The organism is Parabacteroides goldsteinii (assembly GCF_020091425.1).
Taxonomy (GTDB): Bacteria; Bacteroidota; Bacteroidia; order Bacteroidales; family Tannerellaceae; genus Parabacteroides; species Parabacteroides goldsteinii.
The window spans coordinates 1,499,455-1,557,125 of sequence record NZ_CP081906.1 but is presented as its reverse complement, the minus strand read 5'-3'; the positions used below and the strand labels follow the sequence as shown (position 1 = coordinate 1,557,125).

The following is a 57,671-nucleotide window of genomic DNA, read 5'->3' as shown; positions in this document are numbered from 1 at the left end:
CGTTCAGCCAAACCTGTCCTTCGCTGAAATAGGCAAAAGTTTCGACACAGAGCAAAATACTAGCCAACTCACGGAGATCGCGTTCTCCCATAAAAAATGCGCGCAACACACTTCTACCCACTTTCAGGTAGCCCGACTTCCGGTAATCCGGTGTCATGTTTTCCTTACGTTTTTTCATTTTTACAACCTTTTTAGTTACTAATTCAAACGTGACAGGTAAAAGCGCGCTTTTGTGACAGATTACGAATTTTGATTATCAAACGGTAGAAGATGGTTATAAGACATTACCTTGACAACGGTTCGTACGGCCTCTTTAATATAGAATGAATATTATTATAACTAATACAAAGAAACGTGCAATCAAAAAATCATTCAGGACACTCCTGCCCGCTTACCCCATGATGTAAATATACATCCGGTATACCACTGGGCGGAGTACACCAAAAACCGGGAAAACAAGAACAAAGCAAACTCATTCCCAGCCGATTAATAATTTATTTCTTGATTTTTAGTGTGCAAAATAAATCTTTAAACGTTGTTAAAATCTCTTCATATTCAGGGGGCATCTCGTAAAACCATCTGCGGACAGTGGAAAGTTCCTGGTCAAAACAAAACATACCGCAAAGCGTTTTAACCAATTGCCCTTTTTTAGCTCTGATAATTCCCAGCTCCAATAAAACCGACATAACTGCAATAAAGAAGCGTGGGTAAACCAATACCCTGGGTGGCGCATAATACAGCTGGCTTTCATAACCGTAATACTGCATGATCGTATCGCGATATTCCGTAAAAAAACGGCGGGAAAATTTATGCCATTGTTCATTATCGATATCACCCGATTCACGTAAAAAGACAGCTATCTCCATAACCGTTCGTACCGGATCCGGTTGTTGTTGAATATTCACTTTAAAAGTCGGAAAAGATAACGGATCTCCTCCCGCAAGCCTGCATAATTTTTTTTATCCATTGTTGTATGTATTAGGCCGGGAATGGGTTGCTTATTTCCTAAAAAAAGGTCATGACCTTTGATTGTAAAAGTCCCTTATTTTGAAGTTAAAAGACTGGTCTTAACATTTCAAAACACCCTTATTTTTTCTTCAATAGTTTTTTAGTCATAGTTTTTGACAATTCAAGGAATGTCGGAGCATAATATCTCCTTCGTCTCATAATAGTAAATTTGTTACAGCCATAACGTACCCGGCGACCGGCTTTATCCAAAGGTTGCTCAAAAATATAGATGAAAAAATCCTTTATTTTTTTTATCTCATTATCTCGAAAGTCTTCAAAATCCGCCCCATAAGGCCAAAAGGGCATCATCATTTTTTCCAGATAAGCAGCATCGTCTTTATCCAGGCGGATAATCTCCTCGATAGCTTCTTCTATGGAAGAATAATTCATCAGATTAACAAACGAGTTCGGATGGTAATCCGAACTGACAGTGGGGCTGCCCCAATAAAGTGGTAACGATTGGGCCAGAAATGGCTCCAAAATTTTTTCAGTCGCATAGCCCGGTAAGCTCGAGTTCTCGATTGCCAAAGTGAATTTATAATCACGCAAGAATTGTCTCTTATCGGCTACCCTCTTACCCATATTATTCAAAAAAGCACCACCGGAATCAATCCGTTTATAACCGGATAAAGCTTTAAAGAACAACTCCCGATAAGGGACGGCACAAGTGTTGTTGGAATAAACAAAATTGCAGAATTTACGGTTAAGCAACGCTTCCTCTTTTAAAACCGGTAAAATCAAATGAGAATCCTTTCTATACAAAAACCCGCTATATTTTCGAAAAGTTCTGTCATCACATTGAAGGTTACTCAAACTCAAAGCATAATCGCATAAATTAAGATCGGGCACAACGTTTTCGTCACTCCAAAAAATCCGGATACAGTCTTCATAAAACAAATGTTCATTGCCAAAACAGGAATAGAATAAATAATCCGGATGCTCTTTATCTATCAGAAACTCATATTCATCCAATAAGAACCATAAGGTAAACCTATAATCAAAATTCGGCCAGAAATCGACAAAATTGCAGCGTATTTTCTTTTTCATATTCAAATTCATTTAGTTGATCCAAAAACTATTCATTTATCATTCTCAGGTTTTCACGGGCTACTCTCGGATTCAGGGGAAGATACTTACGAAAATAAGAGGCAGCTCCTTCTTTATCTCCTTCCATCAGCAATAAAACTCCCTGATTATTGTAAGCGCGCGGATCATCGCCTACCTGTTGAAAAAAGTGGCGGGCCGATTCTTTATCACCCAATGCCAACGAAGCGGCAGCGGCATTCAGGAGGGCGACTGCACAGGAGGGATAGGTATAGGCAGCCATCTCATATACTTCACGGTATTGTTCGGTACCCGGACGATAGAAAGAGGCCAAACGGATAAAATCAGGCAATGAGATTTTTTCCGGATGGGTATATATCGTTTCGATCAATTGGGGATCGGTCTGGGCGGATTGTTGCGCTTCTGTCTCGACAGCCAGTTCCATCCGGCGTAAACGGCTGAAAAAACTCTTTTCGATATCTTTATAAACGGCACCGTTATCTATGGCTTTTATCTGTTTACGACGGCTATCCGGATCATCAGTCAGTTGGAATATAGCCAGTACACGGCTACCGTATTTTTTATCTGACCCGGAGATTAAACGTTTCAAACCACCCCAGTCTTCTCCCACCCAATCGACGGAAACCTGGCAGGTTGCAGGCAGTTTGAATTGTTTCTGCAGATAGTTTTTAAACTGAACGGCACGGTTGCCTGCCAGACGCTCATTATCCTTCGTGTTCCCATCAGGAGAGGCGTAACCGGTAATACGGATATTTTTTACATGCTCGCCAGCAGATTGCAACAAGGTTTTCAAATGTCCTTCCAGCTTTGCCAGTTCGGCAGAATTATTTCCGTATTTAGGATTCACCTGAACACCACCGGCCGGAAAATCAATGTAAACAGCCAGTTGTTCCTTCAATAACACCGGAGCCAATTCTTCTTCCGGAACGATGTAATTAATCATCCGGTTATAAACAGACTGGGCATCGACCTGTAACTGGGGAATTACCACATTCCGGGATATTTGCCCCTGTTGCTTGTCAGTCCCCGTTTCCTGCTCCGTTCCGGTTTGTACGGTACGTGCCACAGCATACACATCTTCCGGCATTATTGCTTGTTTTTGAGTACTACAAGCCGGAAGAACAGCCAGTAAACCAATACCGGCAATCCCTTCTAAAATTCTTTTTCGCATGATTTATGTAAAATTTTAATACTAATTATCTCTTTTCGATAGACATGGAATGCGGCACGAGAATTGCCTGTTTTTTAACCATGATTTCACCGTAGCCGTACGTTTTTCAAATATCCAATAAATAAAATAGGCGACTATCATACTCAAAATCAGTTCCCCTATGTAATACCCTACAGAAAACCAATTTACACTCGTACTTTTCGGTGCCCCATAATATTCCAGTAACCGAAGAACAAGCATATGGGTTAAATAAAGAGTATATGAAAATGCAGCAAACTTCGTGCCCATGCTATTTATAAATCTAGCAAGACAATTAACCGGACAAATCAAAATAACTTGCTGCAAAAACAAACAAAAAGTAAAAGAAAACAACAACTCCAATGCATCTCTATTCGGTAAAAAAGAACTATATTCTCCCAAAGAAAGCGAACGTGATACGCGAGTAAACTGCAAAGTTCCTATCAATATAATCATAGCCAATAAAGCCACACACAATAAAAACTTATTACATATTTTAGGTTGCACCCAATAGGTAACAGCTCCCATAACCCAAATGAAGAGATAGACTGAGTTCAGTTTTGTAAAAACCAACAAACAAATTAATAATAATACAAATGGAATAGCTATTCCATTTGTATGCTTTTTTAAAAGCATTGCCAGGGAGCCTGCTAAAATATAAAACCAAACTTCATACGACAAGGACCATAAAGGATCAATCACGCTGGAACAATAAATACCTTGGAGCGACAGTAAATTTCCAAACCAAGCTATCCAGTCCGTATCAATACCTTGAATAAAGTTTGTGAGTATAAGAAATAACAATGTTGAGACCAATGGTAACAAAATACGAACCGAACGATCTATTCCATAACTCTTCAAATCAAAAACACCGTTTTTTAATCGTTCAATCACACGTCCTCCCACCAAAAAACCACTCATCACAAAAAAAATCAGAACCGCCTCATGACCTAAACGAGTCACTAAATAAAAAAAAGAAATAAAAGCATTTTGCTGTTCAGCGGGAAGTAATCCATATTCCACAAAAAAAGCTCCTCTAAAATGAGATGAAAGAACCAAAAATTCAGCCAGAAAACGAATCAGATCCAGCCAATAATAATGTACTTGATTATTTTTCATATACTAATTATTTTTCGCATGATTTATGTAAGTTTTTAATACGAATTATTTCTTTTTGATATATTACGAGCCGTTTCTTTCAATAGCAGAGCGGGAATCGGCAGATTCTTTTCATACTGTCCACAGAATAACCATATTCCTTTCTGGAAATAATTCCAATCAGCAGATACTGTGTTCCATGTTAATTTTGACGTTAGAACGATCCATTCTTTAATATTTTGATACGAATTCGTTCGCATTCCTTGTAAATGATACCAGAACCATCCTCCAAATAAAATCGGTTTATTATATCTCATAACCTCAATCGGATTTTTCCTACCTACGCTGGTTATATAAAAAGTATCTTCTGTTATACCAAAAATCAAATGGTCGACCGTTCCATTATATATTAATTTGCCCAATCTGCAAATATGCCACTCTCCTTGTTTATACCCCAAATTAATACCGGACATAGAAACGGCATACTTATTATTAATAACCTCTTTAATAATATAATTCTCATATTTCCGAAAAACAAAATCACGTATCGCAGGTATTCTTGAAAATAAATCAAAGGAGGATAAAAAAGTATATTTCACCATGATCCGTCGATATATCTTCTCATAATATTTTCCAAAATAATCCCCCAAAGAAAAGGTGACTTTATTATCTGCCCGGTAAGCATCACAATATCGTTTTAATTTATCTGTAAAATAAATCTGATCGCTATCAATTTTCATGGCATACCGGTAAGTGCTCTTCGACAAGGTATAATTGTAATAATTACAGAGTTTATGTATAGAAGAATCAGGCAAAGAAAAGGCATTTTTCTTTGCCTCTTCTGTCAACCCATGACAGAAGACCGGAGGAGCATAATAAAAAACGTTGATTTTATCCGGATACTTCCGCTGTTTTTCCCGGATAATCTCCGGTGCATTATCCGTACAATCCTGATAGCAGATAACCAATTCATCCAAAGCATCGATACATGATTCTATACAATCCGACAAGAACTCGGCATCATTTTTTACACGCAACAATCCGGATACGCCAACCGGCCGTTCTTTTTTCAGAAAAGACATATCCACATAATAGTCTTCACCCTTATATTTGCCCTCCTGACAAAGAGGACAAGTACATTCAAGCATTTCTTCCATTGATTATCAATTCTATTATTAGATTCAAAGATTACATCCAGGCACTAAAAAGCCAATGAATACCGACATAAAACAGCGGTAGCCCTTATCCAGTTTTTTAAACGATTTCATGTTGATTGTTCCGTTAATATAATCAAAGGTAAGGTTGGGTTCAAGATTTATCAGAATTGAATGTTACTTTTCTCTTGATAGAAAAGTAACCAAAAGATCAAGGCTGCATCTGGTTCGCTACTCAGTATCCTACGTTCGCTGTCGTCTGTGAACTCGCTACGCTCAAACAGCACAGCCTCCGGGCGCTCTCTACGGATACTTCGCTTTACGCTCACCAGATGAGGCCTTTCATAGAACGCTTTGCGTTCTCCTAAGATTGCCGATACTACCTGTTAAATCCGAAAGTTTTTGTTCTATAAGTACCGGTATCGGCCATCCTAAGAGGAAGCACAGCTTCCTGGGAAAGGCCTAAGCGGGTGAACGTCCGCGAAGGGGGAAGACGAAGCTGTTAAAAAAATCCGTTGTCTGAGCGAAGCGAGTTTCGGATTTTTCAGCGAAGTCTTTCACCGGAGCAGTGAAGCCGGTTGAGCCTTGATCTTTTGGCTACTTTTCCATCAAGGGAAAAGTAGGTTCAATTATTTCTAAATACGATTGTAATTTTCGGCAAAAACATCATGCATTCTAAATACGATTGTAATTCTCTGACCTTCGGACTAGAATAAAGAATGTATCAACATCACTCAAATTCCTGCATTGCCTCCGGTTGCCAGCCTCTGTAAACTGCGGCAAGGAGACGCAGACGGGTGTTACCTGTACTGCTCTTTACCTTTTCATCGGATGCATATTTATGCAATTGTGTTTCTGCTTCCTGCATCAACGATTCAACTTTAGTTGTCGTATCATCCCGTTTCAGAAACTTCAACTCTATCAGGTAAGAATATTGCATGTCCGGATAATTGGCCAGATTGGGCATCAGGTAAAGGTCTGAAAAACCACGCCCGGCTTCAAACTCGGGCCAGATGATAAAATAATCCGTTAAACCCATATAGGCTAACATAAGTGTTTTGATAGTCGATTCCTGATAGATCGCATCACGAAGGACAGCTTTCTTATCCACCTGATCAGCAAAAAAGCCCAACGCAGCTTCCCATTCTCCAAAATAAGCCATGCGGCGCATACGGTCGGACAATTCCATAAACGGGAAAACAATCGAATCGCGTTCTTTCATTGCTTCCACCAGGTAGCCGTAAATCTGTTCGCGAACCGCCAGATTCGGTACTTTCATTATCGTCTCCCCATATTCTATCCGGTCATAAGTCAACAAACCGAAATAATATAACAAGGAAACAAAATTTCCCGGATCAGCCAGATTCTCAGCAGGAAAACTCTCTTTTATCACATTTCCGTTCACTTCGCCTGTATCGATCAGGCGGGTTATAACCGAACGTCCTTCTTCCTGCATCTTATCGATACGGATAAAATGACGCAATTTGCTGTAATCGGTACGGATATTACGGTCCAACATATCGGAAGGGGCACGTTTTTTCAATAAATAATTATTCAAAAAATAAAGTACCATATCAGAGTTATACATAGTCTGCCCTATGCATTCCCAGGCAAAACAATAATTGTCATACCAAGGCTTCATCAACCTGACAAGTTCTTCTTTTGAGTTAACCAGCATTCCTTCTGATTCATAATAGGATAACATCTCTTGCAATTCAGATTCACTGAATCCGACCATTGAATTAAATTGTTCATCCGTCGTAATATTCGTCCCGATATTAAATCCACTCGTTACATCATCCAGGGTTACAGGCGACACACCGGTAATGAACATTCGTTTTACAGGAGCTTCCGGACCGGTTGTAATTGCTTTGACAATATTGAAAAATCCACGGTAAAAACCAGAGTCATGTGTCAGGGCACGATACACATTATTACCCTCACTGGATAATATCGTATTTGTAAAATTATCATATTCGTCGATCAGCAGGTAGATAGACAAGCCTAACATACCGGCACGTTTTCCTATATAATTCAATTGGCTGGCTGCCGACTTCAATTCCCGTATACCCTGTGAGAAGCCGGGTTCAAAATAAGACGCATACTGGTCGGCGAACGCTTCCATCTGTATTTTAGCATACATGTTGAAGTTTTCCTCCAACGCCTCTCCCGTTCCACGAACGGCACTGAAATTGAAATAAAGTACCAGATACTTACCTTGTTCTGAAGTTGGATGTTTGCCGATATATTGATTGCCGAATAACTCGTCAAATTTATCTGCATATCTCACATCGTAATAACAGTAAAGCATATTCAGGAACAAAGACTTTCCGAAACGACGCGGACGGATCAGAAACAGAAAAGCTGCCGTCTTTTCCAAATCCTCAATATATCGTGTCTTATCCACATAATAATAATCTTCTGTAACAATACGAAGATAATCTGTCAATCCGTAAGGTATTTTCTTTGCCATATCTTTCTTCTGTTTTAAAAATTCAGTATTATTTAAAATAAATCGACGAAGCCATATTTTACTTCTTCGTTCGGGAAAGCCAATGTATATAAAGCAAACTCTTTATCATATCCTTTGATTGTCAGATAACCGCTTTGATAGAGTAGCGGTATTGGATTATTCGCCTCCATACGATATTCCGAAAAAGCAGAAGCACGCATTTCCACACCTTCCAAAAGCAACCGCAAATCATAATCACTCTTTTTCAATAATTCAACCAGAAAAGTAGGAGTTCCTGTTTGAAACCAGTAATTATCAAAACGACGCGTATGTAAACAATTTAAGACACTGAACGGATTAAATATGCCTGGAGTTTCTTCCCGGAAATGATAACCGTCATATTTAAGCTTCATCTGATGGATAGTCTCATCCAATGCAAAATTCATTTCAAGACTAAGGACCTCTAGTTCCGGTATAAAATTCGAACGCAATTCCTCGGATGTTATTCCGCAGATAGCCGCATAATCCGAATTCATACTGATATCTACCAATTGATTCAAATCACTGAATACGCTTACATGCGCAAACTTGGTTACTCCTGTAAGAAAGACAAATTTCAGGTGGCCATCCAGACTTTTAAGAACGCCATAAAAAGCTTTCAATGTATTACGATATTCTATCGTCAAAGTCTCATTACCTAATGCTTGTAATAATGGTTTATCGTATTCATCTACCAATATGACAACCTGCATACCTGTTTTTTCTTCTGCACGGCGAATAATACCGGCAAAGCGGGTGGAAAGGGTTTGTTCATCTTTTCCTTTCCCGTATAAATCTTCCCACCGTGTAAGATGAGAACTCAGAATAGCTTCAAGAGCTTTAGGAGAATCATATTTTTCAGCATTCAGATCCAGATGCAATACCGGATATATTTTCCAGTCCTGTTCCAGTTTTTCAACCGCTAAACCTTTAAACAGATGCTTTTTACCTTGAAAATAGGCTTCTAATGTCGAAAGAAACAAACTTTTACCAAAACGCCGCGGACGGCTTAAAAAATAGGGATTACCGGACTGAACCAATCGATATAACAAATCGGTTTTGTCTACATATACAAAATCTCCTTCACGAACCTTTTCGAAGCTCTGTATCCCGACCGGAAGTTTTCTGGTTTTCGTATTCATATCGAAACTATTTCCTAATTATTACTTGTCATTATCGGCAACTATCACACAAAGATAAATAATTATACCGTACGTACTGTCTAATTTTCAATTTTCAATTCCTAATTTTCAATTCTCAAGGCTCTCCCAGAAACCTGAATATCTGTTGCGTCTGCAAAGGTGTAAACTTGCGCTGGCCTTTGCGCCAGCCGGATTGCTGCAAGGCGGTTGTCAGGTCCTTGTTGAAGGCAATCCAACGCTTGATGGCTTTCGCTGCCGAATCGGGCTGCAAGGACGGGTTATATAACAAACCCAACTCTGTTAGTCCGTAACTACGTACTTTTACATGTACTTCCGGTTGTTTCGTTTCCTTATTCATATCCTGCTGTTTCTAATTGGTTTATGCTTTAAATTTACAAAATAAATAACAGAAAAACAAGCATTTACCTCTATATATTCCAACTGAAATCATTTTATAGCCAGACATATCAGCCTTTATCCATACATAACCGTACACAACCGGAGTTAACCGGAAACGACACTCTCCCACCGTCGTACCTTTGAACTGTTATCGATAACCAACCAGTTAACCGTCAATAGCTTTCGGAGTATTTCCATTGGCATATTGGCACATTGTCAAATTAAAAAATTATTTCCCATGGCTTTAAATTATCACCTCGTAAAACGTCCCGACATGCGTAAAGACGCTGCCGCAGGTTCCGAGCTGTATTATGCACAGGTCCGGGCATTGAAGAAAGTCAGTTTCGAAAAGTTATGCAGCATGATCGCCATGCGAAGCACCGCATTTATCGGGGATGTCATGCTGGTGATCGAAGGCTTGCTTTCGGTCATGCAGGAACGCCTCGAAGAAGGCGATATCATCAGTATGGGCCGCCTCGGAAACTTCCGCATGGTTGCAGGAAGCAAAGGGGCTGCCACAAAAGATGATTTCAATACCTCTCTCTTTAACGATGCACGCATCGTATACGTATCGGGCACTATGCTTGCCGATATCAAGAAAAATGCCAAATTTGAAGAGCTGAAACCGATCATCGATCCCGATGCCAACAACAATGGCGGCAGCGGTTCCGAAGATCGTCCTGAAATCGAATAGGCATGGATAAGCAAGCATTCTTCAAACAGTTCCTTCCGGCTGCCCAAGCGGCCGGGGAACATTTCAAGCTGAATCCGGATATCATACTGGCACAAGCGGCCATCGAAAGCGGTTGGGGTGAAAGTGTTCTTTGCCGGACATACCACAACTATTTCGGACTTACCGGATACGGACAATCTACCCTCTACTGGAAAGGAGCGAAAACGCTCAGAATAGAGGACGGAGGAATCTCTCATCTGCAATTTCGTATATACGAATCGGATCAACAAAGTTTCTTTGATTTTGCCCGGTTGATCCGTACAGTCTATCCGACGGCTGCTGCCATCAGCATTTATCCCGAGGCTTATGCCAAGGAAATCGCCTACAGCCGCTACATCAGCGAACAAAACGGCGACAACTGCGAAGCCTACCGAAAACTGCTGATTACGATTTGCAACTATATGAAATAAATAACCGCTCAATTGGCACATTTGCATATTGGCATATTGACACATTAAAATTATTCCTATGAAATATCTTGAAGCTATCCTCGGTTTCCTGACTACGATCGCCCGTTTGATTTTTCGGGGCAAAGGGAAACACAAACCCGGTCAACCTGTGGTTGACGATACTGGCTATCCTGGCTGTCCGCCATCAGAATACGGAAGTGGCGCTGGCAGCGGTCGGGGCGATACTCTCAATATCAGGGAAACCTTCCCTGCACCCGAAAAAATAATGGGTACGGCACTGATTCTCTGTGCAACGGGAGGGTATTTGCTAAAATTGCTGGCATAATCCTTTTCCTTTAGCGGGAAGGTGTCAGAAGTCACTATCCTGTGATCCCGGGCTTGTCCCGGGATCACATACTAAGTTAATATACATTGTTATTGTATATTACATATATCCACGATCCGGCGACAAACAGATAACGATTCCGGACGATGGGAAATAACCAGTAACGTCAATCCCGGACACTCCTCAGAAAGCCGGATAATAGAGTCGTTGATCGCATGCTCCGTTGTCTCGTCCAGAGAAGAAGTCGCTTCGTCGAACATCAGAATCTCTGCTTTCTTGTATAAAGCCCGGGCAATCCCCAACCGTTGGCGCTGACCTCCCGACAACAGGCTTCCGCCTTCCCCCACCGGTGTATAAACACCTTTGGGCAGAGAACCGACAAAATGATTCAGCGAAGCCAGACGGAGAACCCGGTCGATCCGGTCCATATCCGGATGTTCACTATTATACCCCATTACGATATTATCGAGTAACGTACCTTCCACCATAAACAATTGTTGCGACACATAGCCGATGCGGCTCCGCCAGGAGGTCAGTTTATCGGCAGACAAAAGAGCATCATCCACATAAACTCCTCCCGAATCCGGTTGCAAAAACCCCAGTATCAAATGAAACAAGGTCGATTTACCCGAACCGGACTCTCCCCGGAAACCAATAAAATCGCCTTTATGTATCTCCAGATTATAATGATCGAATATGGGAGCTTTTCCATCATAAGAAAAACAAATATCCCGGATTGTTATCGAATGCCCGAACTCGATCGGAACTTGTTCCGTTATGACCTGTGTAACCTGCCCGGACTCAAGATCGGATAACAGGTTCAACGCAAACGAATTACCCCGCATCTGAAAAATATATCCCGTACCTTTTATAATACCCGGTAACACCCGGTAAACGGCGATGGCAAATATACCGACTATCAGCCCTATGGATGGAAGTTTAAATAACTGTGTTGCAATAATCAACACCACCACCGAAGACACAATAGCCACCTCCAATACTTTTTGTAAAGAATTAGTCAAAATAAAATTACGGACAGTCAAACTGTTTTGTTTTTTCAACAGGGCCGTGAATCGCGAAAAGCTGTTGGAAAAAGTATTATTCATTTCCATATCCGTAAACCCGATAAATGTCTGTTGTAATAATTTGCCCCTCTGGGGATTCAACAGATTCAACTGTTTCCCGTATTCTTTTATCCGGGAACGGGAAAAACGATAATAGGTCCATGTAATAGGGACAAATGTGAAAACGACCAGTAAAAATACATAGATATTGAATGTAATCAATCCGACCAGAATAGAGGTTGTAACAAAAAACTCACAAAGTAATTGGGCATAAGGTACAAAATAACCTTGTATTAAATTACCGGCTACACTGTTGACCTGATTAATCAACTTATGGCTGTTGTTTTGCTTGATGAATAAATACCCCCGTGAATAATAACTCTGATAAAGCTGAAGGGACAAATAACTGGATATATAAAATAACCGTTTGTTCTGTTTATACTGCAACCAGGCAGACAGACAAACACGTATAATTGAAAAAAGCAATACTACTATACAGATAAAAAATACAAACGACCGGATACTGTCAAATCCCATCCAACTGTAAAATAAGGCCATATGGCGATTTTCCATGATGATATTCTCATTAAGCACCAGCAATAAAACAGGTAATAAAACGCCGGTCCCCACCAAATCCAAAACCGCCATAATAAAAACAGAAATACCGACCTTCAACAACCGTAACCTGTATAAACGAGGCAATACTTTATACAAACGTTTCAACTCCGAAGGTATGATTTGTATCATATCGAACAATTATTTTACATTAATTACTTTATTACACTCCGACAACAACAGCCACAGAAAAAAACATAAGTAGGCCCCCGAAGACACTACATACCCTTCAAAAAACAGGTGAAAAAAGAACAAAAACAACAGAGAACCCAAAAAATAGCCATTTATACCGACCGATTCCCTTTGGAACATCCGGTACATAAAAGACAGATACGGAATAAAAAAAGCCAGGAAACCCGTTATCCCCATTGAAGACAGCAGAAATAACCAACTGCTCCCCGGTTCAATAGTCCCGGTCTCCAGATTTACTTTGTTTGTCTTTGCGTAGTCAGGCTTTACGGTAGCAAATCCGACTCCAAAGATGGGAAATCCCTTAAATTCGGTCATACGGGCATCCCATAAATCATCTCGTGAACGGGTCAAACTACCTGCTATTTTACCACCTTCCATTTTAGAACGTATTCTTTCCGTATAAGGCCACCAAATACCGGCTGTCAATACAGCTAATATAGCCAGCATAAATACGAGCCGTGCCAACCGTTCCACACGATGACGATAAATCCGGCTATAAAAAAAAGCAACAGCCATAACAGAACTTGCCAATGCGGCACGGGAACCGGCCAGTAATAGTACGGCGAATGAAATAACCGTAATTCCAATTTGTTTATATCGTTCACAAATTCCGGAAGACAAATAAAAACGGTACAAACTATATACCATTGAAATACCTGCTAACGGACCGAGCAGCATGGATTGATTTGTCAATCCACGGAAACCGCTGTACCCATGTACAAAAGGTAACCTGAATGCCCATGCTAAGAATGAGATTATCACAATCCACCGGATAACCGCTAACACATATACAAAAAGCAAACGCCTCCACGTAACCATATACGGATTTATAAAGAAAGGGCCGACAGCAAAGACTACAGATAAAAAAGCCAGAACCCGGAACCATACTTTAAAATAAGCAGGAATCTCATTCACCCAGATAGAGATAAACAAGGCAACCAGAAAAGGTATGTAAGTGTATGATATTTTCAAACCTCCCCGTAAAACAAACCAGATAAAAAGGACTAAAAATACAGCATAGTATACATTATCCGGAATAGGATAAAAATAAGGTATGACCTTTGTCAGTGTCAACAAAAGGACACCCGGCAATGCAATGCGGGAAAGAATATCCGTCGTGGCAACCATCATTTCAATACGGCTAAAATACAATCGGCAACTTTCGACGGTGTAATCCTCTCTGACAGTTTCCTGCTTCTCCGCCCCATTTGTACCCACTGCCACTCCGGCAAACGGATAAAACGTTCGATAGCTTTACGAATAGAACGTTTATTCGCCGGCTTAAACAAAAATCCGTTTTCCCCGTCTTTCACAAAACAACTCACGGCACCGCAACAAGCGGATGCCAGTATCGGTAAACCGGCACAAGCGGCTTCATGTATCACCAGTGCCCAGGGTTCGGTAACAGAAGGTAAAATAAATGCACCCGCCTTTTCCAGCTCTTCCGCCAATTCTTCCTGCGGCATAAAATCTTTTATTTCGACATCCGGATATCCTTTCAGTTTAGGATAATCCGGTCCGTTCCCTATCAATACCAATTTCCAGTTTTTACGATCCGGTATCGTATTCCAGGCCTCCAAAAGATACGCCAAGCCTTTTTCTTTCGAAAATCTACCTATAAATACTAAACGACGCGGATATTCTTTTTCCCGCATTTTCAAATCGACGTTATGGAATAACTCCACATCGGCCGATAAATTATGCATCAGAATCTGTTCCTGGCGAAATCCCAATTTACGTGCATAAGCAACCTGCGGCTCACCCGATACAAACAAATGGCTGAACCACCTGCGATGACGAAAACGGGATACCAGGACATTGAACCATTGCATTCCCCCTCTCCATTGGGTATCGCTACTGGCTATTACGGGTATATGCAGTTGCTTACGAACTTTGCCTGCCACTTCGTTATATAAGGGATCTATCCAACCGGCAGTCCAAATCAAATCAGGTTCCAACCTTTTTACCAAGCGGAATAAATGGTCGGGATCCCAAAACGAAGAACGGTTGTAATACGTGACGCCTTCCAACTGGGGAGGCAAATAAGGTGTCTTCTTGTTTGAATCCGACAATACGACATGTACATGGCATTCCCTATCGACCAACGCCTTTATAACTATTACATTATAAGGCATTAGCTCTGTATACAAAATTACAATGGTAATCATATGTTATTTAGATATAAGTCGTCTGAAAATACGGTAAACACCATCAAAATGATACCGCATATAGAATAAAATCCGATAATAACTATCTGTCATTCCGGAAGTTGTTTTAAACAGAAAGAAATAAAACATTCTTTGCTGGAAACCGGCAGGACGTGACAATATGAGATCCCGTCTTAATAAGCCGTTTTGCTTAAATTCCTTTTCCAGACATTCGATACGTTCCCTGCGCGTAAGAGGACAATTCTTTTTATAAAAACTTGCCGCATACGCAGAATAATCGGTAATTCTTCCAGACCTCAGATAGGATTCCATATCATTGCTATTCCAGTCATGTATTCTGAAAAAGTGACGAAACGCATCTTCCGTCAGTTGACAGGCCTGCAAATGGTCTGATGAAAAAGAACCGGCAGCACTCATCTCATCCCGGCATAAATAATGATAAGGACTGCTATCCGGAATAAAACCGATTCTTTCGGCAAACGAAAATGCACGCAGGTTGAATACCAAATCTTCATGGGGTAACATTTCCATAAACCGGACTTTTTGTTTTTTCAGTAACTCGGAGCGGTATAATTTATTATAGGCTACCGCAAACATTTTTTTCTCTTTCAACAATAGAAAAGCATCCAGTGATGTTACTGCCGGCCATTCTGTAATCGATTCTACAAATCGGTTTTCCTTTTTCCGGTTATCACGCAGCCATTCTGTTGTTACCCCTGTAACGACAATATCCAGGTTATCCGTTTCCGCTTTCACATAAAGAGAAGCAAACATCTCCGGTTCGATCCAATCATCCGAATCGACAAATCCGATATATTCTCCTGTCGCCAATTCTAACCCGACATTACGTGTCGCTCCCGGATTTCCGTTTCTCTGATGTACCACCCTGATACGTTTGTCCTGCAAGGCATACTGTTCTGCAATACGCCCGCTGTTATCGGTCGAGCCGTCATCTACCAGTATAATTTCCAGTTCTTTCAATGTTTGATGGCAAATACTGTCCAGGCAAGCCGGCAAATATTTCTCCACATTATAAACCGGTACAATGACCGAAATCATTTTCTTTTCCATATTTTCAATGATTTACTCAACAAGATACCGAGCAGCAAATCGACTATCAATATAATAGTTATATTACAGAAGCCTGTCAACCAATTATTCAGGACCAATAATACGATTGTAAATACCAGAATAAGTTCCGTTGCCTGTAAATGAGTCATGCCCGCAGCCAAACATTTATGATGCAAATGATTCTTATCGGCAATAAATAAGGGACGGTGGTGCATAGCACGTACCAACATGACACGAAGGACGTCGAACATCGGAATGAATAATAAGGTAAACGGAATTACCAGATTCTTTACATCCGGTTCCGTTTCCGATACATACACAGCATATTTAATGACCAGAAAAGACAACAGATATCCCAACGACAACGCTCCGGCATCTCCCATAAACATCTTGGTTCCTTTGGCAGTACGGCCCCATACATTAAAATATAGAAAGGGAATCAGGCAACCCAACGCCGAAAAAGCCAACATCGAATATAGCCATAACCCTTTGAGAGAAAACATCAGCCCAATCACCAGGAAAGAGAAAGCACTCCCTCCCGCTGCCAATCCGTCGATGCCATCGATCAGATTGACAGCATTTGTTATGAAAACAATCAACAAGACTGTAAACGGAATCGCGATATATTCCGGCAATATGTACACCCCAAACAATCCGTATAAATTATCCAGATAGAAACCGGATACCGGAAGTAAAGAAGCCACGGCAAATTGTATAAAAAATTTCTTACAATAACGAACCCCTATTAAATCATCCTCTACTCCAGTCATATACAGGAACAAACATCCTGCCGACAAAAACAAAAACTCCAACAATATATTGCCATTTAATTGGTGATTCATCTGAAAACCAATCAAATAACGATAACCGACTACTAATGACATAGACAAAACAATGGAAGGAAAAAATGCCAAGCCACCTAAACGGGGAATTCTTTCATGATGACACTTCCGCCTATTCGGCGTATCATATAATTGTTTACGTCGCGATATATTCAAAATTTGAGGAAGAAACATCAGAGAAAAGAAAAATGACAAAATCAAACAAAGAAATAAAGATATCTTACTTTTCAATGGCTCTCCGGCAACAACATCCAAAACAACTAAAAATGAATTAGTTAACATGCATTTATTATTTGAGGGTTGATATAACAAAGGTCGTCAGTCCCATTCCTGAGGGTGACATACTAGTGTTTTTTATTTTGACCCTTATTTACGGAATAAGGGTCATTGAGTTTAAACCACTATATATCAACTATATACTAGCATGTTTTATATATAGAGTAAGTAAAAAATCAATAACGATGTCTATTTACAATCTATATATAACCTGGAAATAATCAGTTGTCTGAAAAAGGAAAGGACAAGAAACTGGAAATGGAAAATGATAGTGTTTATTTAGTAAAATAATATTACTAAACTCAGGATTCCTTAAATAAATGTCAATCTATTTATTTCTGATAGTTGGAGTGTCCTGCTAAGATCAGTTAATGATTTTATCGCAGTTAATCTTGAATTTCATAATGGTTTCATTTTTAGGTCTTTCCGCATCGTTTTTTCACGAATTTCAATGAGATTATCTTAATATTAATCTTTTTTAAGACACAAATTTTCTTCTTACTACAATTTTATCAATAGTAATTTTTTACTTTTGCACTGTCAAAGATTTTCAAGCAATCTGGTAGTATGGGGTATAGATTTCGTAATTATAATTCTACCAGTTTATAAACAATGACCCTTATTCCGTAAATAAGCGTCAATTCTTGCAATTACTCTTGCTTACCCATTTTTCCACAAAGTCAATGATTTTCAAATTAACCCTGTCAATGATATTTTGATCCAATTCTTTTAAATAAAAGAGTGTTGTTTTTTCGGAAGTATGCCCCAAGGCCTGACTGATGACTGCAACCGAAACAGAATTTTCTTTTGCCTGCATAGCCCAGGAATGACGGGCCACATAGGAGGTCAGTTTTACCGGACAATCTATCATATCCCCTATCGTAGCCAACCGTCGGTTGTATGTTCTTAAAGCGACTTTATATCTCTCATAAGAAACCTCTTCCGATTGTAATACAGGAAATAGCAGATTGGAATTCTCCCTGGCATATTTTTCCAATAAACGACGCATACCCGAAGTAATCGTCACGCGAATTTCTGTTTTTGTCTTCACACGGTAATAGACAAGTACATTGCCACGTACATTATTTTGTGTCAGATGCGCCAAGTCAACAAACGCCATTCCGCATGCCATAAAACTGAACAAGAACAGATCGCGGGCAAAATCAAGACGCTTCTTCCCTTTTAAATCCAATTCCGTCATATCTTTAATGACCTGTATCCCCACTGAACGTTTATAAGTGGATACGGGGCGAAGATGTATTTTTTGAAAAGGATTTGTTTCAGGTGTAACCAGATTTTCAGATACAGCACTGTTGAATACGGTACGGAATATACTGGTGTAGTTGGTTACCGAATTAGGACTCAAATTGAGGGATTGCAGATAAGATACAAAATCTTTCACCAACAGGGGGGTCACTTGCTTCATTTTTAAAATATCCGTACCTACGAACCGCTCCAAATGTCCCAGGGTTACCTTATAGAGGGAAGCTGTACTTTGGGCTGATCCACTTTTCTCTTTTTCAAGAAAACTGATATAATTCAATAAATTTCCCCGAAAATTTCTTTTTACTTCTTTTACATACGATGTTTCCATAAAGTTGTTTTTTTAATTAGATTATATAGAACAAATGTAAAAGATAATTTGATAATGAACTTCTGCTAAAACCAAACCTGATTCAGTCTTGTTTTTATCGAGCTTATGAAGGTAAACTGGAGGATATTAAAACTGAAACTAGTGGATGCCAGGCTCTATTTCGTGAGCCTCATTGTAGGGTTGCTGACCGGGTTGGTGGCAGTTCCCTATCACTATTTATTACAGTTATTCTACAATTACCGGAAGGATTTCTTTGAATCGTCGCCACCCTGGTACCTGCATATCATTGCTTTTCTGGCCTTCTGGGGAATCCTCCTGTTTGTATCCTGGATGGTGAAACGCTGGCCTTATATATCGGGCGGTGGTATTTCGCAAACACGCGGGGCGATCAACGGAAGGATCGTATATAAGCATTCCTTACGGCAACTGCTGGCTAAATTTGCCGGCGGAGTACTGACATTAAGCAGCGGCCTTTCCATGGGGCGCGAAGGGCCGTCTGTCCAGATGGGATCGTATATCGGTGACCTGGTCGGTAAATGGGGACATATCCTGAGCGGTGAACGGAAACAATTGCTGGCAGCCGGTGCCGGAGCCGGACTGGCGGCTGCCTTTGCCGCTCCTTTGGCGGCTGCTACGCTGGTTATCGAATCGATCGAACGGTTTGATGCGCCCAAAACGGCTATCACAACCATACTGGCCGGAGTGGTTGCCGGAACCATTGCCAATATGATCTTTCCCATAAATCCCTATCATGAGATAAATGCCGTGGCACCGGATTTGTCATTCTCGTTACAGATCAAACTATTCCTCTTGTTCGCCGTCATCGTCTCCGTTTTCGGAAAGTTCTATTCGCTGTTGATGCTTTACGTGAAAAGGTTATATCCGGCCATAAAACAACCGGAATACATCAAGTTGCTTGGATTACTGATCATGGCCTATACCATTTCACTGACGTTAACGGACCTGACCGGAGGCGGCGAACAGTTCCTGATGGAACAGGCTTTAGGCGGAAAAGAGAGCATCCTGTGGATAACCGGGATGATGTTGCTGCATATGGTGTTCACCGTCTATTCCTTTTCATCCGGACTGCCGGGTGGCAGTTTTATTCCGACACTGGTAACAGGGGGATTATTAGGAAAGATCTGTGCCTTATTGCTGGTGCAGCAGGGCATCATCGCACCGGAAAATATAAGTTACGTCATGTTGATCGGGATGGCTGCATTCCTGGTTGCCGTGGTACGTACTCCCATCACCGCCATTCTCCTGATAACAGAGATCACCGGCCATTTCGAAGTGTTCTATCCTTCGATCGTTGTCGGAGGACTGACGTATTATTTTACCGAGTTACTGGAAATAAAGCCTTTCAACGTCATGTTTTATGAAGAGATGATCAAGAAGCCGATCTTTCAGGAAGAAAAACGGCTGATACTAGATGTCGAAGTCATGGCAGGTTCTTATTTCGACGGGAAGCTGGTCGATACGCTTCACCTGCCCAATAACTGCATCATCATCAATATCCACCGCGACCGCAAAGACTTCCCTTCTGCCGGACAAACGATCCTGCCCGGCGACCAGCTTACCCTTGAAATCGATGCCCAGGACATCGAGAAGCTGTACGAGCCGCTGGTTAGTATGGCAAATATCTATTAGCCCCAATAAAAAAGGTGTCTGATAAAAACTCAAACACCTTTCCTATCTATGAATTGTTTGTTTACGCAAAGAACAATATCAACAATTGTGCTGTCAACACTCGCAGGAACATCGTCAACGGATAAACTGTTGCGTATCCCACAGACGGTGCATCGTTACCTGCCGTTGCGTTTGAATAAGCCAGTGCAGGCGGGTCGGTCGTACTACCGGCAATCAGACCCATCAGCGTGAAATAATTCACTTTGCAGAAATAGCGACCGATACAACCGATAATCAGCAAAGGTACGGTAGTGATGATAAAGCCGTAACCGATCCAGGCAAAACCTCCATTGTTCACGATCGTGTCGACAAAACCGTCACCCGCACTGATACCGACACAGGCCAGGAACAACGTTATACCGATCTCACGCAACATCAGGTTGGCACTCTGAGTCGTATAAGTCACCAACTTATATTTATAACCGAAACGGCTGATCAGGATAGCCACGATAAGCGGACCACCAGCCAATCCCAATTTTACCGGCTGGGGAATACCCGGGAAAGTAATAGGAATACTTCCCAATACAATACCTAAAGCAATACCGATAAAGATAGTGATAAGGTTCGGCTCGTTCAAACGTTTCATCGAGTTACCCAATACCTTCTCTACGTTCGTTACGGCAGTTTCAGTACCTACTACATTTACACGGTCACCCACCTGAAGGGTCAGATGCGGCGTTGCAACCAGGTCGACACCGGCACGGTTGATACGGGTTATATTGATACCATACAGTTTACGCAGTTTCAACTGACCCAGACGCTTACCGTTCAGTTCCGGTTTTGTAATCAGGATACGGCGGTTGATAAACTGGCTTTCCATACGAATCCATTGTTTACGCTCCATATCGATCTCTTCACCAATGAAAGTTTTAATCGTTTGGGCATCCTGCTCCGTAGTAATGACAAAAACCTTGTCATTCTCCATCAATACGGTATTGGCAGATACGATTTCAATCTGCTTGTCGCTATCGTGCCAGATACGTGAAATAACGAAATCACGATGTTCCAGAAGGTTTGATAACTCACCGACACTCTTACCGAAAACAGCTGGGTTCTTCACGATTAATGAAACAGGTTTTGCCTCATTCGTATGGGAAGCATCTTCATTGTTCAACTGTTCGTTTTCCTTGTCAAAGTTAACCCGGAACACATAACGGATAAATATAATCGACAGGATAATACCGATAACACCCAACGGATAAGCAACTGCATATCCTAACGCTATCGTATTGTCCGTTGATCCGTACATATCGGAGAATGCCTGTTGTGCTGCACCCAGACCCGGGGTATTCGTTACAGCTCCTGACAGGATACCGACCATCGTCGGCATCGGAATGCCGGTTGCATAATGCAAGATAATAGCTGTTACCACCCCCAGGAATACAATCCCGCAAGCCAGCATATTCAACGTAATACCACCTTTCTTAAAAGAGGAGAAAAATCCAGGTCCCACCTGCATACCTACCGAGTAGACGAACAATATAAGACCAAATTCTTTAAAAAAGTGGATAACATTGTGATTGATCGTAAAGCCGAAATGCCCTAAAATGATCCCCACAAACAGTACCAGTGTGATCCCTAACGATACACCAAATACTTTAATTTTTCCCAATTGAATACCTGCCGCAATAACGAAAGAGAGCAACAGGATGGAGTGGCCAATGCCTTCGCCCCATAATAAATCATTGATCCAATTCATACTATTATATTAAAAAATCTTTTTGCCATTAAATAAAGTTCGCAAAGGTATACATTTAGTTTGTGTTTAACAACATAAACAGTATCTTTACCCGGGAAAAATAAAAAGATCATGAAGAAAATATATCGTATAGCACTTGCTTTGTTATTTGCCGCGACAGGGCTTAATGCTCAAAGCTCTGAAAAGACAGTAATTATCAACACGAACGTAGGGACCATGAAAGCCCGGCTGTATGACGATGTCCCGAATCATGTCCGTACATTTATCGCCCGGGCCAGACAAGGCGAGTTCAACGGGACACTTTTTACCCGTGTGATCAAAGAGTTTATGATCCAGGGAGGAGCGCCCGACTCAAAGAATGCACCGGCCGGAGCCCGTTGCGGTTTTGGTGATTCGTCGGCGGAGATCATGCCGGAGTTGAACGATAAATATTTCCACAAGAGAGGTGCGCTGGCCGCCCCGCGTCAAAACGATGATGTCAATCCGGAAAAGAAATCGGATATGTCGCAGTTCTTTATCGTACAGGGGAAAGTCTATCGCAACGGAGAACTGGATACGTTGGAATTGATTGCCAACCAGGACATACGAAAAAAAGCGCTGGATAAGTTCTACCGTCCTATTGCCGTCGACTTAAAAATGCTGAAACAAAGCAACAAGCGGGAATACAACAAACGGGTAACAGCCGTCAACGCCCAGATAGATTCCATGATCCTGGCAACGCCGGGACACCTGATCTTTACAGACGAGCAACGGAAGGCATACACCACAGACGGCGGATGCCACCACCTGGATGGTATTTATACCATCTTCGGCGAACTGACCGAAGGATTCGATGTGTTGGATATCATTGCCAACCAGCCGAAAGATCAATATGACCGTCCTAAAAAAGATATCAGAATCATTAGTGTTATTATTGAATAAAACATCATTTATATGTTAAAAAGAGACTTTATCATGGTCCAGATAGAAGAACTGGGCAAAGTGATCGCCCAGATCATCTTCAACCGGAATGCTAACGCTGCCCGTAAAAATCCGGAGTTAATACAAACGGTCTACAGTTCACTCAAACTGGATCAGGATTTCCTGATGACCACATCTCCCGAAGAGATTCTCCGTTCTCTGGACAATGAAGATAACGGCGGTGTGTTACGCCTTGAAATAGCAATCAAGACCCTGATCGAGGACAGTTACCTCCAACCGGAAAACCAACCGCAAATACTCCTGCGGGCTAAAGAATTGCTGGAATACCTGCAAGCACATGACAGTACGTTCTCGCTGGAAAGGGTCAATTTGCTGAACGAGATCGAGGAACGGCTGAAAGAATAATTCTATTTACTGGAATTTCTTATTTTCTTCTATTAATTCTTCGCTATATTGTTCTGGAGCTAAGGGTGAAAAAAGTTCTATTAAATTATCTTCGGGATCACGCAGATGTACTGTGCGCGCTCCCCAATCAGCCATATCGGTTGGTTCATTAACGAATATCACACCCTTATCTTTCAGAGTCATATAAGTGTTATCGACATTATCCACACTGAATGATACAAGTGATTTCTCTCGAAATCCCACAGGTAATTCTTTATCTGCATTGCCCACTGACGGAGCCATCCAGTCGGATACAAAAAGAGCAAATCCTTCTATTCCATCTGCTACTTTAAAACTTGCATAACCACTGTTTTCATCTCCCCAAGCAGGCTCTAAACCAAGCTGCCCGGCATAAAAATTAAAACATTTTTTGTAGTCTTTGACTAATAATCTTACATTACTAAACCTCATAATTGTTCTTTCTAAAATTTATCAAATAGTATTTCTTTATTCAGTTGGCAACTGTTACTTTTCCAATGCCGCCACTCCTTCCGCGCAACGTTCCCCATCGATCGCAGCCGACACAATACCACCTGCATAACCGGCTCCTTCCCCGCAAGGGAAAAGTCCTTTTATCGTAACATGCTGATAGGTGTCACGGTCCCGAAGAATACGGACGGGAGAAGAAGTTCGTGTTTCGACACCGATCATCAGTGCTTCATTGGTAAGAAAGCCTTTCGATACCTTTCCGAAATAACGAAAACCTTCACGCAAACGGCGGGTTACAAATTCCGGCATCCAGAAATGAAGCGGAGAAGCCAGCAAACCGGGAGTATAAGAGGAAACAGGCAGATCGAAGGAGTTTTTCTTGTTTACAAAATCGTTCATACGCTGTGCCGGTGCCGCCTGTTTCATGCCTCCGTTCAACCAGCAGACTTCTTCCAGCCGTTCCTGAAAGGCCATCAAAGCCAGTGGCGAATCAGCCGGGACCGTCACTTCTTCATGTTTCATCAGTTCGGTATAATCTTCCGGACGAATTTCGACCACCATTCCGGAGTTAGACCAACGGGAACCACGATTAGAGGGAGACATCCCATTCACGACGACCTGCTTCGGACCGCTCGCCGCCGGAACGACAAACCCGCCGGGACACATACAGAATGAATAAACGCCCCTCCCGTTCGACTGGGTAACGAAACTGTACTCGGCAGCCGGAAGATACTTGCCCCTTCCCTCCCTGCGATGATACTGTATCTGGTCGATCAGTTCCTGCGGATGCTCCAGGCGGACGCCTACCGCAATACCTTTCGCCTCTATCGGAATCTGCTGCTGATAAAGGTATCTGTAAACGTCACGTGCCGAATGTCCGGTTGCCAGGATTACCGGACCGTAAAAAGTCTTTCCGGTATTCGTCTCCACACCAATCACTTCGTCCTCTTTCAGGATCAAGGCATCCATACGGGTTTCAAAATGCACTTCACCGCCACAACGGATAATCTGCTCACGGATATTTTCTATCACCCGGGGGAGCTTGTCCGTACCGATATGCGGATGGGCATCGGCCAGAATAGAGGTACTCGCTCCGTGCTGGCAAAAAACATTTAATATCTTGTCTACCGAACCGCGTTTCTTGCTGCGGGTATATAATTTACCATCGGAATAGGCTCCGGCACCACCTTCACCGAAACTGTAATTCGATTCACTGTTTACCGTATGTTCGCGACTGATCAGGGCAATGTCTTTCTTCCGTTCACGAACGTTTTTCCCCCGCTCGATAATCACCGGACGCAGTCCCAATTCAATCAGGCGAAGGGCAGCAAACAAACCACCCGGCCCAGCACCGACAACAACGACCTGTTTCCCTCCGGATACATCTTTATATTCTACCGACTGATATTCCGGCTCTTCCGGTTGTTCATTAATAAATACACGTAGCTTGACATTCACATAAATCGTACGCTGACGGGCATCGATAGAACGTTTCAATACACGCACGGCCTGAATATCTTTTGGCTGAGCACCGGTTTCATGCGCCACCACCTGTTTCAATGATTGCTCATTCACAGCCTCCTCCGGCAGGATGCGGAGTTGTAATTCTTGTATCATATCTGTTTATTTGCTTGTTAATGGGATATAATAGATAATACCTCCCTGAAGGCGCAAACCACTCCAATCGGGAGCTATCGTAAGCGACTGGCCTTTGTTCCTGAATCGTTTTGTCAGATCAAATTCATAACCGACATTTATATTCAATGCGAGTTTCTTATGTATCCGTATCTTTGCACCAACAGCAGGTTCAATAAAAAAGTTTGTTCCATCAAGAGATTCGGAGTCTATTATTTCTTTTGGTCTTTCCGCTAAAGTAACTTCCTCCTCGACAGTACCGTTATTAAAAACAACGCCGGTTGAAAACTGCAAATAAGGCCTCACGATACATTCCGAAAAATCCGGTAAAGCAAAACGATAAAATCCTCCTAAACGAACTCCTTTCGTACGAATAGTAAAGTTGTAAGACGCTGAATAGTCAGAGACTCCTTTATTGCCTACAGTATTCATAAAATCAAGTAATAATCCGGCCTGATGCAATTTCCTCCATTCAAGCCCCAATTTAGCCTGATGAGTTATATAACCAGGAAAGTTATCGGTTGTTTTAACATGGTTCAAAGAAGGTTTTGCTTCGTCGAGCAACGACTTCATATCTCCCATTTTATAAGTTGCAAAACCGACATTATATTCCAGGGTCAACTCCTGAGCCTGCAATGACAATGTTGTCAACAGACATATTATAGTTATTATATAAATCCGTATCATTTCTGCAAGTATTTTTCAATGTTCAATATATATCCGTCGAACGACAATAAAGTATTACCTAACAAAAGGGGATAAATCCACGACGCTGTTTTTAATGTGAACAACACTTCTCCTTCGGGAGAAAGGACTTTAAGATTATTACTATTGTAAATCAACAAATTGCCGGTTAACGGATCGACATTAACCAGTTGCGCGTACATGTCTTTCCGTATAATCTTGATTCTCTTGAAATCCGGCAAATGAATCACCTCCACATAATCGTCGTAGGCGATCAGCAATTGATCGGGATGTACCGGATGAAGCATGCTTTTCCAATAAGTTCCATAAGAATACGGCATTTTGGTGTCTGCAACAATCTGATGATTATTCAATATGATCAGTTTCTGATCGAACCCATCCTCATACATCAGATATTTACCGTCGACCGACATTTGAGGAGTCAAAGCATTCGAAGGTATAGCAGCCAAATGTTCGCCCTCCAATGTTGAGAAATGCAGAATAGCCCCGCTTCCATCACCCTTGTAGGCACAATAAATCAATTCATCTGCTGCATTTATACCTAAAAGAGAAGAATAGCCTTCACAATCTACACTATTCAACAATGCCAATGTCCGACCATCAAAAACATTCGCCGGATTACCATCGGTAACAACCCTGCCGGATACCGGAGAGCTGAACACTCCCCACCCGGAACTTCGGTTATCGGACGATAACAGTTCGCCATCGGTAGAATAACATCGCAAAGAACCCGGCTCTTGGGCATACAGACAACCCGTCATCCGGTTATATACCCATCTCGCACCCCGTGATTCATACTGAAAAATTCCGGGCGATCCGACCTGCAATTCCCTGAATGTAGTCTTACCCGGATCTTCTGTAGAAACAAGAACCAAGCGGGCGTTATAAGTCGTTGTCATCGAACCGAACTCGCCGGGCGGCAATGACACTGTCGCCTTCCCGTCATCCGGCCTGAAAACAGTTCCGTCATCCAACCGAACAGAAATATCGGCCGGATAAGGGGTTTCCCAAGCCACCACTGTCTCTTCTATATCAGCTTTAACAATATAATACCGAATGGCATCCGGCATTTTAACCTCCCCCATTGGCCAGACCAATGTCGTATTTCCGTCACGCAGGTTCATCCGGATATTATAAACCGATTCCGCCCCCAGATTATTCTTATCCGTCCACGAAGTATTTCCGGCAGGAACAGTCACATCGACCGTGTATCCTTCAGAACCGCCGGTAATGGTGTACGACTGTAACTCAAGATGGGAAAGAACCGGTTCCGCCCAGTTCAAGGTCAAATACCCGTCAGCACTAACTCCCTGTGATATAATAGAGGGCAATTCCATACTATAGTCGATAATTACCGGCCAACTCATCTTGAAAGAATATCCTTCTATTTCCATTTGGTCGGCAATACTACCGCTACCTGTCGGGGAATAACACTCACAGGTTAACGTATAATTCCCGGAAGGGAAAGTCGATGAGGAAATCATCAGAGAACCATTAGGTTGCAAATCCGAATCACTCCAAACGATATCGCCCATTTTAAACTTTAGTCCTTTGATATCTTTACCGAATGCTGTCAACGAATAATTTAATTCCGTCTCTTTATTGATTAAAATTGTCTGCCCGTTGGTAACAGCATTCAAATCAATACTGGCATTTACCGAATCCTGAGGTTTCTCGATATCAACAAAATTTTCATGTATCTTATATTCACAACTCCAAAGCAAACAGATACAACACAAATAACAAATTAATTTACTATCCATAATAAAAAGGATTTAACCGAACAAATGCCGGAAAGCTTCTTCCACCTTTCTGACCTGTACGATTTGTATCTTACATTTATTCGTATCAAACCCTTTCAGGTTATTGTGAGGGATGATGATGCGTGAAAAGCCCAGCTTCTCTGCTTCCAGAATCCGTTGTTCGATGCGGTTGACCGGACGGATTTCGCCCGACAAGCCGACCTCGCCACACATACAAACGCCTTGTTCGATACTGATATCGAGACTCGACGAAAGGATAGCGCTGATAACAGCCAGGTCGATAGCCGGGTCGTTGACCTTCAGTCCCCCGGCAATGTTCAGGAACACGTCTTTCTGTATCAGCTTGAATCCGGCGCGTTTCTCCAACACAGCCAGCAGCATATTCATTCTTCGCAAATCAAAACCCGTCGCACTGCGTTGCGGAGTTCCATAGACAGCCGAACTTACCAGCGCCTGTGTTTCTATCAGGAAAGGACGTATGCCTTCGATGGCGGCAGCAATTGCCACACCGCTCAATCCTTCATGGTTCTGTGTCAGCAACAACTCGGACGGGTTGCTGACTTCACGCAAGCCATCCTGGCGCATCTCATAAATACCCAATTCAGCCGTGCTGCCGAAACGGTTTTTGATACTCCGGAGAATACGGTACATATAATGTTGATCGCCTTCAAACTGAAGAACGGTATCGACAATATGTTCCAGTACTTTCGGCCCGGCAATACTTCCTTCTTTATTAATATGGCCTATCAGCAAAACAGGCACACCGCTTTCTTTGGCATATTTAAGGATTGCTGCACTACACTCACGAACCTGTGAGACGCTGCCGGGAGAAGATTCAACGAGTTCTGTATAGATTGTCTGGATAGAGTCTATAATCAGTAAATCAGGCTGTACGTTACGGGCCTGGACAAATATCTGTTCCAGATTCGTTTCACTCAGAATGAAGCATTCCGGATTTTCGTGGGCGATACGGTCGGCACGCAGTTTCAGCTGGCGACTGCTTTCCTCACCCGATACATATAATGTCTTGAGATTGTTCAATCCCAGAACTGTTTGCAGGACTAAAGTCGACTTACCGATACCCGGTTCACCGCCAATCAGCACCAACGAGCCTTTCACCAAACCGCCTCCCAGGACACGGTTCAGTTCTTCATCTTTCAAATCAATCCGGGATTCTTCTTCGGAGGTAATATCACGTAACAGGACGGGACGTACTTTACCCGTTTCTGTTATACCGGGAATAATACGTTTTGCAGAAGGTTCTTTGGTTGCAACGATTTCTTCCACATAGGTGTTCCATTCGCCGCAATTCGGACATTTACCGACCCACTTAGGAGAGTCTGCTCCGCAATTGGAGCAGACATATACTGTTTTTGTCTTAGCCATACATCTTTAAGATTTGGCGTAAAGATAGGAAAAGTTAGCCAAATAAGTCGAGTGTAAGTTGTTTCTTCTCCGCCTCCAGCTTACGCAGATGGCGCTTGCCTTGCGGAGTAACAATTTCCAGTTTGTCGAAACGGGTACGGATTACAGTCGTTACCGTATAGCTGATGTTAATTGTCTCGCCCAATTCACTTAGCTTACGAGCGATTTCCAGCACACAGTCGATACACATGCCGCTGGTGAAAGAAATCTTCTCGTCGAACATCTGCTTCTTGAAATCTTCATCGCACATGTAGAAGTCGATTGTCTCCCCGCCTTTATTATAGATACCTTTCCAACGGTAACGGCTATCTTTCAATACCGGCGAGATAATTTCGATGGTCGCTTTATTGTCTTTGATAGTCGGCAGGTCGTCCGAACGAAGGATGAAATAATCGAACTGTTCACGTTTCACCTCCAGAGAACCGGAACGGCTACGGTTATTTTCATTCAGTTCGCGTACATTAATCTTTGTCACTTTCGGATACCCACGCAACGCTTCATAGAAATTGGATTTATATTTACAGAACTTCGGCCAGGATGCCAGCAGTTCCACCAACTCACGGGGTATCAGGGCACCGGCCTGTTTCAGTTTAAGCGAACGCTTCAAAAGCGAGATTTCCTTCTGCATATTCTCTTCATCCGAATTGGTCCGGTCAACCAAAGGCTGCCCTCCGACAGACAAAGTAGGCCGGGTCAGTACCTGCATCAGAATATTTAATACGACAGAGATAGAACGCGAACTTTCGCCTGCTATCGGCCATACGACGCGGTATCCACCTTCTTGTGAAAAGGGTTCGCAATGAGCAGTCATCTTCACATCCAGCAAATCGGCCAGGACACGCAGCATGGAGAGTATCTCTTTTTCACATCGGTGCTTAATCCAGGCATCCATATAAGCGGATTTATCGTTAAATGAATAACGTATCTCAAGTTTGTTGTCAAACTTTATCATAGAGTCATCGAATTATTTGTCCAAATTCCAGCTAATTATTTCACAGGTTGTTCTTTGGGTTTGCGGTCAAAGAACGGGTTCTTCGAAGAGGCACTGACAGGGATAGCCATTACGCTCTTGCTCTCGCCCAGCCATCCCAGACGTTGGGCAGCCATCCCGGCACTAAACATCACACGGGTATCCAGTCGCAAATCGGAAGCCGTCGCACAAGCAGAACCGATGGCGATTCCCAAATCGACCGAGTTGATCGCACAAGGTACTTCTGCCGGCTTCTCCACACACGTTTCAAAACCGCAATGAGCACAGTTCAGTCCTTGCACCTGCTGGCGTGTACCCAATATCACGATAGCCTCCGCACTCAAAATATTATCCGCATCACGCAAAATAAACTTAAATCCGGTTTCTGCTGCCAGTTTCAGCATCTCGTCAGACAAACGTTGTATATCTTCACCGGTAACCATTGCAATCTCTATAATGTCAATCCCCTTACCTTTGGGAGCCGTACGAGCAGCCGTCATCATCTGACGGACAGCCTCTAACACATGTTCGTGCCGTATTTCTCTTTCGTTTTGTATCATTTCTTTATTGGTTTAGCAGGAACAAAGATACACTTTTACTCGTTTTCGAGTTCAAGATTAGTCATCTTTTCTGTGATGGCGAACGGATAATCCGGATATTCGTACAGACTGAAACGCGGTTCGGTCACTCCTTCGCAATAATTCCAGATGCTGCGATATTCTTTAACGTCCTCTCCCATTTCTTCCAATTGACGCAAATAAGCGGCTACCGACTTGTTCTCTACGATATATACTTCCCCCATCTTATTGATGATAGGGCTATGCCGGCGTCCGGTATCATGGTCAAACTTCAGGATTCGTTTTCCTTCAGCGGTGAGACCTACTGTTTTAAAAGTCATACTTTTACCAATAGCCGGCAGATTCAAGACACTACGGTCTGTTGCAGCAAACAACAAATGATTCTCTCTCAAGAAATTATACAATTTTCTTCCTAACGGACGTTTATTGGTGACAATATCATCCAATTCGGCGAGTTTATCTTCGGGAACCAGGCCAAAAATCTTTTCTTCATATTGTTCCTGAAGCGAACGGCTGTTCGGGGTAAACACGGCATAGTTTTCATTAAACCCTTTTACCGAGAACGTATAATAGCAAATCACACCGACGGAATTAAGTGTCTGCCGCAGTTTGGCAGTATGTCCGCGCCGGGAAGCTGCAACCGTATAAACCAATTGGTTCGTTATCACCCATCCGGCATCCAATATCGCTTTTATAGCACGTTTGGCTTCGGGAGTTACTTCCAAAGGAGATTGGAAGTGGGTTTGAATAATAAACTGGGAGACTCCGATAGCAGAAGCCTTCTCTTTAAATTCTTTCAAAATTCCCACAAGTTCATCTGTAATGCGCAACGGCAGATAAGCCAGCAAACGCGAACCTAAGCGAACCCGCTGCAACTCGGCATATTTTTTACCCTCGGGCCGTTCTTCATTCGCTTTACGTTTACGGACAGCCATTTTATAGACAGCTTCCAATATCTTACGCAAAGTAGCATTCTGGCTCATCAGGGCGTCACCTCCGGTAATCAGAATATCCCGCAACTGGGCATCTTCTTCAAAGTAATGCATCAAACGACGGAGTTTCTTATCCCAGGTTTCTTTGGGTTTCAATGCTTCAAAATCGAAATTAAGACGTTCGCTCTGGAAATCATACATGCGCTGACAAGAAGCACATAAGCCTCCGCAGGCTCTTCCCATCGAATCAGGAATAAGAATGGCCACTTCCGGATAACGGCGGTGGATATTATGACCTTCAGGCAAAAGCCATCCGGCGGCATTCGGCTTACCGGCTTCCACGATATCCTCTTTTTCCCAGGCTTTTATATGACCGTATGTGTCAACCAATTCATCTGAATAAAGGACGTACGAACGAATCGTGTTGTCATCATAGCCTTCCGTTCCCGGATTCAGCAAGGATAAATAATAAGGCGTAACAAAAAACGGCATACCTTTCTTTCTGGCACGGGCCAACAGCTGCATCATCTCTTCCGAGAGGGATTCACCCAGAAAATAATTCAGTTCCGTCGGACTCTTGATAGCCAATGCCAGATGGAAACGGGCAGTGTTCCACCATTCCTGTACCTGATTATATTTTTCTTCGTAAGTCATCTCCGGTAAAAACTGATAACGGGACGACGGTGCACTCCTGCGCTCTATCTTCCGTATAAGCCGTTTTATAATACGGTCTTTATTTGCTTCACGGATTGCCACCACTTCTTCATCCAAACCGGTCGGCCAACGATGCATCTGACGCTTAACCAGGGAACGATCCGGTTCGATGCTCTCGGGATGCTCCAGTAACTTGAACTGATGATAAAGGTCAATAAACAGGTCGGGAGAAACTTCGTCTGCCAGCTTTCCCGTCAGTAATTGCCAGAAATAAGTGATTGTTTGCACAGACAACTCCTCACCCGTTGAAAGTTCATCAATAGGAGACCCGTCATATTCGATTAAAAGTAAAATACGCTTCGCCACGGCATTTCCCATATTACTGCCACCTCCGTTGATTTCAATCCGGGAAGAAACGAATGAGCGCAGAGCCTCCCTGAACAATTTTATGTTCTGGCTCTCTTCCGCCATTGTCACCAAATGAGGAAAGTCCCTGTTAAACACTTTTAGTAAATAAGAATTGTCGTACGTTAGTTCTTTTCTTTTAATCATAAACATCGCTGCTTTTTATATTGATTAGAGTAATATTACAATCATGCCACTCACATAGGGAGAGATTATATCCGGGGATATACACTTACACTTGTCCACAAATATAATATTTTTAATCGGAAAACGATGAATATCCACTTTTAAAACATTCTAATAAGAGAAATATTTAAAGCAAAATGATATTTATGTGGCTATTTTACTACATTTTGATTTCATTTTTAGCATTCCACAAGAAACCAGGTATTTTACACTTCATAGAAAGCTTGAAAAATATATATTTTCACTTGCAATCTTCAAAAACTATTTATATCTTTGTGAAAAGTAATTTTAGAGGCTCAAGCCTCACATTTTAGGTAAAGGTATTGGTCATTATAAGTATTAAAAAAGTCTACTTGTGAAAGTAGACTTTTTTATTTTTCACATTCTTTCATAGATGTATATTACAAACTGGTTTATTATATCCTTCTAAAAAGTCTTATTACAAACTCATTAAATAAAACATGACTATTATATTTACAACAACTTATCGTCATCTTGTCTTAACCAACCTCTCACTTTGAAACATAAAGTAAGCAGAATTTGCAAAAAACTTTTCTATAGTAATTTTTTTCACTAATTTTGCAACAGTATTAATCATTAAAACAATAATACCTATGAACAAAGCAGAACTTATTGTAGAGTTGGCTGAAAAAGCCGGTTTAAAAAAACAAAAGGCTAAAAAGGTCTTGGAAGCTTACATGGAGATCGTAACAGAAAAAATGTCCCAGAACGAAGAAATATCTATCGTTGGTTTTGGTACATTATTACCCAGACCGCAAAACAGCCGTTTGGCTCGTAATCCCAAAACAGGTACTCCGGTACAGATCCCGGCAAGAACAACAGTAAAGTTCAAACCAGGTAAATTCCTGCTGGAGGCTATGAACGGTAGCAAATAAAACCAAACCACTCCATATGTAAAATGAACGTCCGGACTATACCAATAGCACGGACGTTGTTCTTTTCTCCCCCCTAGACAAAAACGGCTGATGTAACAGAATCGTAACATATATTTCATTCAACCGAAATACCAAATGCCTTCCTTTGCAGAAAATAATTAATTTTGTAAACAAAGGAATGAATTATTCATTTCAAATTAAATAAAAAAGACTATGGATATGCCCCGAATTCTTGTTGTGGATGACGAAGAGGACTTGTGCGAAATCCTCAAATTCAATCTTGAAATAGAAGGTTATGAAGTGGATACGGCTTTTAGTGCGGAAGAAGCATTAAAAAAGGACCTGTCTGTCTATCAGTTGCTTTTGCTCGATGTTATGATGGGAGAAATCTCCGGATTCAAGATGGCGAGTATATTAAGGAAAGAAGAAAGCACGGCTGATATACCGATCATATTTCTGACAGCCAAAGATACTGAAAACGATATGCTGACAGGCTTTAACCTGGGAGCGGACGATTATATTTCAAAACCTTTTTCGATCCGCCAGGTTGTCGCACGTGTTAAGGCTGTATTACGGAGAACGACCGATAAAGAGAAAAACGAGACGAACGAACTTCTCGAATATGAAACATTAGCACTCGATCCCAAACGCATTAAAGCATCGGTAGACGGCAAGGAAGTCCCGCTGACCAAAAAAGAATTCGAGATTTTGAAATTGCTGCTGGAGAATAAAGGAAATGTTTTCTCACGTGAAGAGATCCTGTCCCGTATCTGGAAAGATGAAGTATATGTGCTGGATCGAACAATCGACGTAAACATTACCCGTCTGCGTAAAAAGATAGGCCCTTACGGAAAAAACATCGTTACCCGACTCGGCTTCGGTTATTGTTTTGAGTACTAATCCTGTTATTTAATCATGGTAAGAGTAGAAAAGATGAAAAACCGGATACCTTTCAGCCAGCGGTTATTCTGGTCGATTTTTGTGATGTTCCTTGGATTTACAGTTTGCTTCCTGTTGTTTCAATACCAACGGGAACGGGAATTTTCGCAGGAGAAGTTGAATAATGTATTGAGTAACTACAATTACCAATTATTTAGCCGTACCCAACAGGATACCGACATTAATAAGACGGTAAGGCAATTTATCGAAGATATTCCGCAAAAAGAATTGCGTGTCACCATTATCGATCCCAACGGAAAAGTCTTGTTCGATAATAGCGGGACAGAAGAATTCAACAACCATAACGATCGTAGCGAAGTGCGCAAAGCCCGTTTGTATAATGAAGGCTTTGCCATCCGCACCTCGGGATCGACGGGCAGACGGTATTTTTATTCGGCCAGCAATATAGGCAGTTATATCTACCGTTCGGCGCTCCCTTATGATCCTTATGTGCAAAGTGCCTTATCCATGGATAAGGACTTCATCTATTTTATGATACTGATGACATTGATCTTTTTCTTTGTCCTCTCCCGCTTTACATTCAGTATCGGACGGACCATATCCAAGCTACGGGACTTTGCCTTGAATATAGAAAAAGACCGGATACCGGAAAACGATTATATCTTCCCCAACGATGAACTGGGAGATATCTCAAAGAACATTGTCACACTGTATCACCGGCAACAGAAGGCCAAAGACGAGCTTTCCATGGAACGTGAAAAGCTGATAAAGCATTTCCAGTACGCCAAAGAAGGATTCGCCATGTTTACGGCCGAAGGGAAAGAGATATTGTCGAATATCCTGTTCATCCAATTCTTAAATGTTATTTCCGACAATCAGATCCGTCAGGCTGAAGATGCCCAGGATATCCGGGAACTTGAACCCATTAAGGCTTTCCTGAATAAAAATATCCCTAATATGAACCGGAAACGGAAAGTATTACGCGAATCCGTAACGATCGATAAAAACGGGAAAATATTTCTGATCGAATGTATCCTGTTCCTGGATAACAGTTACGAAATATCCATCAATGATATTTCACGCCAGGAAGAAGAGAGCCGGATGAAACGCCAGCTTACCCAGAATGTCGCCCACGAACTGAAAACACCCGTCAGCAGCATTCAGGGATATCTGGAAACGATTATCAGCAATCCGGAACTTACTCCCGACAAACGCCAGTTCTTCCTGGAACGTTGCTACTCGCAGAGTACGCGCCTGACCGGATTATTACGTGACATCTCTGTACTGAACCGTTTGGACGAGGCGTCCGAAATGTTCGACTTGTCCGACATAAATATCCCGAAACTGATCGTCGAGATCCAGAAGGAATGTTCGAAAGAGATGGATGAAAAACAGATCACATCTGAAGTTATTCTGCCGGGCGATCCTACGATACATGGCAACTACTCCCTATTGTATTCCATTTTCCGTAACCTCTACGACAATGCGATCGCATATGCCGGAGAAGGAAGCCAAATAACCGTGAACTGTTATAAAGAAGATCCGAAATTTTATTATTTCAGTTTCGCTGATAACGGTGTGGGTATTTCGGAAGAACATATCAACCGCATCTTCGAACGGTTCTACCGGGTGGATAAAGGACGTAGCCGCAAAGTCGGCGGAACAGGACTGGGATTGTCTATCGTCAAGAATGGGGTTAATTTCCATAAAGGACAGATTTCGGCAAAGAGTAGTCCGGGCAAAGGAGTGACCTTCTTCTTTACCCTGAAGAAAAAATTATAAACATAAATTACAAGTATATATAGTATAAAAATGTGTCGTATTTTATATCTTCGCGCCCTATTTTCCTATAAAAAACAAGGCAAAGATGAATATAAACGAGTTGACATGCGGTCTGGACTTCGGAACATCAAATTCCATTATATCGCTGACAGACAAAGCAACACGGAAAGAAGTATTTTCGTATAGCGAAAGTTCCATTCTGTATTTTCCGGACACAAACGAGATGAAATACTATGTGGGTAAAGAGGCCCAGGATAAATATATTGAAGAAGAGATGACCGGGCGTTTGCTGAAATCCGTTAAGACGCTGCTCCGCCAGGACAAGTTTCTTTCTACCTGGATATTCGGTAAAAGAATGACGCCCGATCAACTCGTTACCTGCATCATCCGCCATTTGAAAGAGAAAGCGGAAGCCTTCGCCGGAGCGGAAATCACGGATGTGATACTTGGAAGACCTACCGTTTTTTCGGAAGACCCCAAGCAAGAGACTTTGGCAGTCAACCGCCTGACGCTTGCCGCCCGTAACGCCGGTTTCAGAAACATCAAATTGCAATTGGAACCGATTGCCGCCGCCCTCTCCTATGAGCAACGGCTCGATCATAGCGAAAACGTACTGGTTGCCGACCTCGGTGGCGGTACTTCCGACTTTACCATCATGAACCTTTCTCCCGATAAAATCCGTAAGGAAGACCGCAAAGACGATATCATCGCTCACGGTGGTGTCTATATCGGCGGTGACTTGTTCGATTCGGAAATCATGTGGTACAAAGTGACTCCCCATCTGGGCCGGGGCGTAAAATACCAATCGTACGATAAAGAGATTGAAATACCTTCCATTCTCTACCGCGAACTGAAAAACTGGGAAAGGACATTTATGTTGAAGGAGAGCAAACTGCGCCGTTCGATGGATAACTACTACCATCTCTCAGGCAACAATCCTAAGATAGATAATGTAAGAGTTTTGATCGATAATAACTATGTCTTCTCCCTGTTCAAAGGAATCGAGCAATCCAAAATAAACCTCTCGACCGGAGAAGATACAACAATCGACTTTGAAAAAGAGACAATCCATATACATGAGCCTTTCACGCCCGGTGAGTTTGCTACGATCATCGAACGGCATACTACCGAGATCGAACGATATATCCTGAAAATATTGGACACAGCGCAATATAACGCAGCAGATATCGACTCCGTCTTTATCACAGGAGGTAGCAGCCTTGTCATTCCGGTAAGGGAGATACTTTACCGCATCTTCGGAAAAGATAAGATACGTACGGGGAATACTTTTAATAGTGTAGCTTACGGGTTATCCTTGAGCTACTAACTTCCGCTGCCGGAGACCGTCTGGTTTCCTAAGCAGGAAACGCGAGTTTCACCCTAATGAAACAGTAGTTCCCTGCCTAGGAAATTGCAGTTTCCAGGACAGGGAACTACGAAGATCAACGTTCCTTGATTGGAACATATACCTGTTCATCCAACACATTCTTATAAGCCGGACGGATAATACGCTTACCATCGAAATGTAATTCTTCAATGCGATGGGCAGTCCAACCTACGATACGGGCCATAGCAAACAGCGGTGTATAGATTTCCTGCGGCAAACCGATCATTTCATACACAAAGCCTGAATAGAAGTCCACGTTTGAAGAAACACGTTTCTTCGTTCCTTTATGTTTGGCGAAACATTCGATGGCACGTTCTTCCAGCAGTTCGAGGAAGGCAAATTCTTCTTCACGTCCTTTTTCTTTAGCCAGGTCACGAGCCAGTTCTTTCAAAACAACGGCACGCGGATCGGAAATTGTATAGACGGCATGACCGATACCGTAAATCAGGCCGGTCTTATTATAAGCCTCTTTGTTCAGCATGCGCATGAAATAAGTATCGATTTCATCCACATTCTTCCAGTCGCCAATGTTCTCTTTCAGATGATGGAACATATCGACAACCTGGATATTGGCACCACCGTGCAACGGACCTTTCAACGAACCGATACCGGCTGCAATAGAAGAATAGGTATCCGTTCCGGTCGAACTGGTTACACGGACTGTAAAGGTCGAGTTATTACCGCCACCGTGCTCGGCTTGCAAAACAAGCAACAGGTCAAGTGTACGGGCATCCAGTTCCGTAAAGTCTTTTTTCAGCATATGCAGGAAGTTTTCTGCAAGCGAAAGGTTTTCGTGCGGATGGCGGATATGCAGGGAACGGCCGTGTGTACTATGACGATAAATATTATAAGCATACGCTATAATGGTCGGGAAACGCGAGATCAGTTCGATAGACTGGCGCATCAGGTTGTCACGGGAAGTATCGTCCGGATTCGGATCGAACGTATACATTTCCAAAACACTACGGGCAAGGATATTCATGATATTCTGTCCTTCCAGGTCGAGGATATTCATCTTGGTTTTCTGTTCCAACGGCATATTATCGCAGATCAAGCCTTTGAAAGAGGCTAACTCTTCTTTATCGGGCAACTTTCCGGAAAGCAACAGATAAGCCACTTCCTCAAAACCGAAACGTTTTTCTTTGATCAGGGCATGCGCCAGGTCCTCCACATCGTAACCTCTGTAAAACAGTTTACCGGGAATAGCTTTCAGGCCACCGTTATCCGGCAGGCGTTCGTAACCAACTACATTACCGATCTTAGTCAGGCCGACCAACACCCCGCTGCCGTCCTCGTTACGCAGACCACGTTTCACGTTGTACATCGGAAACAGTTCGTTATCAATCTTGCAGGCATCTTTTGACGCATCCGACAGTTTGTAAATAAGATATTCTTTTTTCATCACGAGTTATTTTTACGAGGTTACAATAAAGATATGATACAATCACCAAATTCTTTGGTGCCAAGAGATTTTCCTTCCGGCATAAAACGTGCCAGGTCATTCGTTGCTTCTCCTTTCGAGAAAGCCTTTTCCATGGCAGCCGTGATCAGGTTGGCAGCTTCGTTCCAACCCATATATTCAAGCATCATCACGGAGGAGAGTAAGAGGGAAGACGGGTTCACGATATTCTTTCCGGCAATATTAGGTGCCGTGCCATGCGTCGCTTCGAAAATAGCATAACCGCTGTTGTAGTTGATATTGGCACCCGGTGCGATTCCGATGCCACCTACCATGGCGGCCAATTGGTCGGAGATATAATCGCCGTTCAGGTTGAGCGTCGCAATAACGGAGTATTCTTCCGGGATCAATAAGGTATTTTGCAGGAAAGCATCGGCAATCACATCTTTGATAATGACCTTTCCGGCAGCCGATGCTTCTGCCAGCGTTTTGGCGGCTTCGGCTTCCCCCTTTTCCTTTTTGATCTTTTCGTATTGCGGCCAGGTGAATGTCTTGTCGCCAAACTCGCGTTCCGCCAGAGCATATCCCCAGAGTTTGAAACCGCCCTCAGTGAACTTCATGATATTTCCTTTGTGCACCAGCGTTACACTCGGCAACTGATTGGTCAGGGCAAATTCGATGGCGGCACGCACCAGCCGTTCGGTTCCTTCTACCGATACAGGTTTCACACCGAATGAAGAAGTTTCCGGGAAACGTACTTTCGTCACTCCCATTTCTTCCGTCAGGAACTGAAGGAATTTTGCTGCTTCAGGTGTTCCTTGCTGCCATTCGATACCGGCATAGATATCTTCCGTATTCTCACGGAAAATATACATATCGACCTTCTGCGGTTCACGCACCGGAGAGACGACACCTTTGAACCAGCGAACGGGACGCAGGCAAACGTACAGGTCGAGTGTCTGCCGTAAAGCCACGTTCAGGGAACGGATACCGCCGCCGATAGGAGTAGTCAGCGGACCTTTGATACCGACCATATATTCGCGGAAAGCATCCATTGTTTCGTCGGGCAGCCAGCTGCCTGTTTGATTGAAGGCCTTTTCACCAGCCAGTACTTCTTTCCATTCGATAGAGCGCCGGCCGCCATATGCTTTTTCGATGGCAGCGTTTACAATCTTCTGGCTGACCGGAGTGATCTCCGCTCCCACTCCGTCACCTTCGATAAAAGGAATGGTTACTTTGTCCGGGACGATCAGACGGTCGTTTTGTTTTGTTATTTTATTCATCATGATAGTTTATTAATTTTGTTCAGTCTTTATCAGTTTTGAGCTATCTTGTTCCCGTGCTTGACACGGGGCCGCAGAAGAACCAGCAGTATCAAAAGATACATATAGGATACGGTCTGTGCCTTTGCGATCCCGTGTCAAGCACGGGAACGGGATAGTCCAATTATTTCTATACATGTGCCATATTCAATGCTGATCCGGACTTGAACCATCGGATCTGCAAATCATTGTACGTGTGATTTACAGGGAATGATTCCTGTGTGCCATCCGCATGCAATACGATAGCAGTTAATGGCTCGCCCGGTGTGAACTCTTTCAGACCGATGATGGAGATGTGATCGTTTTCACGAATCTTATCGTAATCGTCTTTGTCGGCAAAGGTCAGGGCAAGCATTCCCTGCTTTTTCAGGTTCGTTTCATGGATGCGGGCAAAACTTTTGGCAAGGATCACTTTCACATTCAGGAAACGGGGTTCCATAGCAGCGTGTTCACGGGAGGAGCCTTCACCGTAGTTCTCTTCGGCAACCACGATGGATGAAATGCCTTTCGCCTTATACTGTTTGGCAACGGCGGAGACAGCTTCATACGTATTATTCAACTGGTTCAATACGGCATTCGTCTGACCGTTGAAAGCGTTCACCGCCCCCATCAGCATATTGTCGGATATATTTTCCAGATGACCACGGAAACGGAGCCACGGACCGGCCATCGAAATATGGTCTGTCGTACATTTACCCGAAGCCTTGATCAAAAGAGGCATTTCCAGCAAATCGTTTCCATCCCACGGAGCAAAAGGATGCAACACCTGCAAACGGTTTGAATCGGGACTGATCTTTACTTCCACATCTTTTCCGGTCGGAGCCAGATAACCGTTATCTTTTACATCAAAACCTTTGGGCGGGAAATCAGTTCCCTGCGGCTCACGGAGTTTTACTTCGCGACCGTCTTCGGTCTTCAATGTATCCGTCAACGGATTGAAACAAAGGTCACCGGCAATGGTCAATGCTAGCGTCAGTTCCGGGGAAGCGACAAAAGCATGTGTATTCGGATTGCCGTCTGCACGTTTGGCGAAATTACGGTTAAAGGAGGTTACGATTGAATTTTTACGGGTGTTATCGTCGGTATGACGTTTCCACTGGCCGATACACGGACCGCAGGCGTTTGCCATGATGGTGGCACCGAGCTTTTCAAAGTCACCGATGATGCCGTCACGTTCGGCTGTATAACGGATCTGTTCCGATCCCGGATTGATGATCAGCGGGGAAGCGACAGGTATTTTATCTTCAAAAGCCTGCCGGGCGATAGAGGCGGCACGGCTTAAATCCTGATAAGAGGAGTTCGTACATGATCCGATCAGGCCGACTTCCATCTGGCGGGGATAGCCGTTTGCTTTTACCTTCGCGGCAAACTCAGAGATAGGCGTTGCTGCATCCGGAGTGAACGGGCCATTGATATGCGGTTCCAGTTCGGACAGGTTGATGACGATCACGCGGTCATAATATTCATCCGGCTGTGCCCTTACTTCCATATCGGCTTCCAGATAATCCTGGATAGTATCGGCCCAGGCTGCAACGGTATCGCGGCCAGTGGCACGCAGATAAGTTGCCATATTCAGATCGTACGGGAATAATGAAGTAGTGGCACCCACTTCGGCACCCATGTTACAGATTGTCGCTTTTCCTGTAGCGGAAATAGAGGAAGCACCTTCTCCGAAATATTCGATAATGGCATTCGTCCCGCCCTTTACGGTCAGGATACCGGCTAGTTTCAGGATAACGTCTTTCGGTGAAGCCCAGCCGCTCAGACGTCCGGTCAGCTTGACACCGATCAGTTTCGGCATCTTCAGTTCCCATTCCATCCCCGTCATTACATCGACGGCATCGGCACCACCGACACCGATGGCTACCATTCCCAATCCGCCGGCATTCGGCGTGTGCGAGTCTGTTCCGACCATCATTCCGCCGGGGAAGGCATAGTTTTCCAACACCACCTGGTGGATAATTCCTGCACCGGGTTTCCAGAAACCGATACCGAACTTATCGGATACGGATTTCAGAAAATCATACACTTCGCTGTTCCCTTTTGTTGCTGTTTCAATATCTGCTTTCGCACCGATATTCGCCTGGATCAGGTGATCGCAATGAACAGTTGCCGGGACAGCGGATTTCTTTTTTCCAGCATTCATGAACTGCAACAATGCCATCTGGGCCGTTGCATCCTGCATCGCCACACGATCGGGACGGAAGTTCACATAATCGTCTCCACGCCTGAACAGGCGTAATGCCTTTTCGTCATATAAATGAGCATATAAGATTTTCTCGGCCAGAGTCATCGGACGACCGATCTTTTCGCGGGCCACATCTACCCTTTTCGGGAAATTGGAATAAAAGCTTCTCAGCATTTCAATGTCGTACACCATATTATAATCTTATTAGTTGTTTGTTTATCAAAAAGCTTGTATATGCAAATAAAAAAATTCCATGTCGTAAAGAATGTAATATATAAGACATCATATCATTTTGCATTTCTATTTTGTCATTAACAAATGTATATATAAATAAAACACCTTTTATTCAATAATGTCTATGACCCGATAGAGGTTGTCTATACAAATAAGAAAGTTCGCCTCACGTTCATTTATAAAACGCGCGGCGAACTTATTTTGTTCAACGATATATAAACTATTCTTAACTTATTTATCTTTTATCGATTCTTGCCATTTCGCGGCATAACTATGAAGAATGGAAGCGATCCCCTCGCCGATCCGGACATAGTCTTCCGTTTTCAGATTAGCCAGCGAAGCACGGATAGACCATTCGGGAGCATCGAAGCCTCCGCCGTTCAACAGGACAAGCGATGTTTCCTGTGCCAGGCGGAACACGACATCGACCGGTTCGTAGTTGGCTTTCAGATATTCGAAGAAGTCGTTTCCATAGAATTTCTTTGCCCATACTTCCATATCTATTTCACTGTAATAACCGGCACGAAGAGGATCATCGAGGAGGGTAAATCCTGAACTTTTCCAAAGGGTGTGCAGGCGTTCGTGAATGATGTCGATCATGCGGGACTGATACAGGTTCTCGGAATCCAGTAAGGAAAAAGAGGCAAACAAAGACATCTGTGTCTGCTGTGGCAGGGAAAGTCCGGATGTATGATTAAGTGCGACCTGACGGCTATCAGCAACCATGCGGTCAATAAACTTCATCTTCGAGGGGTCGAGCATGATACTGCTGTAACGTTTTGCCAATGCTTCTTTCTTATCATCAGGCAATGCGGCAATCATACGGTCATAGATGTTATCTTCATGCAAAGAGATGACTGCCAGACGCCAGCCTGTCGCACCGAAATACTTGGAGAAAGAATAAACGCATAATGTATTATCAGGAAGCTCAGCCATCAGGGAACGGAAACCATGTACATAAGTGGCATATACATCGTCGGTAATAATCATCAGGTTGGGATTATAATTGGTGACAATGTCGACAATACGCTCCGTCAATCCAGGTGTCAAAGCATAAGAAGGCGGATTACTCGGATTGACAATAAAGGCAGCCTTGACAGACGGATCCTTCAATATATCCAGGTCTTTTTCCTGATATTGCCAGGTATGATATCCGTCACCCGTCATTTTCAGCGCATGTATTTCCGTTACATCAAACAGATAACGAGCCTGTTCGGGTATTTCTATATAAGGAGTAAAGACCGGAGCAAACAGGACGATCTTGTCTCCTTTATTCAACAGGAAGTTCTGTTGAAGGGAGTCGAAGATGTAACACATGGCAGCTGTACCGCCCTCGGTGGCAAACAAATCGAATTTACCTTTGGGCGGCTGGTTGTTGCACAATGCCTGATCCAGATAATCACGCACCAACACTTCCGTATATTTCAAAATACGGTCGGGAACAGGATACTGGTCACCGATCACACCTTCTGCCCATTCATGCACCAGGTCGTTTTCATCAACATTCTTTACACGTACCATATAATTATAGGTATCACGTAAAAGTTTGGAACCCGGTGTTCCCTCATGTTTATCAAGAAACTCCCTGAACCGATAGGCGATACTTGGTTTCTGGGGAACGCCGGCAAGACCGACCATACCGTCTTCCAGTTTAACCCCGCGACGGCATTCTTCCAGAGCAAACTGGCCGAGTAAAAAAAAGGCTTCGCGTGGCGTGGTAGCAATCCAGTTCGGGTTGCCACGACCGGCATTCAACATGATGTGGGTACTCTTACGGGCACTCTCATCGGCTAACCGGATCAGTATGTCTTTTAATTCGAACGGACTGATCTCCGACATTTTCTTTTCGTATTCACGGGTGACTACGATTTTATTGTTTTCTTCCATATTATATATTATATGTATGATTATTAATTTCTATTTTTATCAGAATTGAACTATCTTTTTCTATGATTTACATTAACAAGACAATCACCACTCCCCAGATAATCAGTAAGGTGTTACCGACAGCATAAGTAACTGTATATCCTAACGCCGGCGTCTGGCTTTCCACCGCATCTTCTATCGCACCGAGGGCGGCTGTTGTCGTTCGTGCTCCTGAAGTACAACCCAGTGTAATGGCCGGATGGAATTTAAAGAGATAGCGTCCCATCAGGACACCGGCTATCAGCGGAATGGTCGTAGCCAGTGCTCCGATAATGAACAGACTTACGCCTACTTCTTTGAAGCCGGTCACAAAACTCGGTCCGGCCGTAATGCCGACCACGGCAATGAACATATTCAGCCCTACATTATTTAATACCCACAAGGATGGTTCCGGAATACGTCCGAATGTCGGGTGTTTGGAGCGAAGCCATCCGAATACCAGTCCGGCAATCAATGCCCCGCCACTCGTACTCAGGCTGATCGGTATATTTCCAAAATGTACCACCAATGAGCCGATCACGCCACCGATAAAGATCCCCAGACCAACAAAGATCATATCCGTCTGGTTGGTCGGCCGGTCAGCATACCCCAAAGTCGCAGCCGCAGCATTTACCTCCATCTTGGTACCTACCAGTTCGAGCATATCGCCCGGATTAATCTTTGTCGCAGCCAGCACAGGTATATTGACACCCGCACGTTTGATACTTTTAATGCTGACGCCGTGCATCACCTTTTCACTGCGGAGACCGGCTACAGTTATTCCCGAAAACTTCTTACGGGAGATCAGCACAGGCAATGTCTCTGCCGGGAAGTCCAGCAATTCAAGGTCGTTCACTTCGTCTCCGATCCAATCTTCTTCTCCGATCACAAATTCACGGCGACCACTCAACACGACTTCGTTCCCTTTCTGAAGCATCAGGTCCGGCTTCACGTCATATACCACATTATTGATTCGTACGCGTTCTACAAACAGACGACGGCCCTGCCCTTCCAGATAATCTTCCAGCTCCTGTACGGTCTTGCCTGCCCCGAACCAGTCATTACTGATCTTATAAGCGCGGAAAGTGATGGGACGTGCTGCCGGCATAAAACCGGGTTGCTCGCTCTCATCGTCGGTACCCATCTTTGCTTCCAGCTCTTTACAAGCCTTCTTTACCGAAGGCAGTCCGCCCAGCAAACGAGGAGCCACATCGCTCATCAGCCAAGCAGAACCGGCCGTACCGAAAATATAACATACGGCATAAGCTACAGGCATCACATTAATCATGGATGTTTTGTCTGCCGCACTCAACCCGCTCTGGTTGATCGTATCTTCCGCTACTCCCAGCACCGCAGAGATCGTCTGCGAACCAGCCAACAATCCAGCCGCTTCTCCGGCATTGTATCCCATCAGCTTGGCAAGCAAAAAGGGAACAAACAGAGAGAACAAACACATCAGTACGGCAAAAAGCATCTGCGGAAGTCCCTCCTTTTTTAGCCCGCGAAAGAACTGCGGACCAACACTATATCCCACGGCAAAAAGGAACAGAAGAAAGAATACGGATTTAATGGGTGCCCCAATATCGATATGCAACTGTCCGATTAATACACCGACCAGCAATACGCTGGTAACTGTTCCCAAGGAAAATTTACCTATCTTAAATTTACCTATCCAGAAACCGAAAGCCAGTGTCAGAAAGATAGCCAGTTCCGGATAGTGTTTGAGCAAATCAGCAAACCACTCCATATATACAATTATTTGACGTTAATAGTAAGACATATTCCATGTCCGATTTTATTGTGGTAAATGGAACACAATCCATGAGAAAGTTGTTGCGGGAGATTCAATTAAGAGATTATAAAAGCTCCCTTATTTTAAATAAATTTCTATCTTTGTCCCGCTTTGGTGATACGCCAGCCTCCGGTTGTCGTATAAAAGGGAATCCGGTGAGAATCCGGAACAGTGCCCGCTACTGTGAAGCCCGCTATAAAAGGAAAACATGCTTACACCACTGTCCGTGACAAGGATGGGAAGGTCGTTTTCCGGGCAAGTCAGGAAACCTGCCAGACAGACAAATCCGTTCTCCCGGGGCCAGGAGGGCTATTATGAACATAAAACAAATCTCTTTCAATGAAAAAGAAATGTCTGCTGACAGCCTTTCTTGTAGGTTGTTCAATGGGTATGTCTTTTGCACACGGTATGTTGCAGGAGACAGTGACCGATTATATGCTGAAAGCAAAAGGCTATGAAAACTTCCATGTCGGAACGATCGAAGGTTATCCCACTTTCGATACGATGCTTGCCAAGCTCAAAGCCAGCGGTGTAAAGAAAGTCATGCTCATGCCTTTCATGTTCGTTGCCGGCGACCATGTCAACAATGATATAGCAGGCGACTGGAAAAAGGAGCTGGAAGACAACGGTTACGAAGTATCCGTCCTGATGGAAGGTCTGGGACAGAATCCCGACATACAGGACATCTTCATCGAACATGCCCGTTTTGCGGCCAAACACAAAATGGTCGATATCATGGATAAAAAAAAGCAATACGCTGCTGAAAAAGACTGACGGACCAAACGTCCATTATCTGTCACAGAGTCACAAATGAAAACCGGCCTCTTTCCTCATACGGGGAAAGGCCGGTTTTTTATATCAATACATTCTTGAAATTCTAATTTACACAACCAGAACTTTTACATTATTAAAGGAGCAATAACAATAGACATTTTATCTATTATCAACTAATTATTTACCATCTTTACTTGCATTTTTATTTATATCAAAATATATACATAAAATGATATTTTGTATACATAACAAACTGGAACATTGTATTTTTTTTGCATATACATTCACATGGAGTGTAAAACAACAACTAAATCCAAACAAAAACATGAAAAGTACGATTAATAACGCGCCTTCTGAAATACCTAACAGTCAGTCATTACATGCAGGCTTTGATCTTCTCATAAAGCCCGAAGGAATAGATTTAACTGAATCTTACCTATATAATAATATGATTTTCTTCATACTGGACGGATCAGTAAAAATATATTCTCCACATACTCAAACGAAGTCCATTGGCGAACCGCATATGCTCTTTCTTAAAGGGCATGAAAAATACACCTATGAAATTACTCCATGTTCGCAAATTCTTGCGTTCACCTTCGATAGTCTGACTATCGATGAGTTATTTCGTTTCCGGGCTCAATATGACCTGTTACCCGAATCCTCGTTTGAATGGATAGAACTAAAGATAATCGAACCTCTCTACAGCTTTTTAAAACTTCTCATCCAGTATCTGGAGAATAATTATTTGAATTACAACTTATATCTTGCCAAAAGAGAGGAACTGTTCTATCTTCTCAAAACAGTCTACCCCAGTAAAGATTTAGGTCATTTTTTCTATCTGCTGGCCAATCACCCGTCTGAGTTCGAAAAACAGGTAGCGGAAAATTATATGAAAGTAAAGAATGTCAAAGAACTGGCCAATCTGATGGGATATGGGATAAACTCCTTCCGGGTCAAATTCAAAGAAAACTTCGGTATTCCTGCCTACCAGTGGTTACTGAATGAAAAGGCGAAACGGATTTTAAAATGCCTGACAACGGAAGGTGAAGATTTCAAAAGTATAATCGACGATTTCGATTTCAGTTCACATTCTCATTTCTATAAGTTCTGTAAAACACAATTCGGACTTACCCCCGAAGAATTAAAGAAGAAACTAAACAGCTGAAAGAATATCAGATTATATATTTTATATGTGATTTTATATATATTCCCCTTCTGCAGCATAGGCTACCTTTGTATTGTTAAAATACAGATTCTTATTAAATTATGATGACCAAATTGTATGTGTTATTATCCCTTGGTAAGGGTGGGGATAATACTTTTGTTGAGGGGAGAATGTCAACTCCCTTAGTCTGTTATATTCTGTCAGGTGTTATTTTACTTGTTGTGTTACTACGAGTATTTTCCTGGCTGCAATACCTGCAACTCAAACGCAAAGCCCGGAAACGTATTTTTAAGAACAAAACCGTCAAAAGTCTACCGGTACGAAATAAATAGATTATCTTTGTGTCTGCATGATTACAACCGAATGTATCAGAATCAATAACTCAAAGCTATAAATGAGCACAGGTAAAATAATCGTAGCCGGTATCGGACCCGGCAGTGAATCAGACATTACTCCCGCAGTGTTATCTGCCATCCGGCAATCAGACGTTATCGTGGGATACAAATATTACTTCCGGTTCATTGAAAAGATAATCCGTCCCGGAGCCATATGTATCGACTCAGGGATGAAACGGGAGAAGGCACGTGCCGAAGAAGCATATAATTATGCGACCGAAGGCAAAGTAGTAACTGTTATCAGCTCCGGCGATGCCGGCATCTATGGGATGGCCCCGCTTATCTACGAGATGAAACGCGAAAAAGGAAGTGACATCAGCATCGAAGCTTTACCCGGAATCAGTGCCTTCCAGAAGGCAGCCTCCCTGTTGGGTGCCCCGGTAGGACACGACTTCTGCGTGATCTCCCTCTCCGACCTGATGACACCGTGGGAACTGATAGAAAAACGCATCAAAGCCGCCGCTTCGGCAGACTTTATCACCGCCATCTATAATCCCAAAAGTGAAGGCCGCTACTGGCAGCTCTACCGCCTGATCGAAATTTTCCTACAGGAACGCGATCCGCAGACACCGGTCGGCTTTGTCCGCCAGGCAGGACGCGAAGAACAGGAAGTGACGATCACCACACTGGCAGACTTCGACCCGGAACAGGTGGATATGTTCACTGTCATCCTTATCGGCAACTCACAGACCTATCAGTTCGAAAATAAAATGATTACCCCGCGCGGTTATTACGGCGAGATCAAAATGGCCGCTAAGGAAATCGGAATCGGCCAGGACATCATGATCCGTAGTTTCCGCACCATCGAGAAAGAACTGAAAAACCAGGATATTCCGTTAGACAAGAAATGGGCCTTGCTGCATGCCATCCATACAACAGCCGATTTCGATATGGAAAATGTACTGCGGGTAGACGACAATGCCGTTTCTACGCTCTACGAAAAACTAAGCAGCGGCGCAGTCCGTACCATCATCACCGATGTTACCATGGTAGCATCCGGTATCCGCAAAGGAGCTTTGCAACGCATGGGACTCGAAGTGAAATGTTACCTGCAAGACGAGAAAACCGTTGCCCTCGCTGCCGAAAAAGGGATCACCCGCACACAAGCCGGCATACGGATCGCCGTCAGCGAGCATCCGGATGCTCTGTTCGTATTTGGTAATGCCCCGACGGCACTGATGGAACTATGCGACCTGATCCGCAAGGGAAAAGCGACCCCTGCCGGAATCATTGCCGCCCCCGTCGGCTTCGTGCACGTACAAGAATCGAAACATATGGTCAAACCGTTCACCTCCATCCCTAAACTCATCGTTGAAGGACGGAAAGGCGGAAGTAACCTTGCGGCTACACTGACCAACGCTATACTTTGTTACAACGACGCTATTAATTTAAAACCAGGAAGAGACGTATGAGAACACAATTCACCGTCATCGGCATTCCCGATGACCCCAACTACATCAGCAACAACAAGACAATAGTAGATATAATCAACAGCAACACATACTTTTCAGGAGGCAAGCGCCATCATGAGATCGTCATGCCTTTCCTGCCGCCGGATGCTGTATGGATCGATATAAAAGTACCGCTCGACAATGTTTTCGACGAATATGAATACCATCAGAAGATCGTTGTATTCGCTTCGGGCGACCCTTTGTTCTACGGATTCGCTTCAACGATACTTAAACGGATGCCGGAAGCGGAAATAACGCTCCTGCCCTCATTCAATTCATTACAGATGCTTTCGCACGAACTGAAAGTATCGTATGAAGACATGACCATGGTATCCCTCACCGGACGTCCGTGGCATGAACTCGACTGCGCACTGATAGAAAACCGGGGGAAAATCGGAGTATTGACCGACCATGTGCGTACCCCGGCCTCCATCGCCATGCGCCTGCTGAAATACGGTTTCACACAATATAAGATGTATATAGGAGAACATCTAGGCAACCCGGAAAAGCAGCGCATCTCACGCTCGCTTGCCCTGTCGGAAGTGGAAGAATATCCCATCGACAGTCCGAATTGTGTGATACTGCAACGGATGTATAACGATATCACCTACCGTCCGCTGGGCATCCCCGACAAGCTGTTCGAACTGCTCGACGGCAGGGAACGCATGATTACGAAAGCGCCTGTCCGGATACTGGATATGAGCATGCTGATGCTCCCGATGTGCAACCACTTCTGGGATATCGGTTTCTGTACGGGATCAGTTTCTATCGAAGCGAAAAGGCAATACCCCCATCTTCACATCCACGCATTCGAGATCCGCAAGGAATGCTGGAAACTGATGGAAGAAAACAGTTCGAAACTGGGAGCACCGGGTATCGACGTACATATATGTGACTTCATGGAGGAAGACGTTTCCGACCTGCCCGCACCCGATGCCGTATTTATCGGCGGGCATGGAGGCAAGCTGAAAGAGATCGTAGGCAAAGTAGCTCGTTACCTCGCTCCCGACGGCCTGCTGGTATTCAACTCCGTATCCGAAGAGAGTGAAAAGTTATTTATGGAATCGGTTTATGAAGCCGGATTGAAATTAGACGAACCTTTGCATGTAAGTGTCGGCGATTATAACCCGATCACCATACTGAAAGCATTTAAAGAAGCAAAATAGAAGAACGATGAATAAACGATCAGTAGCAATCGTCGTGGTATCGGTCAGCAGTCTGCCGCTGGCACGGCAAATAAAGAAACAATATCCTGATGCTGTGATCTACAGTAAGGAATCGCAGGAAGAGACGGTAGTAATGGAGTCGATCGACACCATTGTCGGAGACCTGTTCCTCAAATCGGACGCGATTATCTTTATCGGGGCAATGGGTATCTGCGTACGCTGCATCGCTCCTTATATAATGGACAAGCATACCGACCCGGCGGTTGTCTGCATCGACAGTACCGGTAAATATATCATCCCGGTCCTCTCCGGCCATATCGGAGGGGCAAACGAGTTAAGCGTCGAACTGGCACAGGTACTCGGAGGTAACGCCATTGTCACCACCCAAAGCGATAATACCGGATTGTGGGCGCTCGATACACTGGGAGAAAAATTCGGCTGGTCTGTCGTAGCTGACGACCTGACGGACAATGAAAATGCGATGAATGCCTGCATTGCCGCCTTCGTCAATAAAAAACCGACAGCCCTTATATTAAATGTACGCGAGAAGGGTACGGAATACCTCGAACACACCTGTCCGGACCATGTCCGTATATTCAATAAGTTCTCTGACATTCCCCTCGACCAGTTCGAGTTGGTGATCACCGTCGGGCCGTTTATCTACGAAGCGGATATCAAGATGGTCTCCTATTTCCCGAAAGTGCTGCACCTGGGTATCGGCTGCCGGAAAGACCTCAAAGGCGATCCTGTCGAGATGCACCAGCATATCATCGCCACTCTGATCGACAACAACCTCTGTCCCGAATCCATTGCCGACATATCCTCCATCGACCTGAAAAAGGACGAAGCGCTCCTGGCCCTGCTGGCCTACGGTATTATGGACTGTCCGTTCAAGACCTACCCGGCAGACGTTCTGAACAAACTCGCTGTCCCCAACCCTTCCGCCAAGGTAAAGGAAGTCACCCAGTCATCGAGCGTGGCGGAAGCCGCGGCGATACAAAGTGCCGGAGGCGGATTCCTGTTGTTGGAGAAACAAAAGGGGCAGCTGGGAGAAAGCAACGATTATACATTTGCCGTGGCAATGGATAAATCCGTACAGCGGCAAGGCCATATCGAAATAGTCGGTGCCGGTCCGGGCGATCCGGAGCTGATCTCGATACGTGGCAGGAGGATGCTCGAAAAGGCAGACCTGATCCTGTACGCCGGCAGCCTCGTCCCAAAAGAACTGACCTATTGTGCGAAACCGGGAGCCACCGTACGCAGTTCGGCAGATATGAACCTGGAAGAGCAGTTCATCCTGATGAAAGAGTTCTACGACAGGGGCAAGTTCGTTGTGCGCCTGCATACCGGCGACCCCTGCATCTACGGGGCGATACAGGAGCAGATGGCTTTCTTTGACCAGTTCCATATGAGTTATCATATCACCCCGGGGATATCCTCTTTTCAGGCTGCCGCTGCCGCTTTGCGCTCACAGTTCACCATCCCGGAAAAGGTACAGACCATCATTCTCACCCGTGGTGAAGGCCGTACGCCGATGCCCGAAAAAGAACAGCTGCACAAATTGGCCGCCAGCCAAAGCACGATGTGCATCTACCTCAGTGCAGGCATAGCGGACAAGGTGCAGGAAGAACTTCTTGAACATTACGCCCCTACCACACCGGTAGCCGCCTGCTATAAACTGACCTGGAAGGACGAACGCATCTACCGCGGAGAGTTGAAAGACCTGGCGAAGATCGTCAAAGAGAACCATCTGACGTTGACCACCCTGCTGGTGGTAGGCGACGCGATTGACAACCGCGAAGGCCTTTCGCGCCTTTATGCCGACGAGTTCAAACACCTGTTTCGTAAATAACCTGTTTCAGAAAAGGCTATGATACTGATATTGGGAGGAACAACGGAGGGACGGGCCAGCGTCCGCATCGCAGACGAAGGAAGTGCGCCTTATTATTATTCGACCAAAGGCGCGCTCCAGGAAATAGAGTGTGCGCATGGCATCCGCCTGACCGGCGGCATGGATACGGCAGCGATGGAAACATGCTGCCGGGAGAAAAACATCCGGTTGCTGGTCGATGCCGCCCATCCCTTCGCCTCGGCCCTGCACCGCACGGTTGCAGAAGTATCCTCCTCCCTCGGGTTGCCGGTGATCCGTTACGAACGGCGTTATCCGCCCCGCGACCCCGATCTGGTCTGGTGCGATAATTACGATGACGCCATTCGTAAACTGGAAGAACACGGTATCCGGCACCTGCTTGCCCTCACCGGGGTAAACACCATCGCCCCGCTACGCCCCTGGTGGGAAAAGCACTCGGCGTGGTTCCGCATTCTTGAACGCGAAGAGTCGCTCATAACCGCCACCCGTCAGGGATTTCCTGCGGACTATCTGTGCTTCTATCAGGATGAAGACGATGCCGGAGCACTGATGGACCGGTTGCAACCAGGTGCCGTTATCACCAAGGAAAGTGGCCGGTCTGGCTATTTCAACGAGAAAGTGGCGGCTGCCCGCAAACGCTCCATCCCTGTATTCGTTGTCAAACGGCCGGCATTGCCCGAAACATTCTACATTGTTTACGGAGAGGACGGATTGCGCAAACAGATCGAACGCCTGCTGCCGGAGTTCTTCCCCCTGCATCACGGCTATACGACCGGAGCCTGTGCCACGGCAGCGGCCAAAGCGGCCCTGACCGCCCTGTTAAGTAAAGAGGAACAAACAGCCGCATCCATCACCCTGCCTTCGGGCGAAATAATCACCTTGCCGGTTACCGCAACCGAATGGGACAGTGACAGTGCAACCTGTTCGGTCATCAAAGATGCCGGCGATGACCCGGATGTCACCAACGGTTCTATGATCGTTGCCAACGTGGCTTTTTCGACAGCCTCCAACGATGCACTTGTCCGTTTCGTCGCTGGTCCGGGAGTAGGCACAGTCACTCTGCCCGGATTAGGGCTGGAAGTCGGAGGTCCCGCCATCAACACGACACCCCGCAAAATGATCACGGATGAATTGGCTGCTGTTTTACAAGCGTTCCGTCAGAACAACCCGGCAGCTAAAAACCTGCCGCCGAGTCCCGGACTAACAGTCACGATCTCCGTTCCCGGCGGAGAAGAACTCGCCACCAGGACATTCAACCCGAAGCTGGGCATCGTTGGCGGCATCTCCATCATCGGGACATCCGGCATCGTACGCCCTTTCTCCGCCGACGCCTTCATCGCCTCTATCCGCAAAGAAGCCGAAGTAGCCAAAGCCATCGGCTGCCGGACACTGGTCATCAATTCAGGAGCCAAAAGTGAACGGTATCTGAAAGCCCGTTACCCAGAATTACCGCCACAGGCTTTCGTACACTACGGAAACTTTATCGGCGAGACATTGAAAATAGCCTCGGCACTCTCCTTCGAGCAAGTTGTCATGGGGATCATGATCGGAAAAGCAGTCAAACTGGCGGAGGGATTTCTGGATACCCACAGCAAGAAAGTAGTCATGAACAAAGACTTCCTGAAGGAAACCGCCCGCGAAGCCGGCTGCCCCGAAGCAGCAGTCCGGCAGATTGAGACAATTACCCTCGCCCGCGAACTCTGGCAGTTATTCCCTTCCGGAGAACAATCATCCTTCTTTTCTCTCCTTTTAAAAAAATGCTATGCACATTGTATCCCGCTCCTTCCCGCGGATAAATTACAGATCGTATTGATTACGGAAGAAGGTCGGATTCGGGAATAAATAAGATTTACCGGATCAGAACAGGAAATAACACGGCTTACTCGAGCCTGATCTCCTTACTCTGTACATAGGAAACATCCAACTGCCCGCCGGCACTCCCGTTGCTTTCCTGCAAAGGACTCACTTTTGCACGGCTCAGCGACAGGGTTGCCTTACCGGGCAGTGATGAATTACTGAACGTGATATTGATGGAACGGCTGCCCTCGTCGCGGTTAAAAATGCTGTTCACTCCGCCATCATAACTGATAGTAACTTCCACCACTTCGTTCGGACCAACCGGATCACCTTCCCAGGTCAACGTAGTCGTACCTTTCACTTTGGCCGATGTAAACGATTCGGGAATAGCGATCGGTTTTACGTCTTTTATGGAAGCGACATTGGTATAGACCTCATCTTTTGCACGGGTAAAGGTGAAAGTCATATCTTCCAGTCCTTTAAAAGAATACGTATAGAAATAAATACCCACATTGGCAAAGTTGGGGGCCTTGCCGTTGAACAGGATGGAAGCCGGGCCATTCAGTTTGATGTTAATCCCCGCACTATCCTGCTTATTGAAATTCGCCCCGACATTTGTCTTATTATTAGTCACATCGTAGGAAACACCGAGATTCTGATAGAAAGGGACATCCGGTTCAATATCGGAAGAATCATCACTGTCGCAGGAGGTGAGTGTCCATGCGAATAAAAGGGAGGCAAACAAGAAATACTTTTTCATGACGTTTAATATTTTGAATTACCTTTATATAACAAACGAAATGAAAAAAGTTTATCCCGTTAACATTCTCTATCAGCTCTCAAGACACATCAGCAGTTCTTCAACAGAAGCGACCTGCCGCGGCGGATTACCCGAAAGATAAAGGGTGATCGGAGATTCCACCGTCTCTCCCGCATCAATCCGGCTTTCCGATTCTATTTCGCAGCCGGCATGAATCCCGTTCCGCAGAAGCGCCTTACGCACCATCGCATATTTCTGGCCACTGCCGGTAAGATGGATTTCCCTGTCATAACGGTTGTCGATGCGGAACAGGCCGGTTTCCATATCGAAGACAATCCCTTTGCGGGCAAAGAAACCGCTCAGGTAACCGCTTAAAGCGAGGTCCTCGGGCGTACCGGTACTGATCCCTTTCACCTTGTCCATCAACCATATCTTATCGGCGATCTGAAGAGCCAGTTCAAGGTCGTGAGTAGAGAGGAAGATCGTTTTATTGGTCGTACGGGTAAGATGATGCAAAAGCTGCATGATCTCCACCTTGCTGGGGAAATCGAGAAAGGCGGTCGGCTCATCCAGGAAGATTACAGGCGTTTCCTGTGCCAGCGCTTTGGCGATCATGACCTTTTGCCGCTCACCGTCGGAAAGGGTGTGTACCATGCGCGAGGCGAGGTTCTCGATCCGGACCATGGCGATCGCCTCTTCTACGATCTGCTTGTCTTCTTTACCCAGGCGGCCCCAAAAACCGGTGTACGGACTACGTCCCATGCCGATCAGTTCGCGGACAGACATATTGCGGATGTCACACTTATCTGTCAGCACCACTCCCACTATAGTGCTAAGCTCCTTATCACTATAGTCCTGTATATCGCGGGACAGTAGTGCTATTTCACCCGACAGGCGAGGCTGGAAAGCGGATAATGTACGTAATAAAGTAGACTTTCCGACACCGTTGGCACCCAGCAGGCAGGTTAATTCGCCACTATAGATCGTTGTCGTTATATGGCTTGCTACCAGCTTAGTATCACTTTTAGAATAATAACCGATAGAGAGATCGTTTATCTGAATAGTTGCCTCTTTCATGCTCATTCGTTTAGTTCGTTTTTACGCCGGCGGAATAATACGGAAGCGACGACCGGAGCACCGACCAATGCGGTTACCGAGTTGACCGGCAAAGCTCCCTCGAATCCCGGCATACGTGCAATCAGGTTACAGGCCAA

The 57,671-nt window shown here is 44.1% G+C and carries 47 protein-coding genes, 2 pseudogenes and 1 riboswitch (2 of these 50 only partly in view); of the genes and pseudogenes, 16 read left to right on the top strand and 33 right to left on the bottom strand.

The genetic code is table 11. The features are described 5' to 3' along the window. The 10 genes and pseudogenes from K6V26_RS07320 to K6V26_RS07275 all read right to left on the bottom strand — a co-directional run. On the bottom strand, positions 1-178 hold the start of the coding sequence (locus K6V26_RS07320; RefSeq protein ID WP_122328297.1) for a hypothetical protein. 317 nt of this gene lie to the left of the window's left edge; the window shows 178 of its 495 coding nt (coding positions 1-178); its start codon is at positions 176-178; its stop codon lies off the left edge, out of view. Positions 179-494: 316 nt separating this feature from the next. Beyond that, on the bottom strand, positions 495-905 hold the full coding sequence (locus tag K6V26_RS07315; RefSeq protein WP_224264961.1) for a hypothetical protein: 411 nt from the start codon (positions 903-905) through the stop codon (positions 495-497). 181 nt (positions 906-1,086) lie between these two features. Continuing rightward, positions 1,087-2,055, bottom strand: a complete 969-nt coding sequence (locus K6V26_RS07310) for a glycosyltransferase family 10 domain-containing protein (protein WP_122328333.1) — start codon at positions 2,053-2,055, stop codon at positions 1,087-1,089. A gap of 28 nt (positions 2,056-2,083) precedes the next feature. After that, positions 2,084-3,244, bottom strand: coding sequence for an OmpA family protein (locus K6V26_RS07305; protein ID WP_224264960.1), 1,161 nt, complete (start codon positions 3,242-3,244; stop codon positions 2,084-2,086). Positions 3,245-3,265: 21 nt separating this feature from the next. Further along, positions 3,266-4,381, bottom strand: coding sequence for an acyltransferase family protein (locus K6V26_RS07300; RefSeq protein ID WP_224264959.1), 1,116 nt, complete (start codon positions 4,379-4,381; stop codon positions 3,266-3,268). 35 nt (positions 4,382-4,416) lie between these two features. Then, complete coding sequence (locus K6V26_RS07295) at positions 4,417-5,517, bottom strand: hypothetical protein (protein ID WP_053078069.1); 1,101 nt, start codon at positions 5,515-5,517, stop codon at positions 4,417-4,419. Between the two features lie 161 nt (positions 5,518-5,678). Beyond that, a complete protein-coding gene (locus K6V26_RS07290; RefSeq protein ID WP_158599459.1) occupies positions 5,679-5,843 on the bottom strand; it encodes a hypothetical protein in 165 nt (54 codons plus the stop codon). 401 nt (positions 5,844-6,244) lie between these two features. Beyond that, the gene (locus K6V26_RS07285; RefSeq protein WP_122328301.1) at positions 6,245-7,987 is read right to left on the bottom strand and encodes an ATP-binding protein; all 1,743 of its coding nucleotides are present in this window, start codon (positions 7,985-7,987) and stop codon (positions 6,245-6,247) included. A 41-nt stretch (positions 7,988-8,028) separates the two neighbouring features. Beyond that, positions 8,029-9,147 (bottom strand): annotated as a pseudogene (locus tag K6V26_RS07280) (ATP-binding protein); the annotation flags it as partial. A 115-nt stretch (positions 9,148-9,262) separates the two neighbouring features. After that, complete coding sequence (locus tag K6V26_RS07275; RefSeq protein WP_224264958.1) at positions 9,263-9,505, bottom strand: DUF4248 domain-containing protein; 243 nt, start codon at positions 9,503-9,505, stop codon at positions 9,263-9,265. Positions 9,506-9,784: 279 nt separating this feature from the next. Here K6V26_RS07275 and K6V26_RS07270 point away from each other — a divergent pair, with 279 nt between their 5' ends. The 3 genes from K6V26_RS07270 to K6V26_RS07260 are packed head-to-tail and all read left to right on the top strand — an operon-like array spanning position 9,785 to position 11,014. Further along, the gene (locus K6V26_RS07270) at positions 9,785-10,240 is read left to right on the top strand and encodes an HU family DNA-binding protein (RefSeq protein WP_010803439.1); all 456 of its coding nucleotides are present in this window, start codon (positions 9,785-9,787) and stop codon (positions 10,238-10,240) included. 2 nt (positions 10,241-10,242) lie between these two features. After that, positions 10,243-10,689: a glucosaminidase domain-containing protein gene (locus K6V26_RS07265; protein WP_224264957.1), complete on the top strand. Its 447-nt coding sequence runs from the start codon at positions 10,243-10,245 to the stop codon at positions 10,687-10,689. A 58-nt stretch (positions 10,690-10,747) separates the two neighbouring features. Beyond that, positions 10,748-11,014 (top strand): hypothetical protein, encoded by a 267-nt coding sequence (locus K6V26_RS07260; protein WP_007659174.1) that lies wholly within the window; start codon positions 10,748-10,750, stop codon positions 11,012-11,014. Positions 11,015-11,103: 89 nt separating this feature from the next. On the opposite strand, the gene K6V26_RS07255 is transcribed toward K6V26_RS07260, so the two are convergent. The 6 genes from K6V26_RS07255 to K6V26_RS07230 form a co-directional block, all read right to left on the bottom strand. Beyond that, entirely contained in the window at positions 11,104-12,825 is a 1,722-nt protein-coding gene (locus tag K6V26_RS07255; protein WP_224264956.1) for an ATP-binding cassette domain-containing protein, read from the bottom strand. 9 nt (positions 12,826-12,834) lie between these two features. Beyond that, a complete protein-coding gene (locus K6V26_RS07250) occupies positions 12,835-14,109 on the bottom strand; it encodes an O-antigen ligase family protein (protein WP_224264955.1) in 1,275 nt (424 codons plus the stop codon). Beyond that, positions 14,013-15,035 (bottom strand): glycosyltransferase family 4 protein, encoded by a 1,023-nt coding sequence (locus K6V26_RS07245; protein ID WP_224264954.1) that lies wholly within the window; start codon positions 15,033-15,035, stop codon positions 14,013-14,015. The genes K6V26_RS07250 and K6V26_RS07245 overlap by 97 nt, the downstream gene beginning before the upstream one ends. A gap of 21 nt (positions 15,036-15,056) precedes the next feature. Continuing rightward, positions 15,057-16,124, bottom strand: a complete 1,068-nt coding sequence (locus K6V26_RS07240; protein WP_224264953.1) for a glycosyltransferase — start codon at positions 16,122-16,124, stop codon at positions 15,057-15,059. Next, positions 16,109-17,008 carry an MraY family glycosyltransferase gene (locus tag K6V26_RS07235; protein ID WP_224264952.1) on the bottom strand — a complete coding sequence of 300 codons (900 nt, stop codon included), beginning with the start codon at positions 17,006-17,008 and terminating at the stop codon, positions 16,109-16,111. The genes K6V26_RS07240 and K6V26_RS07235 overlap by 16 nt, the downstream gene beginning before the upstream one ends. Positions 17,009-17,879: 871 nt before the next feature. Then, on the bottom strand, positions 17,880-18,836 hold the full coding sequence (locus K6V26_RS07230) for a tyrosine-type recombinase/integrase (protein ID WP_007659167.1): 957 nt from the start codon (positions 18,834-18,836) through the stop codon (positions 17,880-17,882). A 105-nt stretch (positions 18,837-18,941) separates the two neighbouring features. Here K6V26_RS07230 and K6V26_RS07225 point away from each other — a divergent pair, with 105 nt between their 5' ends. Continuing rightward, positions 18,942-20,486 carry a ClC family H(+)/Cl(-) exchange transporter gene (locus K6V26_RS07225; RefSeq protein ID WP_007659166.1) on the top strand — a complete coding sequence of 515 codons (1,545 nt, stop codon included), beginning with the start codon at positions 18,942-18,944 and terminating at the stop codon, positions 20,484-20,486. Positions 20,487-20,547: 61 nt separating this feature from the next. Here K6V26_RS07225 and K6V26_RS07220 read toward each other — a convergent pair whose 3' ends face one another. Further along, positions 20,548-22,224 (bottom strand): putative transporter, encoded by a 1,677-nt coding sequence (locus K6V26_RS07220; RefSeq protein WP_007659165.1) that lies wholly within the window; start codon positions 22,222-22,224, stop codon positions 20,548-20,550. Between the two features lie 111 nt (positions 22,225-22,335). On the opposite strand from K6V26_RS07220, the gene K6V26_RS07215 reads away from it, so the two are divergent. Continuing rightward, entirely contained in the window at positions 22,336-23,145 is an 810-nt protein-coding gene (locus K6V26_RS07215; RefSeq protein ID WP_122328305.1) for a peptidylprolyl isomerase, read from the top strand. A 12-nt stretch (positions 23,146-23,157) separates the two neighbouring features. Further along, positions 23,158-23,550: a hypothetical protein gene (locus K6V26_RS07210; RefSeq protein WP_007659163.1), complete on the top strand. Its 393-nt coding sequence runs from the start codon at positions 23,158-23,160 to the stop codon at positions 23,548-23,550. 6 nt (positions 23,551-23,556) lie between these two features. Here the strand turns inward: K6V26_RS07210 and K6V26_RS07205 are convergent, their stop codons facing one another. The 8 genes from K6V26_RS07205 to K6V26_RS07170 are packed head-to-tail and all read right to left on the bottom strand — an operon-like array spanning position 23,557 to position 33,232. Further along, entirely contained in the window at positions 23,557-24,000 is a 444-nt protein-coding gene (locus K6V26_RS07205; protein WP_007659162.1) for a VOC family protein, read from the bottom strand. A 54-nt stretch (positions 24,001-24,054) separates the two neighbouring features. Then, complete coding sequence (locus tag K6V26_RS07200; RefSeq protein WP_224264951.1) at positions 24,055-25,635, bottom strand: NAD(P)/FAD-dependent oxidoreductase; 1,581 nt, start codon at positions 25,633-25,635, stop codon at positions 24,055-24,057. Positions 25,636-25,641: 6 nt separating this feature from the next. Beyond that, positions 25,642-26,340, bottom strand: coding sequence for a hypothetical protein (locus K6V26_RS07195; protein WP_010803446.1), 699 nt, complete (start codon positions 26,338-26,340; stop codon positions 25,642-25,644). Beyond that, positions 26,337-28,121 (bottom strand): hypothetical protein, encoded by a 1,785-nt coding sequence (locus tag K6V26_RS07190; protein ID WP_224264950.1) that lies wholly within the window; start codon positions 28,119-28,121, stop codon positions 26,337-26,339. Before K6V26_RS07190 ends, K6V26_RS07195 begins: the two co-directional genes overlap by 4 nt. Before the next feature lie 12 nt (positions 28,122-28,133). Next, complete coding sequence (radA, locus tag K6V26_RS07185) at positions 28,134-29,507, bottom strand: DNA repair protein RadA (RefSeq protein WP_195586214.1); 1,374 nt, start codon at positions 29,505-29,507, stop codon at positions 28,134-28,136. Positions 29,508-29,541: 34 nt separating this feature from the next. Then, on the bottom strand, positions 29,542-30,498 hold the full coding sequence (locus tag K6V26_RS07180; protein WP_007659146.1) for a hypothetical protein: 957 nt from the start codon (positions 30,496-30,498) through the stop codon (positions 29,542-29,544). A 35-nt stretch (positions 30,499-30,533) separates the two neighbouring features. Next, positions 30,534-31,076: a ferredoxin domain-containing protein gene (locus tag K6V26_RS07175; RefSeq protein WP_007659143.1), complete on the bottom strand. Its 543-nt coding sequence runs from the start codon at positions 31,074-31,076 to the stop codon at positions 30,534-30,536. Positions 31,077-31,111: 35 nt separating this feature from the next. Then, positions 31,112-33,232, bottom strand: a complete 2,121-nt coding sequence (locus K6V26_RS07170; protein WP_007659141.1) for a KamA family radical SAM protein — start codon at positions 33,230-33,232, stop codon at positions 31,112-31,114. 653 nt (positions 33,233-33,885) lie between these two features. Here K6V26_RS07170 and K6V26_RS07165 point away from each other — a divergent pair. From K6V26_RS07165 to K6V26_RS07150, 4 genes are all read left to right on the top strand, one after another. Continuing rightward, positions 33,886-34,167, top strand: coding sequence for an HU family DNA-binding protein (locus tag K6V26_RS07165; RefSeq protein ID WP_007653559.1), 282 nt, complete (start codon positions 33,886-33,888; stop codon positions 34,165-34,167). Between the two features lie 213 nt (positions 34,168-34,380). Further along, positions 34,381-35,067: a response regulator transcription factor gene (locus tag K6V26_RS07160; protein WP_007653558.1), complete on the top strand. Its 687-nt coding sequence runs from the start codon at positions 34,381-34,383 to the stop codon at positions 35,065-35,067. 15 nt (positions 35,068-35,082) lie between these two features. After that, the gene (locus K6V26_RS07155; protein WP_224264949.1) at positions 35,083-36,849 is read left to right on the top strand and encodes a sensor histidine kinase; all 1,767 of its coding nucleotides are present in this window, start codon (positions 35,083-35,085) and stop codon (positions 36,847-36,849) included. A gap of 85 nt (positions 36,850-36,934) precedes the next feature. After that, positions 36,935-38,176, top strand: coding sequence for an Hsp70 family protein (locus K6V26_RS07150; RefSeq protein WP_224264948.1), 1,242 nt, complete (start codon positions 36,935-36,937; stop codon positions 38,174-38,176). A gap of 115 nt (positions 38,177-38,291) precedes the next feature. Here the strand turns inward: K6V26_RS07150 and K6V26_RS07145 are convergent, their stop codons facing one another. From K6V26_RS07145 to aspT, 5 genes are all read right to left on the bottom strand, one after another. Beyond that, positions 38,292-39,638, bottom strand: a complete 1,347-nt coding sequence (locus K6V26_RS07145) for a citrate/2-methylcitrate synthase (protein WP_007653552.1) — start codon at positions 39,636-39,638, stop codon at positions 38,292-38,294. A 20-nt stretch (positions 39,639-39,658) separates the two neighbouring features. After that, positions 39,659-40,918 carry an NADP-dependent isocitrate dehydrogenase gene (gene icd, locus K6V26_RS07140; protein ID WP_224265816.1) on the bottom strand — a complete coding sequence of 420 codons (1,260 nt, stop codon included), beginning with the start codon at positions 40,916-40,918 and terminating at the stop codon, positions 39,659-39,661. A gap of 169 nt (positions 40,919-41,087) precedes the next feature. After that, positions 41,088-43,337: an aconitate hydratase gene (locus K6V26_RS07135; protein WP_224264947.1), complete on the bottom strand. Its 2,250-nt coding sequence runs from the start codon at positions 43,335-43,337 to the stop codon at positions 41,088-41,090. Between the two features lie 273 nt (positions 43,338-43,610). Continuing rightward, entirely contained in the window at positions 43,611-45,266 is a 1,656-nt protein-coding gene (locus K6V26_RS07130) for a bifunctional aspartate transaminase/aspartate 4-decarboxylase (protein WP_224264946.1), read from the bottom strand. Positions 45,267-45,333: 67 nt separating this feature from the next. Next, entirely contained in the window at positions 45,334-47,031 is a 1,698-nt protein-coding gene (gene aspT, locus K6V26_RS07125) for an aspartate-alanine antiporter (protein WP_007653542.1), read from the bottom strand. 140 nt (positions 47,032-47,171) lie between these two features. Beyond that, positions 47,172-47,367: riboswitch (cobalamin riboswitch) on the top strand. Positions 47,368-47,490: 123 nt separating this feature from the next. Between aspT and K6V26_RS07120 the strand changes: the two are divergent. The 6 genes and pseudogenes from K6V26_RS07120 to cbiD form a co-directional block, all read left to right on the top strand. After that, positions 47,491-47,850 (top strand): annotated as a pseudogene (locus tag K6V26_RS07120) (sirohydrochlorin cobaltochelatase); the annotation flags it as partial. A gap of 325 nt (positions 47,851-48,175) precedes the next feature. Next, positions 48,176-49,018 carry an AraC family transcriptional regulator gene (locus K6V26_RS07115; RefSeq protein WP_044214490.1) on the top strand — a complete coding sequence of 281 codons (843 nt, stop codon included), beginning with the start codon at positions 48,176-48,178 and terminating at the stop codon, positions 49,016-49,018. Between the two features lie 394 nt (positions 49,019-49,412). Next, positions 49,413-50,825 (top strand): precorrin-3B C(17)-methyltransferase, encoded by a 1,413-nt coding sequence (gene cobJ, locus K6V26_RS07110; RefSeq protein ID WP_048317829.1) that lies wholly within the window; start codon positions 49,413-49,415, stop codon positions 50,823-50,825. Then, a complete protein-coding gene (cbiE, locus tag K6V26_RS07105; protein ID WP_224264945.1) occupies positions 50,822-52,030 on the top strand; it encodes a precorrin-6y C5,15-methyltransferase (decarboxylating) subunit CbiE in 1,209 nt (402 codons plus the stop codon). The genes cobJ and cbiE overlap by 4 nt, the downstream gene beginning before the upstream one ends. Positions 52,031-52,037: 7 nt before the next feature. Next, a complete protein-coding gene (cobM, locus tag K6V26_RS07100; protein ID WP_048317832.1) occupies positions 52,038-53,882 on the top strand; it encodes a precorrin-4 C(11)-methyltransferase in 1,845 nt (614 codons plus the stop codon). 18 nt (positions 53,883-53,900) lie between these two features. After that, a complete protein-coding gene (gene cbiD, locus K6V26_RS07095; RefSeq protein WP_224264944.1) occupies positions 53,901-55,742 on the top strand; it encodes a cobalt-precorrin-5B (C(1))-methyltransferase CbiD in 1,842 nt (613 codons plus the stop codon). A 37-nt stretch (positions 55,743-55,779) separates the two neighbouring features. Here the strand turns inward: cbiD and K6V26_RS07090 are convergent, their stop codons facing one another. From K6V26_RS07090 to K6V26_RS07080, 3 genes are all read right to left on the bottom strand, one after another. Then, complete coding sequence (locus tag K6V26_RS07090; protein WP_195586220.1) at positions 55,780-56,457, bottom strand: hypothetical protein; 678 nt, start codon at positions 56,455-56,457, stop codon at positions 55,780-55,782. Between the two features lie 72 nt (positions 56,458-56,529). Continuing rightward, positions 56,530-57,534 (bottom strand): ABC transporter ATP-binding protein, encoded by a 1,005-nt coding sequence (locus tag K6V26_RS07085; RefSeq protein ID WP_224265815.1) that lies wholly within the window; start codon positions 57,532-57,534, stop codon positions 56,530-56,532. Between the two features lie 2 nt (positions 57,535-57,536). Continuing rightward, on the bottom strand, positions 57,537-57,671 hold the final stretch of the coding sequence (locus K6V26_RS07080) for an iron ABC transporter permease (protein WP_007653531.1). It continues 903 nt past the right edge of the window; only the last 135 of its 1,038 coding nucleotides appear in the window; the start codon falls outside the window, past its right edge; its stop codon occupies positions 57,537-57,539.

Bases quoted from the DNA above. Each gene is read 5' to 3' on its own strand.
- K6V26_RS07310 (WP_122328333.1), bottom strand. From the start codon at position 2,055: ATGAAAAAGAAAATACGCTGCAATTTTGTCGATTTCTGGCCGAATTTT.
- K6V26_RS07305 (WP_224264960.1), bottom strand. From the start codon at position 3,244: ATGCGAAAAAGAATTTTAGAAGGGATTGCCGGTATTGGTTTACTGGCT.
- K6V26_RS07300 (WP_224264959.1), bottom strand. From the start codon at position 4,381: ATGAAAAATAATCAAGTACATTATTATTGGCTGGATCTGATTCGTTTT.
- K6V26_RS07295 (WP_053078069.1), bottom strand. From the start codon at position 5,517: ATGGAAGAAATGCTTGAATGTACTTGTCCTCTTTGTCAGGAGGGCAAA.
- K6V26_RS07285 (WP_122328301.1), bottom strand. From the start codon at position 7,987: ATGGCAAAGAAAATACCTTACGGATTGACAGATTATCTTCGTATTGTT.
- K6V26_RS07275 (WP_224264958.1), bottom strand. From the start codon at position 9,505: ATGAATAAGGAAACGAAACAACCGGAAGTACATGTAAAAGTACGTAGT.
- K6V26_RS07270 (WP_010803439.1), top strand. From the start codon at position 9,785: ATGGCTTTAAATTATCACCTCGTAAAACGTCCCGACATGCGTAAAGAC.
- K6V26_RS07265 (WP_224264957.1), top strand. From the start codon at position 10,243: ATGGATAAGCAAGCATTCTTCAAACAGTTCCTTCCGGCTGCCCAAGCG.
- K6V26_RS07260 (WP_007659174.1), top strand. From the start codon at position 10,748: ATGAAATATCTTGAAGCTATCCTCGGTTTCCTGACTACGATCGCCCGT.
- K6V26_RS07255 (WP_224264956.1), bottom strand. From the start codon at position 12,825: ATGATACAAATCATACCTTCGGAGTTGAAACGTTTGTATAAAGTATTG.
- K6V26_RS07240 (WP_224264953.1), bottom strand. From the start codon at position 16,124: ATGGAAAAGAAAATGATTTCGGTCATTGTACCGGTTTATAATGTGGAG.
- K6V26_RS07235 (WP_224264952.1), bottom strand. From the start codon at position 17,008: ATGTCATTAGTAGTCGGTTATCGTTATTTGATTGGTTTTCAGATGAAT.
- K6V26_RS07230 (WP_007659167.1), bottom strand. From the start codon at position 18,836: ATGGAAACATCGTATGTAAAAGAAGTAAAAAGAAATTTTCGGGGAAAT.
- K6V26_RS07225 (WP_007659166.1), top strand. From the start codon at position 18,942: ATGAAGGTAAACTGGAGGATATTAAAACTGAAACTAGTGGATGCCAGG.
- K6V26_RS07220 (WP_007659165.1), bottom strand. From the start codon at position 22,224: ATGAATTGGATCAATGATTTATTATGGGGCGAAGGCATTGGCCACTCC.
- K6V26_RS07215 (WP_122328305.1), top strand. From the start codon at position 22,336: ATGAAGAAAATATATCGTATAGCACTTGCTTTGTTATTTGCCGCGACA.
- K6V26_RS07210 (WP_007659163.1), top strand. From the start codon at position 23,158: ATGTTAAAAAGAGACTTTATCATGGTCCAGATAGAAGAACTGGGCAAA.
- K6V26_RS07205 (WP_007659162.1), bottom strand. From the start codon at position 24,000: ATGAGGTTTAGTAATGTAAGATTATTAGTCAAAGACTACAAAAAATGT.
- K6V26_RS07200 (WP_224264951.1), bottom strand. From the start codon at position 25,635: ATGATACAAGAATTACAACTCCGCATCCTGCCGGAGGAGGCTGTGAAT.
- K6V26_RS07195 (WP_010803446.1), bottom strand. From the start codon at position 26,340: ATGATACGGATTTATATAATAACTATAATATGTCTGTTGACAACATTG.
- K6V26_RS07190 (WP_224264950.1), bottom strand. From the start codon at position 28,121: ATGGATAGTAAATTAATTTGTTATTTGTGTTGTATCTGTTTGCTTTGG.
- radA (WP_195586214.1), bottom strand. From the start codon at position 29,507: ATGGCTAAGACAAAAACAGTATATGTCTGCTCCAATTGCGGAGCAGAC.
- K6V26_RS07180 (WP_007659146.1), bottom strand. From the start codon at position 30,498: ATGATAAAGTTTGACAACAAACTTGAGATACGTTATTCATTTAACGAT.
- K6V26_RS07175 (WP_007659143.1), bottom strand. From the start codon at position 31,076: ATGATACAAAACGAAAGAGAAATACGGCACGAACATGTGTTAGAGGCT.
- K6V26_RS07170 (WP_007659141.1), bottom strand. From the start codon at position 33,232: ATGATTAAAAGAAAAGAACTAACGTACGACAATTCTTATTTACTAAAA.
- K6V26_RS07165 (WP_007653559.1), top strand. From the start codon at position 33,886: ATGAACAAAGCAGAACTTATTGTAGAGTTGGCTGAAAAAGCCGGTTTA.
- K6V26_RS07160 (WP_007653558.1), top strand. From the start codon at position 34,381: ATGGATATGCCCCGAATTCTTGTTGTGGATGACGAAGAGGACTTGTGC.
- K6V26_RS07155 (WP_224264949.1), top strand. From the start codon at position 35,083: ATGGTAAGAGTAGAAAAGATGAAAAACCGGATACCTTTCAGCCAGCGG.
- K6V26_RS07150 (WP_224264948.1), top strand. From the start codon at position 36,935: ATGAATATAAACGAGTTGACATGCGGTCTGGACTTCGGAACATCAAAT.
- K6V26_RS07145 (WP_007653552.1), bottom strand. From the start codon at position 39,638: ATGAAAAAAGAATATCTTATTTACAAACTGTCGGATGCGTCAAAAGAT.
- icd (WP_224265816.1), bottom strand. From the start codon at position 40,918: ATGAATAAAATAACAAAACAAAACGACCGTCTGATCGTCCCGGACAAA.
- K6V26_RS07135 (WP_224264947.1), bottom strand. From the start codon at position 43,337: ATGGTGTACGACATTGAAATGCTGAGAAGCTTTTATTCCAATTTCCCG.
- K6V26_RS07130 (WP_224264946.1), bottom strand. From the start codon at position 45,266: ATGGAAGAAAACAATAAAATCGTAGTCACCCGTGAATACGAAAAGAAA.
- aspT (WP_007653542.1), bottom strand. From the start codon at position 47,031: ATGGAGTGGTTTGCTGATTTGCTCAAACACTATCCGGAACTGGCTATC.
- K6V26_RS07115 (WP_044214490.1), top strand. From the start codon at position 48,176: ATGAAAAGTACGATTAATAACGCGCCTTCTGAAATACCTAACAGTCAG.
- cobJ (WP_048317829.1), top strand. From the start codon at position 49,413: ATGAGCACAGGTAAAATAATCGTAGCCGGTATCGGACCCGGCAGTGAA.
- cbiE (WP_224264945.1), top strand. From the start codon at position 50,822: ATGAGAACACAATTCACCGTCATCGGCATTCCCGATGACCCCAACTAC.
- cobM (WP_048317832.1), top strand. From the start codon at position 52,038: ATGAATAAACGATCAGTAGCAATCGTCGTGGTATCGGTCAGCAGTCTG.
- cbiD (WP_224264944.1), top strand. From the start codon at position 53,901: ATGATACTGATATTGGGAGGAACAACGGAGGGACGGGCCAGCGTCCGC.
- K6V26_RS07090 (WP_195586220.1), bottom strand. From the start codon at position 56,457: ATGAAAAAGTATTTCTTGTTTGCCTCCCTTTTATTCGCATGGACACTC.
- K6V26_RS07085 (WP_224265815.1), bottom strand. From the start codon at position 57,534: ATGAAAGAGGCAACTATTCAGATAAACGATCTCTCTATCGGTTATTAT.